The sequence below is a fragment of the Nitrosospira sp. Nsp2 genome (genome assembly GCF_003050965.1).
In the GTDB taxonomy this organism is placed as follows: Bacteria; Pseudomonadota; Gammaproteobacteria; order Burkholderiales; family Nitrosomonadaceae; genus Nitrosospira.
Window position 1 is genome coordinate 691,744 of sequence record NZ_QAOU01000001.1, and the last position, 55,077, is coordinate 746,820.

At 56.7% G+C, this 55,077-nt stretch carries 69 protein-coding genes; 44 read left to right on the plus strand and 25 right to left on the minus strand.

What is annotated here, in order from left to right:
* Positions 1–23: 23 nt before the first annotated feature.
* The 6 genes from C8R31_RS03030 to C8R31_RS03055 all read right to left on the minus strand — a co-directional run bounded on the left by C8R31_RS03030 (position 24) and on the right by C8R31_RS03055 (position 2,545).
* Positions 24–302 (minus strand): hypothetical protein, encoded by a 279-nt coding sequence (locus C8R31_RS03030; protein WP_107692563.1) that lies wholly within the window; start codon positions 300–302, stop codon positions 24–26.
* Positions 299–871, minus strand: a complete 573-nt coding sequence (locus C8R31_RS03035; RefSeq protein WP_107692564.1) for a deoxynucleotide monophosphate kinase — start codon at positions 869–871, stop codon at positions 299–301. The genes C8R31_RS03030 and C8R31_RS03035 overlap by 4 nt, the downstream gene beginning before the upstream one ends.
* Positions 868–1,296, minus strand: a complete 429-nt coding sequence (locus C8R31_RS03040) for a hypothetical protein (RefSeq protein WP_107692565.1) — start codon at positions 1,294–1,296, stop codon at positions 868–870. Before C8R31_RS03040 ends, C8R31_RS03035 begins: the two co-directional genes overlap by 4 nt.
* Before the next feature lie 36 nt (positions 1,297–1,332).
* Positions 1,333–1,533: a hypothetical protein gene (locus C8R31_RS03045; protein ID WP_107692566.1), complete on the minus strand. Its 201-nt coding sequence runs from the start codon at positions 1,531–1,533 to the stop codon at positions 1,333–1,335.
* Between the two features lie 189 nt (positions 1,534–1,722).
* Positions 1,723–1,989 (minus strand): hypothetical protein, encoded by a 267-nt coding sequence (locus C8R31_RS15790; RefSeq protein ID WP_146164538.1) that lies wholly within the window; start codon positions 1,987–1,989, stop codon positions 1,723–1,725.
* A gap of 304 nt (positions 1,990–2,293) precedes the next feature.
* A complete protein-coding gene (locus C8R31_RS03055) occupies positions 2,294–2,545 on the minus strand; it encodes a hypothetical protein (protein ID WP_107692568.1) in 252 nt (83 codons plus the stop codon).
* Between the two features lie 193 nt (positions 2,546–2,738).
* On the opposite strand from C8R31_RS03055, the gene C8R31_RS03060 reads away from it, so the two are divergent.
* Both C8R31_RS03060 and C8R31_RS03065 read left to right on the plus strand, forming a co-directional pair.
* Positions 2,739–2,903 (plus strand): type II toxin-antitoxin system HicA family toxin, encoded by a 165-nt coding sequence (locus C8R31_RS03060; RefSeq protein ID WP_258192508.1) that lies wholly within the window; start codon positions 2,739–2,741, stop codon positions 2,901–2,903.
* Between the two features lie 9 nt (positions 2,904–2,912).
* Positions 2,913–3,332, plus strand: coding sequence for a type II toxin-antitoxin system HicB family antitoxin (locus C8R31_RS03065; protein WP_107692569.1), 420 nt, complete (start codon positions 2,913–2,915; stop codon positions 3,330–3,332).
* A 20-nt stretch (positions 3,333–3,352) separates the two neighbouring features.
* Here the strand turns inward: C8R31_RS03065 and C8R31_RS03070 are convergent, their stop codons facing one another.
* The 4 genes from C8R31_RS03070 to C8R31_RS03085 are packed head-to-tail and all read right to left on the minus strand — an operon-like array spanning position 3,353 to position 5,583.
* Entirely contained in the window at positions 3,353–4,051 is a 699-nt protein-coding gene (locus tag C8R31_RS03070; protein ID WP_107692570.1) for an SOS response-associated peptidase, read from the minus strand.
* A gap of 9 nt (positions 4,052–4,060) precedes the next feature.
* Positions 4,061–4,735, minus strand: coding sequence for a PEP-CTERM sorting domain-containing protein (locus C8R31_RS03075; RefSeq protein ID WP_107692571.1), 675 nt, complete (start codon positions 4,733–4,735; stop codon positions 4,061–4,063).
* Positions 4,736–4,789: 54 nt separating this feature from the next.
* The gene (locus C8R31_RS03080) at positions 4,790–5,032 is read right to left on the minus strand and encodes a hypothetical protein (RefSeq protein WP_107692572.1); all 243 of its coding nucleotides are present in this window, start codon (positions 5,030–5,032) and stop codon (positions 4,790–4,792) included.
* Entirely contained in the window at positions 5,029–5,583 is a 555-nt protein-coding gene (locus C8R31_RS03085) for a helix-turn-helix domain-containing protein (RefSeq protein WP_107692573.1), read from the minus strand. Before C8R31_RS03085 ends, C8R31_RS03080 begins: the two co-directional genes overlap by 4 nt.
* On the opposite strand from C8R31_RS03085, the gene C8R31_RS03090 reads away from it, so the two are divergent.
* The 42 genes from C8R31_RS03090 to C8R31_RS03290 all read left to right on the plus strand — a co-directional run bounded on the left by C8R31_RS03090 (position 5,582) and on the right by C8R31_RS03290 (position 37,517).
* The gene (locus C8R31_RS03090; protein ID WP_107692574.1) at positions 5,582–5,863 is read left to right on the plus strand and encodes a YdaS family helix-turn-helix protein; all 282 of its coding nucleotides are present in this window, start codon (positions 5,582–5,584) and stop codon (positions 5,861–5,863) included. The genes C8R31_RS03085 and C8R31_RS03090 overlap by 2 nt on opposite strands.
* Positions 5,864–5,890: 27 nt before the next feature.
* Complete coding sequence (locus C8R31_RS03095; protein ID WP_107692575.1) at positions 5,891–6,214, plus strand: hypothetical protein; 324 nt, start codon at positions 5,891–5,893, stop codon at positions 6,212–6,214.
* 69 nt (positions 6,215–6,283) lie between these two features.
* On the plus strand, positions 6,284–6,784 hold the full coding sequence (locus C8R31_RS03100; protein ID WP_107692576.1) for a phage regulatory CII family protein: 501 nt from the start codon (positions 6,284–6,286) through the stop codon (positions 6,782–6,784).
* Positions 6,785–6,942: 158 nt separating this feature from the next.
* Complete coding sequence (locus C8R31_RS03105) at positions 6,943–9,294, plus strand: VapE domain-containing protein (RefSeq protein ID WP_107692577.1); 2,352 nt, start codon at positions 6,943–6,945, stop codon at positions 9,292–9,294.
* A 261-nt stretch (positions 9,295–9,555) separates the two neighbouring features.
* Positions 9,556–9,804: a hypothetical protein gene (locus C8R31_RS03110; RefSeq protein WP_146164539.1), complete on the plus strand. Its 249-nt coding sequence runs from the start codon at positions 9,556–9,558 to the stop codon at positions 9,802–9,804.
* Positions 9,794–10,003, plus strand: coding sequence for a hypothetical protein (locus tag C8R31_RS03115; protein ID WP_107692579.1), 210 nt, complete (start codon positions 9,794–9,796; stop codon positions 10,001–10,003). Before C8R31_RS03110 ends, C8R31_RS03115 begins: the two co-directional genes overlap by 11 nt.
* A 2-nt stretch (positions 10,004–10,005) precedes the next feature.
* Positions 10,006–10,428: a hypothetical protein gene (locus C8R31_RS03120; protein ID WP_107692580.1), complete on the plus strand. Its 423-nt coding sequence runs from the start codon at positions 10,006–10,008 to the stop codon at positions 10,426–10,428.
* A gap of 249 nt (positions 10,429–10,677) precedes the next feature.
* Positions 10,678–11,301 (plus strand): hypothetical protein, encoded by a 624-nt coding sequence (locus C8R31_RS03125; RefSeq protein ID WP_107692581.1) that lies wholly within the window; start codon positions 10,678–10,680, stop codon positions 11,299–11,301.
* Entirely contained in the window at positions 11,231–13,486 is a 2,256-nt protein-coding gene (locus C8R31_RS03130) for a phage terminase large subunit family protein (RefSeq protein ID WP_107692582.1), read from the plus strand. The genes C8R31_RS03125 and C8R31_RS03130 overlap by 71 nt, the downstream gene beginning before the upstream one ends.
* A 3-nt stretch (positions 13,487–13,489) precedes the next feature.
* Positions 13,490–13,714, plus strand: a complete 225-nt coding sequence (locus C8R31_RS03135) for a DUF6148 family protein (protein ID WP_107692583.1) — start codon at positions 13,490–13,492, stop codon at positions 13,712–13,714.
* On the plus strand, positions 13,711–15,660 hold the full coding sequence (locus C8R31_RS03140) for a phage portal protein (RefSeq protein WP_107692584.1): 1,950 nt from the start codon (positions 13,711–13,713) through the stop codon (positions 15,658–15,660). The genes C8R31_RS03135 and C8R31_RS03140 overlap by 4 nt, the downstream gene beginning before the upstream one ends.
* 9 nt (positions 15,661–15,669) lie before the next feature.
* On the plus strand, positions 15,670–16,074 hold the full coding sequence (locus C8R31_RS03145) for a hypothetical protein (protein ID WP_107692585.1): 405 nt from the start codon (positions 15,670–15,672) through the stop codon (positions 16,072–16,074).
* A 35-nt stretch (positions 16,075–16,109) separates the two neighbouring features.
* Positions 16,110–16,415 (plus strand): hypothetical protein, encoded by a 306-nt coding sequence (locus tag C8R31_RS03150; protein WP_107692586.1) that lies wholly within the window; start codon positions 16,110–16,112, stop codon positions 16,413–16,415.
* Entirely contained in the window at positions 16,415–16,798 is a 384-nt protein-coding gene (locus C8R31_RS03155) for a hypothetical protein (RefSeq protein WP_107692587.1), read from the plus strand. The genes C8R31_RS03150 and C8R31_RS03155 overlap by 1 nt, the downstream gene beginning before the upstream one ends.
* 2 nt (positions 16,799–16,800) lie before the next feature.
* Positions 16,801–18,504: a hypothetical protein gene (locus C8R31_RS03160; RefSeq protein ID WP_107692588.1), complete on the plus strand. Its 1,704-nt coding sequence runs from the start codon at positions 16,801–16,803 to the stop codon at positions 18,502–18,504.
* Between the two features lie 11 nt (positions 18,505–18,515).
* On the plus strand, positions 18,516–19,904 hold the full coding sequence (locus tag C8R31_RS03165; RefSeq protein ID WP_107692589.1) for a S49 family peptidase: 1,389 nt from the start codon (positions 18,516–18,518) through the stop codon (positions 19,902–19,904).
* 96 nt (positions 19,905–20,000) lie between these two features.
* Positions 20,001–20,537: a capsid cement protein gene (locus tag C8R31_RS03170; RefSeq protein WP_219907431.1), complete on the plus strand. Its 537-nt coding sequence runs from the start codon at positions 20,001–20,003 to the stop codon at positions 20,535–20,537.
* Between the two features lie 56 nt (positions 20,538–20,593).
* Positions 20,594–21,544 (plus strand): Mu-like prophage major head subunit gpT family protein, encoded by a 951-nt coding sequence (locus C8R31_RS03175; RefSeq protein ID WP_107692590.1) that lies wholly within the window; start codon positions 20,594–20,596, stop codon positions 21,542–21,544.
* A gap of 99 nt (positions 21,545–21,643) precedes the next feature.
* The gene (locus C8R31_RS03180) at positions 21,644–21,970 is read left to right on the plus strand and encodes a hypothetical protein (protein WP_107692591.1); all 327 of its coding nucleotides are present in this window, start codon (positions 21,644–21,646) and stop codon (positions 21,968–21,970) included.
* A 3-nt stretch (positions 21,971–21,973) separates the two neighbouring features.
* On the plus strand, positions 21,974–22,249 hold the full coding sequence (locus C8R31_RS03185; protein WP_107692592.1) for a hypothetical protein: 276 nt from the start codon (positions 21,974–21,976) through the stop codon (positions 22,247–22,249).
* On the plus strand, positions 22,249–22,872 hold the full coding sequence (locus C8R31_RS03190) for a phage tail protein (RefSeq protein WP_107692593.1): 624 nt from the start codon (positions 22,249–22,251) through the stop codon (positions 22,870–22,872). Before C8R31_RS03185 ends, C8R31_RS03190 begins: the two co-directional genes overlap by 1 nt.
* Positions 22,872–23,318: a hypothetical protein gene (locus tag C8R31_RS03195; protein WP_107692594.1), complete on the plus strand. Its 447-nt coding sequence runs from the start codon at positions 22,872–22,874 to the stop codon at positions 23,316–23,318. Before C8R31_RS03190 ends, C8R31_RS03195 begins: the two co-directional genes overlap by 1 nt.
* Positions 23,319–23,416: 98 nt before the next feature.
* Positions 23,417–23,878 carry a hypothetical protein gene (locus C8R31_RS03200; RefSeq protein WP_107692595.1) on the plus strand — a complete coding sequence of 154 codons (462 nt, stop codon included), beginning with the start codon at positions 23,417–23,419 and terminating at the stop codon, positions 23,876–23,878.
* Positions 23,879–23,928: 50 nt separating this feature from the next.
* Positions 23,929–24,435: a hypothetical protein gene (locus C8R31_RS03205; RefSeq protein WP_107692596.1), complete on the plus strand. Its 507-nt coding sequence runs from the start codon at positions 23,929–23,931 to the stop codon at positions 24,433–24,435.
* A 4-nt stretch (positions 24,436–24,439) separates the two neighbouring features.
* Positions 24,440–24,721, plus strand: a complete 282-nt coding sequence (locus C8R31_RS03210; protein ID WP_107692597.1) for a hypothetical protein — start codon at positions 24,440–24,442, stop codon at positions 24,719–24,721.
* An 89-nt stretch (positions 24,722–24,810) separates the two neighbouring features.
* Positions 24,811–25,212 (plus strand): hypothetical protein, encoded by a 402-nt coding sequence (locus C8R31_RS03215; RefSeq protein ID WP_107692598.1) that lies wholly within the window; start codon positions 24,811–24,813, stop codon positions 25,210–25,212.
* Between the two features lie 209 nt (positions 25,213–25,421).
* A complete protein-coding gene (locus tag C8R31_RS03220; RefSeq protein ID WP_107692599.1) occupies positions 25,422–25,667 on the plus strand; it encodes a hypothetical protein in 246 nt (81 codons plus the stop codon).
* A gap of 3 nt (positions 25,668–25,670) precedes the next feature.
* Positions 25,671–29,177 carry a hypothetical protein gene (locus C8R31_RS03225; protein ID WP_107692600.1) on the plus strand — a complete coding sequence of 1,169 codons (3,507 nt, stop codon included), beginning with the start codon at positions 25,671–25,673 and terminating at the stop codon, positions 29,175–29,177.
* A complete protein-coding gene (locus C8R31_RS03230; protein WP_107692601.1) occupies positions 29,174–30,073 on the plus strand; it encodes a hypothetical protein in 900 nt (299 codons plus the stop codon). Before C8R31_RS03225 ends, C8R31_RS03230 begins: the two co-directional genes overlap by 4 nt.
* Positions 30,074–31,309 (plus strand): phage tail protein, encoded by a 1,236-nt coding sequence (locus C8R31_RS03235; RefSeq protein WP_107692602.1) that lies wholly within the window; start codon positions 30,074–30,076, stop codon positions 31,307–31,309.
* A 7-nt stretch (positions 31,310–31,316) separates the two neighbouring features.
* On the plus strand, positions 31,317–31,808 hold the full coding sequence (locus tag C8R31_RS03240; protein WP_107692603.1) for a hypothetical protein: 492 nt from the start codon (positions 31,317–31,319) through the stop codon (positions 31,806–31,808).
* On the plus strand, positions 31,809–33,203 hold the full coding sequence (locus C8R31_RS03245; protein ID WP_107692604.1) for a polysaccharide deacetylase family protein: 1,395 nt from the start codon (positions 31,809–31,811) through the stop codon (positions 33,201–33,203).
* Positions 33,204–33,247: 44 nt separating this feature from the next.
* The gene (locus C8R31_RS03250) at positions 33,248–33,814 is read left to right on the plus strand and encodes a sigma-70 family RNA polymerase sigma factor (RefSeq protein WP_107692605.1); all 567 of its coding nucleotides are present in this window, start codon (positions 33,248–33,250) and stop codon (positions 33,812–33,814) included.
* Between the two features lie 2 nt (positions 33,815–33,816).
* Entirely contained in the window at positions 33,817–34,080 is a 264-nt protein-coding gene (locus C8R31_RS03255; RefSeq protein ID WP_107692606.1) for a hypothetical protein, read from the plus strand.
* A 32-nt stretch (positions 34,081–34,112) separates the two neighbouring features.
* The gene (locus C8R31_RS15960; protein ID WP_181320372.1) at positions 34,113–34,271 is read left to right on the plus strand and encodes a hypothetical protein; all 159 of its coding nucleotides are present in this window, start codon (positions 34,113–34,115) and stop codon (positions 34,269–34,271) included.
* A 16-nt stretch (positions 34,272–34,287) separates the two neighbouring features.
* Positions 34,288–34,584: a hypothetical protein gene (locus C8R31_RS03260; protein WP_107692607.1), complete on the plus strand. Its 297-nt coding sequence runs from the start codon at positions 34,288–34,290 to the stop codon at positions 34,582–34,584.
* The gene (locus C8R31_RS03265) at positions 34,584–34,868 is read left to right on the plus strand and encodes a hypothetical protein (protein ID WP_107692608.1); all 285 of its coding nucleotides are present in this window, start codon (positions 34,584–34,586) and stop codon (positions 34,866–34,868) included. The genes C8R31_RS03260 and C8R31_RS03265 overlap by 1 nt, the downstream gene beginning before the upstream one ends.
* Positions 34,869–35,016: 148 nt before the next feature.
* Entirely contained in the window at positions 35,017–35,268 is a 252-nt protein-coding gene (locus tag C8R31_RS03270; protein WP_107692609.1) for a hypothetical protein, read from the plus strand.
* Positions 35,261–35,782, plus strand: a complete 522-nt coding sequence (locus C8R31_RS03275; protein ID WP_107692610.1) for a glycoside hydrolase family protein — start codon at positions 35,261–35,263, stop codon at positions 35,780–35,782. Before C8R31_RS03270 ends, C8R31_RS03275 begins: the two co-directional genes overlap by 8 nt.
* Positions 35,779–36,105, plus strand: coding sequence for a hypothetical protein (locus tag C8R31_RS03280; protein ID WP_107692611.1), 327 nt, complete (start codon positions 35,779–35,781; stop codon positions 36,103–36,105). Before C8R31_RS03275 ends, C8R31_RS03280 begins: the two co-directional genes overlap by 4 nt.
* Positions 36,106–36,187: 82 nt before the next feature.
* Positions 36,188–36,676, plus strand: coding sequence for a hypothetical protein (locus tag C8R31_RS03285; RefSeq protein ID WP_146164540.1), 489 nt, complete (start codon positions 36,188–36,190; stop codon positions 36,674–36,676).
* Between the two features lie 208 nt (positions 36,677–36,884).
* Positions 36,885–37,517, plus strand: coding sequence for a hypothetical protein (locus C8R31_RS03290; RefSeq protein ID WP_107692613.1), 633 nt, complete (start codon positions 36,885–36,887; stop codon positions 37,515–37,517).
* Between the two features lie 320 nt (positions 37,518–37,837).
* Here the strand turns inward: C8R31_RS03290 and C8R31_RS16415 are convergent, their stop codons facing one another.
* The 15 genes from C8R31_RS16415 to C8R31_RS03365 all read right to left on the minus strand — a co-directional run bounded on the left by C8R31_RS16415 (position 37,838) and on the right by C8R31_RS03365 (position 53,878).
* Complete coding sequence (locus tag C8R31_RS16415; RefSeq protein ID WP_107692614.1) at positions 37,838–38,092, minus strand: hypothetical protein; 255 nt, start codon at positions 38,090–38,092, stop codon at positions 37,838–37,840.
* Between the two features lie 264 nt (positions 38,093–38,356).
* Positions 38,357–38,560 carry a DUF3330 domain-containing protein gene (locus C8R31_RS03300; protein ID WP_107692615.1) on the minus strand — a complete coding sequence of 68 codons (204 nt, stop codon included), beginning with the start codon at positions 38,558–38,560 and terminating at the stop codon, positions 38,357–38,359.
* Between the two features lie 95 nt (positions 38,561–38,655).
* Positions 38,656–40,167 carry an NADH-quinone oxidoreductase subunit N gene (locus tag C8R31_RS03305; RefSeq protein ID WP_107692616.1) on the minus strand — a complete coding sequence of 504 codons (1,512 nt, stop codon included), beginning with the start codon at positions 40,165–40,167 and terminating at the stop codon, positions 38,656–38,658.
* Entirely contained in the window at positions 40,164–41,666 is a 1,503-nt protein-coding gene (gene nuoM, locus C8R31_RS03310; RefSeq protein WP_107692617.1) for an NADH-quinone oxidoreductase subunit M, read from the minus strand. Before nuoM ends, C8R31_RS03305 begins: the two co-directional genes overlap by 4 nt.
* Positions 41,663–43,636, minus strand: coding sequence for an NADH-quinone oxidoreductase subunit L (gene nuoL, locus C8R31_RS03315; protein ID WP_107692618.1), 1,974 nt, complete (start codon positions 43,634–43,636; stop codon positions 41,663–41,665). The genes nuoM and nuoL overlap by 4 nt, the downstream gene beginning before the upstream one ends.
* A 1-nt stretch (position 43,637) precedes the next feature.
* Positions 43,638–43,988: an NADH-quinone oxidoreductase subunit NuoK gene (nuoK, locus tag C8R31_RS03320; protein ID WP_107692619.1), complete on the minus strand. Its 351-nt coding sequence runs from the start codon at positions 43,986–43,988 to the stop codon at positions 43,638–43,640.
* The gene (gene nuoJ, locus C8R31_RS03325) at positions 43,975–44,526 is read right to left on the minus strand and encodes an NADH-quinone oxidoreductase subunit J (protein ID WP_258192509.1); all 552 of its coding nucleotides are present in this window, start codon (positions 44,524–44,526) and stop codon (positions 43,975–43,977) included. Before nuoJ ends, nuoK begins: the two co-directional genes overlap by 14 nt.
* Positions 44,527–44,572: 46 nt before the next feature.
* Complete coding sequence (gene nuoI, locus C8R31_RS03330; protein WP_090828046.1) at positions 44,573–45,088, minus strand: NADH-quinone oxidoreductase subunit NuoI; 516 nt, start codon at positions 45,086–45,088, stop codon at positions 44,573–44,575.
* Between the two features lie 30 nt (positions 45,089–45,118).
* Entirely contained in the window at positions 45,119–46,072 is a 954-nt protein-coding gene (gene nuoH, locus C8R31_RS03335) for an NADH-quinone oxidoreductase subunit NuoH (protein ID WP_107692620.1), read from the minus strand.
* Positions 46,065–48,890: an NADH-quinone oxidoreductase subunit NuoG gene (gene nuoG, locus C8R31_RS03340; protein ID WP_107692621.1), complete on the minus strand. Its 2,826-nt coding sequence runs from the start codon at positions 48,888–48,890 to the stop codon at positions 46,065–46,067. The genes nuoH and nuoG overlap by 8 nt, the downstream gene beginning before the upstream one ends.
* Positions 48,887–50,248: an NADH-quinone oxidoreductase subunit NuoF gene (nuoF, locus tag C8R31_RS03345; protein WP_258192510.1), complete on the minus strand. Its 1,362-nt coding sequence runs from the start codon at positions 50,246–50,248 to the stop codon at positions 48,887–48,889. The genes nuoG and nuoF overlap by 4 nt, the downstream gene beginning before the upstream one ends.
* The gene (nuoE, locus tag C8R31_RS03350) at positions 50,181–50,687 is read right to left on the minus strand and encodes an NADH-quinone oxidoreductase subunit NuoE (RefSeq protein ID WP_107692623.1); all 507 of its coding nucleotides are present in this window, start codon (positions 50,685–50,687) and stop codon (positions 50,181–50,183) included. The genes nuoF and nuoE overlap by 68 nt, the downstream gene beginning before the upstream one ends.
* Before the next feature lie 48 nt (positions 50,688–50,735).
* Positions 50,736–52,517 carry an NADH-quinone oxidoreductase subunit C/D gene (nuoC, locus tag C8R31_RS03355; RefSeq protein ID WP_107692624.1) on the minus strand — a complete coding sequence of 594 codons (1,782 nt, stop codon included), beginning with the start codon at positions 52,515–52,517 and terminating at the stop codon, positions 50,736–50,738.
* A gap of 280 nt (positions 52,518–52,797) precedes the next feature.
* Positions 52,798–53,394, minus strand: a complete 597-nt coding sequence (locus C8R31_RS03360; RefSeq protein ID WP_107692822.1) for an NADH-quinone oxidoreductase subunit B family protein — start codon at positions 53,392–53,394, stop codon at positions 52,798–52,800.
* 40 nt (positions 53,395–53,434) lie between these two features.
* Positions 53,435–53,878 (minus strand): NADH-quinone oxidoreductase subunit A, encoded by a 444-nt coding sequence (locus C8R31_RS03365; protein ID WP_107692625.1) that lies wholly within the window; start codon positions 53,876–53,878, stop codon positions 53,435–53,437.
* Between the last annotated feature and the right edge of the window lie 1,199 nt (positions 53,879–55,077).

Below are 55,077 nucleotides of genomic sequence, written 5' to 3' on the forward strand. Positions count from 1 at the left end.
TGCTGGGCGGGACTGCTGCCTGGCTAAAGCCTGGTGCTTGCGACGGTGACGCCAGAGCCATATACCGGCGCCGTGGAATAGGTGCACTGCAGCTCGCCGCGTTCACCATCCACTTCCATATGGCCGCGGCCGATGAGTTGCTGGCCGGGCCCGGGGCGAGGGCAGCTGATGAGCTTAGCGTCAGGATTGTCGCGGGCGTCCATCCATGACAGGACTGCGAACAAAGCCACGATCCCGATGATCGCGATGCCGGTGCCGGAGTCGTTAGGGTCTATGAGCTTGGGGTTGCGGGGTATTGTCATGATTGTTCCTCGTTCGAGATGACGCGGTTAATGGATTCGTACAGATCCTCGATCGAGCCACCGTTGACGATGATCCGATCGTGTGGGGAAGTCTGGATGCCGTTCTCGCTGCTATGTGCTTTGGCCCCGTCTGTGAGGTTCGAGTAGCTGCCCGGGCGGTATATGTGCCACAGCTCGCCCATGTCGCGTACGTAGGAGGCCTCGTTTTCGAGGCGGATATCGCTGATGACGATGCCGTTGATGTGATAGCTGGGCGAGCTCCGCCGGAGCTGGTCGATGATGCGGGAGGCGAGGTAGACCCACAGATCCGGATTGATGAGCTTTCGTCCCCACTCCGTACCTATGGTTTGCAGGAGTTCGCGGGGGGATCTGCCAATTTCGGGGATGACGGTTTCCTTGAGCACTGGGTCAGTGAAATGCTCGTCCGTCAGCATCGGGAAGATCGCCTTGAGCCCGGCTCGCATTGGATCCGCGAAGGCAACCTGCACAAAGCCCTGGGTGTCACAGAGGAACGTGGCCACGGTGTCCTTGCCGCAGTGGGCAGGGCCGGTCAGTCCGATCACTCTCATTCAACCACCTCGGCCGCCGGGGTTAGGACGGCCTGCTTTCTCGGCCGGCCTCGTTTCCTGGGCGCGGCGGGAACCGCCGCCTCGATATGGGTTTCCTCCGGTTGCGCAACCGGTTCCGCGGCCTGCGCAGCGGGCTCGGGGTTTTCCTCGCGCGCGATGTTTATCTCTGCATGCGCAGCCGACGTGGGGGAGGGAGGCGTTTCGGTAAACGAGTGAGCGGCCGGTGCGAGTAATTGCTGTGCGTGAGAAACCACGGCGAACCGATCCAGACTGCCCCAGTGGGTCCGCTTCGAGGCGGCGCTGATGTATAACCTCAACAGATTTTTTCTTGAGAGCTTGGTATCCGCGTGGCTTCCAAGCTCATCAATAAACCTCAATTCCTGTTCAGTGGTATGTCCCTTTTCTTTGGCTACTTCTAATTGCATGGGTATCTCCGTGGTTGACTCTGCGTTCGTACGCGGCTATTGGTTGCTCTGTTTCAGGAACTCAATTGACGGCTCTTCTTTTCTTTGTGCTGCATAATCAAGCTCTACCTTCAGTGAATTGATGATCTTTCCGGCGGTGTTATTCATCTCCGAGGCGATCTTTACGTCGATCGAACCGGATTTCAGGTCGGCAAACAAAGTAGAAAGTTGAGCTCGCAATTCAGTTATGTTTTTCATGTCTGTCCTCAAGTAACCGTTTGATTCTCAGTTGAAGCCGCTTTGCTTCTATAATCTCGGCTGGGTACGGGTTTGCCCTCGTTCCACCCAATACCTTGTAGATATATCGCTCATCCAAGTTTTTTACGCTGGCCCGAATCCTCTTAGCGTTCGCTTGATTTCTGCGTGTCCTGTACTCATCGTCCGTCTTTAATCTGATTCTGTTTCGCTCTGCTGCTCTTTCGTTAACCCGGCGCCTGTATGCATCGTTGGTTTTTCGCCTTCTTTCCAACGCTGCTGCTTGATGATTGATACGTCGCCGAAACTCATCGTCTGTCTTGAGCCTGCTTGCTCTCCATGCGACAGAAGCGCGCTTAACTTTTTTCCTGAATTCCTCGTTCTGCCGATACCTTTTTCGCCATTTCTCTCTTTGGTGGGAGAGGAAGCATTTGCTGCAGCGGTGCATCCGCCAACCACGATTAAGTTTGAATTCCTCGATCGGCTTGTCCTGCTGACATTTGTTGCACACACGGGTCTCTGTCATCTGGCACTCCTTCCCGCTTCACCTACGCTCACGACTTATGGTTGGGCGATGGACGGCAGAATACAACTATCATTGTATTTGTGTCAACAACTATCATTGTATTTTTGCCACGACGAACGGAGCCGCTGATGGTTGCGGTAACGATGGGCAACAAAAAACCCGCCGAAGCGGGTTCTTGAATGACTGAGGCAGGAGATTAGATGGGAGCTAAACCGGAAGAGTATTACAAGGCGTCACTTAACGACGGCTGGATAACAAGGAATGAATCGCGTCTGCCATGCTCTCCAAGCCAACGGAAACATGTTCTGAAACAGCTGAATTCATGCACACCACTCGGGCGCTTTCTACTTCTCGCTCGAATGAATCTGGCAAGGATTGCTGCACGTGTGGGGGCAAGGCTTTTACCAAACAAGCCAGCAATGAAAAGAGAGCGAGATTTTCTCCTTTAAGTTCGCATATTTTGACGGTTGCATCCTGCAACGTTTCCATGGGAATGCCTTTGTGATTTGTTAATGTGGAAATCAAATCTTATCACGTGGAGATTCCCTTTTTTTGCGGTGCTCTATACCAAGGTGTTATAGCAACGTAAAGCAACGGCGCCTAGCAGAGGGAATAGAGCAAACAATTACTTGACTGTTTTATAAGAGTGTGTATAATACACACCATGGACAGCAAAACGATAATGAGGCTTTTGAGAGAAAACGGATTCGAGGTTGACCGTATCAAAGGCAGCCATCATCAGATGAGAAAGGAAGGCTGGCCTGTTACGGTGACAGTGCCGCATCCTAAAAAACAACTTGGACCGGGACTGGTCAACGCGATACTGAAACAAGCAGGATTGAAATAAGGAGGTTGAATGCGCTATCCAATAGCGATTGAATTAGGAGATGAGGAGCATTGCTACGGCGTGGTGGTGCCCGATTTGCCTGGCTGCTTCTCATCAGGGGATTCAATCGATGATGCAATCACAAACGCCCATGAGGCCGTCATGTTGCACCTAGAGTCATATCTGGATCAAGGCTTGGCCTTTCCCAAGCCGCTGCCTATTGACGAGCATCGGAAAAATCCCGAATTCGACGGCTGGGTGTGGGCAATGGTGAGTGTTGATTTGTCCCAACTGGATGACAACGTCGAACGCGTGAATATTACGGTTCCAAAGCGTGTGCTTCGCGTAATAGATGAGGGTGCAAAGAGGGCAGGCGAAAACCGCTCCTCTTTCCTGGCCAAGGCGGGGCTGGATGCGGCGAGGGTAGCCCTCGAAGCCGCTATTAAGTAGTAGAGTAAGTTACCAGTGAGTTATCCAGTAGACTCTATCGGATCCAGCAGAGCGGGCTCGTTATTAGCCGGATCGGGACGGTTCACGCCGCGAGTCACGCGCCACCATTGGAATTCTTCTGTAGCCAACGACCGGCTCTGAGCTATATGTGCCGCTTCCTCAACTGGCGTTTCCGGATCCATCCAGCGCAATGCATCCTGCGACTCTAAGACAACAGGCCGGCGGTCGTGTATGTCCACCATACCGCGTTCGGAATCCTCAGTAACAATAACAAGGCCGACCTCAACCTCTTGCTGAGCGTACAGCTGGAAATTCGTCAGCCCGGCCATGAAGATCGGTTCGTTTGTTTTACGGGAGATGTACCAGGGCTGTTTCTTGCCGTCCTCGAACGTCCATTCAAACCAGCCGCCACCAGGCACAATCACCCGGCCTTGCCTGAACATATGCCGGAAATAACGGCCGGTAAGCGCCTTCTCTATCCGCGCATTGATCCACGGCTTGCGCTTCGCTGCGGCCTCATTCGGCGTTCTGTATCCCCACGTGACGTAATCAGAGTGAAGCTTTCCATCGAGCATGTGGAGCAGCAGGGCAGGCCGGCCGGGGCTCAGGTTGTACTGAGGAATGGTGTCGCCACCAGCCCATTCTCGCTCAAGAAGGTCGGGGAGGAGTCGGCGAGCGTAATACTGCCGCGACTCAGACTGTGCAATGCGTCCGCACATGGGGCAACATTATCCTGCGAGATTACGAGCCCGCCAACCTAACAGGGCGACCCCTGCCAACATCATCATGTAGGTTTGCGGTTCCGGGATGGCTGAAACGCTGTCCATCACTCCTAATAGTCGCGTATCTAAAGGGTTTCCCGCTGGGGATGAAAAAACAAGGCCCAAAATATTAAAACCGCCAAAGTCCTGAAGGTTGAGCTCACTAGGCAATGCAAAACTGGTCAAGCCGACGTTAAGGTGCCAAGGCACTTCCTGAAATTGGAAACCAAATCCCCGAGGGATCAAACCCAGCGTAGATATCGCCCCAGTTAAACCGACGTGGGTAGCGCCGCCATTAAAGTTGCTTCCCTGTCCCGGCGTTCCCGTTGAGATAAATGTTTGCAGGTTGTCGAGCGCCCCAGTTGCAGAACCCAGGACTGTGTTGACCACAAAGCTCCCTTGATTGGCGTAATTGGTAAACTCGGGTGATAGCGTCGAGGTGGGCAGGGCGTTTTCATCATAAGTGAGATACGCGGAGAACGGAGTGCCCTCAAGGCTCAGCAATTCCTGGGGAGTTTGAAGTGTATATTCAACCGACAGTTTTCCTAATATTTCCCACGTAACCGCTTTGGCGCTGCCTGCTCCCGTTACCAAAGCCACAGCGACAAGTCCACCCGCGATCGTCTTTCCTACCGATTTCATCTGTATCTCCTTTTTTGTTTTTATTGGAATCGGCACGGGGTGACGATTGATCTCTTACCTATTTACCCTGAGTAAAAGCTTATAGAGAAGCACGACAACAGTGCTGATAGCAAACGTGGGATTGCGATCTGCTTCCCCAGCTGCTTCGGTAACAAAGCGTCGCTTTGGCTTCGTGTACATCGCGGCGAACGCGATCCCGATGAGATTGCCCTTCTTCGCTTCGTCCAGGAGGGTCTGCAGGGCCTCGACGGTATCATGGGATATCGTGTCCTTCGCCAGGACGAACGGCGGCTTCATTGCTCCTCCCTACGCTTGCGTTCAATCCGGTCAGTCGAGTCGTATTCGTAATCCGTTGCACCCTCGTAATAGATCTCACCCCACCGCCGCTCGGGGTTCGGATTGTCATTTTTCTCCCGGCGTTGCGGACCGTCATACGGGCGTTGTTTGTCTTTCACCAGCGCCTCAGCCGTTATCACAAGGTAGCGCTTCTCTTCTTCCTTCATGCACTGCATGTCGTGTATGACTCTTTCGGTCCATCGATCATATTCAGTTACCTTGACCATTTCCCCTTGTTCCATCGCTAGCCATTCAGGGCGAACACCGCACGCAACAGCCAACTGAACGATATCAGTTGACGACTTCTGTACGCCTGTTTCTAGGCGTGAGATTGCCTGTTGCGAAACTCCTGATTGTTTCGCCAACTCGTCCTGGCGCAGCTTCGCGAACGTGCGCGCCTGCAGTAGTCGTTCAGCAAGGGTCATCGGTGAAAGCGTACAACCATAATTGTTAGGTGTAAAACAATGATGATGGTTGACTCCTATACAATGATGATGGTAATGTGTGCTCATGATCTCTCCTCTACAACAAACAGTAACTCATGTCGGCGGCCAAGTTGCGTTGGCAAAGGCGATTTGCGACTGGCATTACCGCCAAGGGCGCACCGTTAAGGTTTCGCAGGCCCATGTATGGGCATGGTTGAACATTAGTAAAACTCCCATGCCCCCCGCAGAGCACTGTATTGCGATTGCGGCGATCACCGATTGGACGATCACCCCGCACAAGCTTCGACCCGATCTTTATCCCCATCCTCATGATGGCTTGCCCGAAAACCTGCGGGAATGCATATAACAACAATAACAAGCAGAAGCGGGATTCATGACAGGCCCTAAAAAAACCAGCGGGGCGCCAGTGCGGCGCGAGATGAATGACATTCCGAAGCAGTTCTACATCTCATGGGACTTGCTTCAGTGGAGCGAAGAATATTCGGACCGGCTAGGCATTTCGTACGCAGAGTACCTGCGCCGCCTCATAGACCGGGATCGGAAGCGCGTTATCAAATTGTCACAAACGCCCAGTCGGTTCGATAGAGGCAATCTGAATGAAATCCTCATGAAGATGGTTGTGATGCTGAAAGATGCGCCAGAAGTCCTCCAATTCTTTGAATGGCTGTTGAACGAGGCACAGGACGGAAAAGAATGAGATCGCATGATGGAATCATGCGCCCGTCGGCGCTTAAAAAAAACGTTAATCGGTGAAGGGTTTTAACACGTGACCTATCGCTATTCAGACATCAATCAGCACGACGCCCTCTATAAGGCAGCGCGCACATATCCTGGTGGCGTAGAGGCGCTTGCTCGAAGAATGGCTCAGCCATCAGCTGCGGTGCTTTACAACAAACTCCGCCCTGGTGTCGATACGCATCACACGCAGTTCGAGGAAGTTTCCGAGGTTATCGAAAGCTTGCAAGAGGTGGGGAAGGGGGATGCGGCCGAGCTACCGATCCAGGCTTTCTGTTGGCGCCACGGGTACGTAGCAGTGAAGCTACCCGCCGAACGGCCAGCCGCAGGTGGTGAACTCTTGAGGATGATCTGTAACGTGGTTGCTGATGAGGGGCAAGTTGCCGGGACGATCGCAACCGCGCTTTCTGACAATTGGATATCGCCCCAAGAGCAGGAACAGATCGAGCTGACGATCCGCCGGGCCGTCCAGGGTTTACTGGAACTGGAAAAACAGCTTCATGAGCGCCGCCAAGCGCCGAGGATCGATTGATGGGCCGTATCCGGGTAATCAGCGATTCCCGTCTCCGCCAGCTCTATGCGCTGGCTCATGCAATTCCACAACGTACAGACAAGAAAGCCGTTGCCAAACTCTGGTTTGAGCGCGCAAAGGCACTGCTTTCACGCGAAGCGGGATCCCGGAAAAGGTAAATGTCCCGCATCGACTTCAAATACATTGCCGACGCCGCCTTATCACGCGCGGACTCCTTGTTACGGCAATGGCTCCCCGGCGGGAAGGTCGAAGGGCGGGAATACTCTGTGGTGAACCCGCTCAGGGGCGACGGCAAGGCGGGTTCATTCAAGATCAATCTCGACACTGGCTTGTGGTCTGACTTCGCCACCGGTGACAAGGGCGGAGATTTGGTCAGCCTGTATGCCTATCTTCACGGACTTAAACAGGACGTTGCAGCGCGCGAGGTCGCGGACATTTGCGGCATCGATGTCCCAAAGGATAAGCCCGAGCCAAAAAAGCCGGACCTCAAGGTTGTAAAAACACCCTGGAAACCGATACTGCCAGCGCCTGCCGACGCTGGCCCTGGGCCTGCAGCGCATTACGCGCGTGGAAAACCCCAGAAGATTTGGACCTATCTCGACGCCAACAAGGCGATCAACGGTTTTGTGTATCGGTTCGAAACCTCCGATGGAGGCAAGGAAACCCTGCCGGTCTGTTACTGCGAGCATGAGGAGACCAAGCAGCGCGAGTGGCGCTGGCTGTCATTCCCTGAGCCTCGCCCCTTGTATGGGCTGGACCGTCTGGCCGCTAATCCCAATCTGCCTGTGTTGCTGGTGGAAGGGGAGAAGTGCGCGGACGCCGCGGTGGAGCTGCTCCCCGAGCTCGTGATTGTCAGCTGGCCAGGCGGCAGCAAGGCGATAGACAAGGCGGACTGGTCTCCGCTTTACGGCCGCGACATTTTCGCCTGGGCGGATTGCGATGCGCAGCGCGAAAAGCTATCGAAGGATGAAAAGGCGCTCGGAGTTGACCCACTCAAGAAGCCTTTTCTGCCAGAGAACAAGCAGCCGGGCATGCGTGCAATGCTGGAGATCGGCGCGAAGCTGATAGAGGCGGACGCTAAAACAAGATTTCGCCTCATCGATATTCCCGCCCCGGGTAAGAAGCCGAACGGCTGGGATATCGCCGACGCGGTTGCAGACGGCATGAAGGCGGAGGAACTGAAAGACTTCATGCGCAAGACGCGCAAGCCTGCCGCCGAGCCGTCAAAAAGTAAATCCACGCGACAAGAGCCTTCCGGCAAGGATCGGGAAGAATTCACCAATAACCTGCTCTGGAAAAAGGGCGAGCTCGTCGCGTGCCTGGCGAACGTCTATGACATCTTGCTCAATGACCCGAACTGGACTGGCGTGCTGGCCTATAACGCCTTCGCTTACCAGGTCGTGAAACTCAAGCCGCCGCCCTACGCTGACGGAACGGTTGGGGAGTGGGATGAGCAGGACGATATGCAGACCGCGATGTGGATGACACGCAAGTACTGTTTTGCACCATCCGCCGCGCTCACTGCCTCCGCCGCGGAAGCAATCGCGAAATCGAACAGCTTCAACCCGGTTCAAGACTACCTCACTGCCCTGAAATGGGACGGCACATCACGCATCGATGAGTGGCTGTGCGATTACCTTGGCATCGCCAAGACAGACTACTCAACACGCGTTGCCCGCTGGTTTCTGTTGGGCATGGTGGCCAGGGCGATGAAGCCGGGCGTGAAGTTCGACTACTGCCTGGTGCTCGAAGGTGAGCAGGGCAGGTTGAAATCAACGGCGTTGAGAGTATTGGGTGGTGAATGGTTTGGCGACACTGATCTGGACCTGAACAACAAGGACAGCATGTCCGCGATTCGCGGGAAATGGCTGTACGAATTCGCGGAGCTAGGCTCGCTGGCCAAGTCGGAAGCAACCCGGCAGAAGTCTTTCCTTTCGCGCCAGATCGATGAGTTCCGCCCGGTTTACGGTCGCAGAGAAATCCGCAGCCCACGGCAATTATGTTTCGGCGGGACCACCAACGACTGGGAATGGAACAAGGACCCAACGGGCGGCCGCCGCTTCTGGCCAATCAAGTGCGAGATCGAAGTCGATCACGCAGGACTGGCTGAGGTTCGGGACCAGCTCTTTGCTGAAGCCTATTCATTGTTCATCGCTGGCGAGCGCTATTGGCCCACAGGCGATGAGCAACGCGCGATATTCGACCCCGAGCAATTCAAGCGCACCGTGGCGGATGCCTACATCGACATGCTGCATAACTGGGTCGATGAGCAATACAAGGAATTCACCCTGGCCGATGCGGCATTGGATTGCCTGAAGCTGGATGCATCGAAGCTAACCCGCGACGTGCAGACGCGGATCGGCAGCGCCTTGCGGCAGCTCGGCTGCACGAAGATTGAAAAACGAACACACATTATCCGGCACTGGTACAAGCCTCCCCCAAGAAATGAGGCACCGTCGACGGCTGGAAATGCACAAGGAACGGGAGGGCCCGATGGCATTCCGTTCTAAAGGTTCGCGCAGAGGTATGGAAGGTATGGAGCAGGTATGGAACCCTGAAAGCCGCGTGGATAGGGCTTGTTCCATACCTCCATACCTTCCACACCATTTTCCCTTGCGCACACACACGTACACACACACGCGCGCACGCGCGCACGCATGTGCATATACACATCATTTTCAGTATGGAAGGTATGGAGGTATGGAAGAGTCAACAAAGACGCGGGTTTCAGGCTTCCATACCTTATCCACACCTTCAGGAGGTATGGAACTTTGACTCAGGAAACCCAGCCGGTAACGGCAGAGCAGGTGAGGGCGGCATTCCCAGAGTGTGTGGGCATTGCAGATGAGTTCAGGGACGTGTTCGGGCCCGGCGTGACGCTCAACTATGCCAGCGAGAATGGGCGGTCTATCGGTAGGCAAACACCGCCATCCCCCGAAACCACCCTGACCCTTTCCCAAATGGTGATCGAGGTGCCGGAGGAAGAACCGGAAAAGCAGGGGAGGCGCAATGGAAGATAGCCATGCGCTGCCTGCGTCTTATTACCGCGATCCAGCGGAAACTCTTGAACGCCTGCAGTTGGATCGCCTGGGCTGCAAGCTGTGCACCAAGCATGAAAGGATTCTGGGCCGATCAATCTGTACTGAGCAGCGCAACGACAAGCAGGCAGGGGTGCCGCACATCGGGCATCGGTGCAAGTGGTACCAGGAGAGGAGATAGCCATGTGCGGAAAGGGAAAGATTTATCAGGCTGTATCGGAAAACTTTATCCGGCAGATGCGCAACTGGGCGCTGACCAGCGCTGGTGCAAGCATGGGGCAATCCCTGATCAGCTCATGCTATACGCTGGGCGGTGGCGATCGTTACCCGGAATCAAGGGAGCCAGTGTTGATTGGGGAAGCGGAAGATGTTGGCCAGGCGTTGGGTAAGTTGCCGAACCGTTACAAGCAAGCCGTCTCATTGTTCTGGCAGTATGAAGGCAGGCCGCTGGTGTGGTTCGCTCGCCGTTGTGGCGAGGGCGTGGATTGGCGCACATATGAACGCCGCGTGATGCATGGCCATGAGCTGTTGAAAGCGGAGCTCGCAAAGCAGGCGGAGGAGGTTGCCCGGTATCGCGCATCCGCGCTGATGAGTCAGAGCGCTTGACTTCCCGTTTTTGTCGGTTTATCCTCCCGATTGTCAGATGTTTATAAATCCGTCTGAAGAAAGCCCGACGCCGTGACCCCGCCGTCGGGCTTTTTGTTTGGGCGCTCGCAGAAAACCCAAGGTACTTCCAGCCTCTCCTCTTAGTGCGGCACTCAAGGGCGCGAAAAAGCGCTAGGCAGTGAAAAGTCATGGGGTGGTCGGTTCGGGGTGGTCTTTGGTCAGCAGGGTGGTCGAGTCACGGGATAACGCATGGTCAGCGAGTCAAAGTATGTTTCCCTGCGTGAGTTCTCGCGGCGTCTTAACGTAAGACTGTCAGCGGTTCAAAAAGCGATCGCATCAGGCCGGGTAACATCAGTCAAGCGCGGCCACGGCGGCCGGCTGTGCGGGGTGGATCCGGAGCTTGGCCTGCAGGAATGGGCGCGCAACACGGACCCATGTGAAGCTGCGAAGAGCGGAAAAGTTATCGAAGCGCCGGCGGCACCGCAGCTGATGTTCGAAGTGCAGACGTCTGCACAGAGTAACCCTGACAGTTTGCCGCCGACAGAGCCTGCGGCGCCAGGCTACCAGGACCACAGGACAAAACGCGAGAAACATCTCGCCGATATCGCTGAGCTGGAGTACCTCGAACGCGTTGGCCAGCTGGTGTCAGCCAAGGAGGTCGAGCGCGAAACCATGTCGATCTTCTCACTGCTGAAGATCAGCATGTTCAGGATTATCGATCGCAAGGCCCAGCAGCTGGCCACCGAAACCGATCCGGCCCGGATCGAGCGTCTGCTGAGAGCCGAATTTACACAGGTCTTTGATGAATGCTCGCGTGAGCTGGATACCTCTACTGCCGAAGGGACTGAGGAGCGCCCGGCAACTATGCCGTAGCACTGCGGCACGCGCTATTGCACCAGAGCCTGATCTAACGGTCTCGGCCTGGTCGGACAAGAATCGCAGGCTGTCGTCCAAGGCATCATCCGAGCCTGGCCAGTGGCAGACATCACGCACCCCGTACTTGCGTGAAATCATGGACGCGATGTCGTTTTCGCACCCCTGCACTGACAGTGCCTTTATGAAGGGCACGCAGATCGGCGGATCCGAGGCACTGTATAACGCGATCGGCTACGTTGCCGACCAGGTGCCATGCCCGATCATGCTGCTGATGCCGACTATCGATACCGCCAAACGCGTATCGAAGCAACGCTTGCAGCCAATGATCGACGAGACGCCGTGTCTCGCGACGCGGTTTGCTGAGGTCAAATCGCGTACCTCTTCGAACACCGTTCTGATGAAGGATTTTCCGGGCGGCGTCCTGGTGGTTACCGGCGCGAACTCTGGCCCGGGGTTGCGCTCGATGCCCGTGCGAGTCTTGCTGCAGGATGAGATCGACGCCTATCCGGACGATGTCGATGGCGAAGGCGATCCTTCCGCGGTAGCGGACAAGCGCACGGACACGTATGCCCGCGCCAAGCGCATCAAGTGCAGCACGCCAAAGATCAAGGGCAAGTCCCGCATCGATCGCCGGTACCAGGCGGGAACGCAGGCGCGGTATTACGTGCCGTGCCCGCACTGCAAACACGAGCAGCCATTGGCTTGGGAGCAGATGCGCTGGCAGATGATGCACCGCTGCGAGGCAGTATGCCTCGAATGCGGCGGCATTTCGGAAATTGAGGCCGTTGATGCGCAGGACGCAATAACATGCCGGCATTGCCAGGCGGGAATGCTGATCAACGACAGTACTGCTCGCGAGGTGGTGACCGATGAAATCGAGCGCGTCTGGTACGAGTGCGAGAACTGTGGTGAGTCAATCCAGGAGCATCACAAGACGGCGATGCTCGAGCAAGGTCGCCACATCCACCACGCGCCGGGCCCAGGTGTGGTACTGGACGACAACGACCCAGATCCCCACGCAATCTGGGCGATGGTGCGGGGAGAAGTAAAGCGGTTCCTGCCGAACTGGACGAAGCCGCTCTCCTGGCATGTGTCCGCGCTGTATTCACCGCTTGGCTGGTTCAGCTGGCTCAAGGCCGTGCGGCAGTACCTCGATGCGCAGCAAGGCGGTTACGACGAGGAGACGGGCGAATCCCTGATGCAGGTGTTCGAAAACACCGTCAAGGGAGATCCGTACGAGATTGTCGGCGAGCAGCCGAAGATCAACATCATCAAGCAGCGGGTTGAGGATTACCAGTTGGGGCAGGTGCCTGCAGGCGGCTTGCTGCTCGTGGCCGGGGTTGACGTCCAGGGCGATCGCCTAGAGGTAGAAGTTGATGCGTTTGGTCGCGGCGAGGAATGCTGGACTGTTGATCACCAGGTTATCCACGGTGATCCAACCCGCAAGGGTCCTGGCTCTGTCTGGGAGGCTCTTGCAGATATGCGAGCAAAGTCCTATCAGCATGCCGGCGGACAGACGCTCAGGATCACCGCAATGGCAGTCGACTCGGGTTATCTCACGCAGGAGGTGTACGACTTCTGCCGCGCCTGGTCTCATCGTCATGTGTTTGCGACCAAGGGCGACGGGGCCACCGGCAAGCCCGTCATCTCGCGGCCCGTCCTAGTGGATATCAACCACAAGGGCGTGCGGATCAAGCAGGGCGTGCAGCTGTGGCACGTCGGTACCGACACTGCCAAGGAACGGTTTTACAAGCGGCTTGAGTTGTCGGAACAAGGGCCCGGATACCACCACTTCCCCCGAGGCCTGCCGGATGAGTACTTCGAGCAGCTCGCCGCCGAGAAACTGGTGCGCCGCAAAGTGCGGGGAATGGAAAAGCACGAGTGGGTGAAAACCCGCGAGCGCAACGAAGCGCTCGATCTGAAGATCCTCTGCTATGCCGCCGCGATTTACTCCGGGCTGCAGCGCACAAACTGGGACATGATCGAATCAATGATCAACCCAACGCAACAAGACATGTTTGCACGGAATACTACGAGGTCGGCTGCGACCACAGGTGCGCCGGGCGGCGGGGTTTCCCCGCCGCCATCAGCGCCAGCACAGCCCCAACAGCCCGCCGCGAGCGGGCTTTTTAACGCCCCAAAAACCCGCCGTGTGCGCAGCGCAGGCATCGGATCGAGATAGACAATGGCCGGAATTACACTCGTACAAGCGGAAGCGCAGCTGGCCCTCTGGATTGATGCGGACACTGCTGTCGCATCGGGGCAGGAATACCAGATTGCCGGCCGCACATTGCGGCGCACCGACGCGGCCGAAATCAGCAACAAGATCGACTACTGGAATAAGTGGGTGCAACGGCTGTCGAGTGGCGGCAACGGCGGCATGCGGATCCGCGGGGTCACACCCGTATGAAATTTGCCGTCAAGGTGGGCCGCAAGCAAATCGAGATCAACGAGAATCTTGTTGACCGTGCTGTCCGGTATTTCAATCCAGCTAAGGCTCAGCGCCGCATGCAAGCGCGCCTGCAGATGGAAGCGCTGTCCGGCGGAAGCAGCTATACGGGTGCGTCGAAGTCGCGCCGTGGTACGTCGGAATGGCGCACCACAAGCAATAGCGCGGATGCCGATCTGCTGCCTGATCTGCCGACGCTACGCGAGCGATCGCGTGACCTGGTGCGCAACGCGCCGCTCGCATCGGGCGCCATCAATACAGTCGTAACGAACGTCATCGGCACCGGCCTCTCGCTCCAATCACGGGTAGACCACCATGTGCTTGGAATGACGGAGGAACAAGCCAGCGAGTGGCAAACAAATACGGAACGCGAGTTTCGTATGTGGTGCGAAAGCGCGGATTGCGACATCACGCGCACGCAGAACTTTTATGAGCTGCAGGATCTCGCCTTCCGCAGCGCCCTTGAGTCCGGTGATTCTTTCGCAGTACTGCCGCATATCCGCCGCCCTGGCGATGCCTATGGTCTCAAAATTCAAGTGGTCGAGGGAGACAGGGTAAGTAATCCCAGCTTTGCCATGGATAAGCTGGGGCTTGCCGGCGGAGTGGAGATGGATGATACCGGCGCGCCTGTTGCTTATCATATCCTGACAACACATCCGGGTGACTTCCTCGCGAGCGGCAAGAAATGGGATCGCATCGAGGCGTTCGGAAAAAACACCGGCCGCCGCAACGTGCTGCACCTCTTCAAGCGCGTGCGCCCTGGTCAGAACCGTGGCGCGCCTTACCTTGCGCCCGTGATCGAATCATTGAAGCAGCTGGACCGCTATACCGAGGCGGAGATCATGGCGGCGGTCGTATCCGGCATGTTTACCGTGTTCGTACATTCCGAGGGTCAGGGGCTAGATCCGGCGAACCAGATGGGTATGGGCGCGGAGACAGGTGCACGCGCATCCGACACGGATGTGAAGATGTCACCCGGCTCGATCATAGATCTGGGGGTTAACGAGAAGATCGAAACCGCGAATCCCGGGCGGCCCAACACAGCATTCGATCCCTTCGTCCAGGCGATCCTGCGCCAGGTAGGCGTTGCGCTAGAGCTCCCTTTCGAAATACTGATCAAGCATTTCACCGCGAGCTACAGCGCGGCACGTGCAGCGATGCTCGAAGCCTGGAAGTTCTTTCGCGTGCGCCGAGATTGGCTTGCCGCGCGATTCTGCCAGCCGATATATGAGACCTTCCTCGCAGAGGCCATAGCCAGCGGACGGATATCAGCACCTGGTTATTTCGATGACCCCGTGCTTCGGGCCGCGTACTCAGGATCAGAGTGGATTGGCGACGTGCCTGGACAGATCGATCCTCTCAAGGAAGTCCAGGCAGCGAAAGAGCGTATAGCCGGTGCGCTATCCAATCACAGCATAGAAACAATGCAACTGCACGGGCTGAAATGGGAGCCGGTGCATACGCAACTGGCGAAGGAAATCCAGGACCGGAAAGACAAGGGAACACTCATTGACCTGCAGCCTGAGGCCTTTGGTGACGTAAACAGTTCCCCCAACGGTTCTGGCCAGACTTCGCAGCCGAGTCCGAACGACGAACGCGATACCGAAGAGGCGGCTGACAAGGCTGAGACGGTTGACGAATCTGCGCTCCTGGGCGCATTGCCACCAGGAGACGAAGCGTACAAAGAGAGGATCGCCGAGCTCAGCACGTCCCTTGCGCAGCTGAGCGAGATAGTCGCATCGCTCCAGGCTCAGAAACCGCAGTCCTTTGTTGAACAAATCGAGCGTGGAGAAAACGGCGAGATAGTCCGCATCGTTCGTACTGCCGCCAATGGCCACGTGCAGATCGAAAACATTGAGCGGGACAGAAACAACGAAATAATCCGGATCAACAGAACAACACCATAGGAGTAGGAAATGTCGAACGTATTATTTGATAAAGGGCGCGAAGGTATTCTGGACCGCACTATCGACATGACGGGGGATATCCGCGTCATGTTGGTCAAAAGCGCTTATGTCTTCAATGCCGCGCATGAGGATCTGGCTGATATCACATCGGGTAACGACAACGGCCGCAGTGCAGCGCTGGGGTCCAAGACCTACACAGGCGGCGTGTTCGACGCGGCCGATACTTCGCTTACCGCCCTTGCCGCTGCAGCGTCCAATGCGCTTGTCTATTTTCAACACACCGGGACCGACGCGACAGCGCGGCTGATCGCCTATGTTGACACCCCCAGCGCAGGCCTGCCGTTCACGCCGAGCGTGGGGCAGACGGTCAACATCACGCACGACAACGGCGCCAACAAGATATTCAAGCTGTAGAGCGCTGAGTTCCACAGGAAACGACAGGGGTAATCATGGCGACATACGACGAATTGCTGACGGCGAACGGGAACCAGGCACTACTTAATAAAGTGCGTGTGGCCGTGGTTGTGGCGGCGACCGCGATCATGACGGAATCCGACCAGACGACGAACCACGCCAACCGGCTTAAGTGGGCAAAAGAGGTATTTGCGAATCCCGCTCTGGCCGCTACACAAATGATGTGGCCCGTACTCGCACAGAATAAAGCGTTCACTTTGGCGCAGCTCATCGCGGCAGATGACGCGACGGTACAAGCGAAGGTAGACCTCGCCGTTAACGTCTTTGCGCAGGGGGCGTAATGGCTCTCACAAAAACAGCCGTTACAGTAGTATCCAGCCAGACGCGAACCGCTGGAGGCGCTGCTGTTCGCGGTAGAGCGGATCTTGCCGATGCGTATGGCGCTTTCCTCACTATCAAGATAACGAACGGGGCGACCGGTCCGGCGGCGCAATGCGTCTGCAAGATCATGGTGGCGCACAACGCGGCCTTGCCTGCCGCAGCTGCCGAGGGGGCGGACTGGAAGGTCATCGCGCAGTATGGCGGCGGGCTAACGGCGAACGCTATAACGGAAGTCGGCATACCAATCGATATCGCGGTAATGCATCTTCAGGTTGACTTCGACGACAACACAAGCCAGAACGTTACGGTAGAGGCGTTCCTTAGCGAAGTGACGACGGTATAGCCGTGATCCCGCTGCTGAAAAGGCATCTTATCCAGCCACAGTACTCTGTTGAGCTGGATCCGGCATGGAAAGACCGTGTCGCGTTCGCTTCCATTACCGGCCTGCCCGGAAGCGAGGACATTGTCACCCGTTCGTTCCCAGCTGAGGGCTCAACGGTCGGACGGCGCCCATCGCAAAAAGGGCTGGCCAGCTATACCGGAAACGTGGCGCACGGCCTGGTATGGTCCAGTCTGCGTCCGATCCCAAGCATCTTTGCCACTGGGATGACGTTCCTGATGTACGCCAAGCCAGTTGCGGGCGGTACGTTGCAGAGGGCGTTTTTCGTCGGAGACGAGTTACCTGCGGTCAGTTCTCAATACAATCAGGCCTGTTTCGCGTTCAACTGCACCGCTTCCGGTACTGCTTCATCTGGCCTCTTTTCCACCTTTGAATACAACTTCGGATTTCAAGGCACAGGGCAATCGTCGGCCGGCGTCGTCGATGGCGAATGGCACGTTTTTATTGCTACTCGGCCCGCAGGCTTTGGATCGTGGACGCTCTACCGGGACGGCATCAACGTTACATCGAGCGGGACGCCAGCGAACGGCGTAATCCTTACCGATGGTTGCCGGGTACATGTCCACCCGGGAGCGACTCAAGGGTACCCGGACGATGCGGAATTGGCCGTTATCCTCAAGGAGTACACCACTCCCGAGGACGCCCTCAGACTGTCAAACAACCCGTGGCAGATCTATCGGCAAGAGCGGCGACTGGTAATCCCGTCCACTGGCGGTGGCGCTGCAAGCGTTACCGGCGCTGGGCAGATCGCATCAGCAGAGGCGATTGGTCAGCCTTCACTTACCGTTAACATTGCCGCAGCTGCGGTAACGAGCGCAGAAGCGTTTGGCAGTTCCGGCATTGCAGCAACTGTCGCAGCGTCATCGATTGCAAGTGCTGAGGCCGCGGGATCGCCAGCTATCGTGGCGAGTGTAACCGCGTCCGGGCTCGCTGGCGCGGAAGCCTTAGGCAGTGCGGCAATCGCAGCAACAGTTGATGCTGCTGGCATCGCCAGTGCGGAAGCAGTCGGCTCGCCGGCAGTTGGTGGAGCTGCTGCGGCGGAAATCACAGCCGCGGGCATTACATCAGCGGAAGCCTTGGGCTCACCCGCCCTGGGCGTAGCGGTGGAAGCCGCAGCCATTGCATCAGCCGAAGCTCTTGGCCAACCGAACGTAGGCGCAGCAGCTGCAGACGTCACCGGCGTGGGGCAGATTGCAACTGCGGAAGCGATTGGCGCGCCCGTAGTTGGAATAGCGGTAGCGGGTTCAGGAGTAAGCAGTGCTGAAGCGTTTGGAAGTCCAGCGCTAGCTGTCCAGGTCACCGGCGCCGGCGGTATAGCCACAGCAGAAGCAGTAGGTGCGCCTCTGGTTGGCGAATTGGTTGCGGCCGAGATAACCGGCGCCGGCGGGATCGCCAGCAGTGAGGCTTTCGGCACTCCGACTGTGTTTCCCCTGGTGCCCTATACCGGAACGGGCTTCCAGCTCGGGTCCGGGCACAGGCCGCTTCGTTCGCGTCGCAGCTCCGCTCAGCTGACACAGAACGTACAACCCCATCGGATTGCCGCTGCCGGCATCGAAAGCCAGGAGCGGTTTGGCTACCCCACGTTGGAATGGGGCGGGCGCAGCCGCATGATTCGGGATGAAGAGTTTCTGCTCGGCCGGGCAGCGTAATTGGAGAAAACATGAGCAAGCTACTCGATATCGTCAATTCCCCCTGGGCAATCCAGCCGGACAAGCTCAGGGAAATCAGGGCGATCTATGAAACCCACATGAAGGGGGAGAAGATCGACCTGGATGCGGTAAGGTCGCAAACGGGACTGCCCTTGCAGAACAAGCCGCAGGGCTACGATGTGGTTGATGGCGTTGCCATCATCCCTATCCATGGCGTTATCGCAAAGCGGATGAACATGTTCGCCGCGATATCCGGCGGCGCATCGTCGGAACTCGTCGGGCGGGACATTCAAGCCGCGCTCGCCGATTCCTCCGTGCACTCCATCATCCTGCACATCGACTCGCCCGGCGGGACGGTTGACGGAACGCCGTCGCTTGCAGACATCATCCGCGATGCGGGAGAAGTAAAGACAGTGGTCGCGTTCGCCGATGGCCTCATGGCGTCAGCAGCATATTGGATCGGATCTGCAGCCTCCTCAATCTACATCGATGGGCCGACCACTCAGGTCGGTTCCATTGGTGTGGTGGCGTCCCACGTTGACATTAGCCAGGCGCAGGCAAAGGAGGGAATCAAGACCACCGAAATCTCCTCTGGCAAGTACAAGCGTATTGCTTCCGGCTACGCTCCTTTGTCCGAAGAGGGGCGGCAGTCCATCCAGGATCAGACGGATTACCTTTATTCGGTTTTCGTCGAAGTCGTGGCGGTGAACAGAGGCGTATCGGTAGAGGCCGTGCTAAAGAACATGGCGGACGGAAAGACTTTCATTGGCCAGCAAGCCATCGATGCCGGGTTGGTGGACGGTGTTTCCACTCTCGACTCGTTGATTGCCAGCCTAGCAGCAGGCAGCAACCCCCTCAGTAAGCCAGCCGGTGCTGCTGGCAGCCATTCAATAACCATCGACGAAGGAAACCACATGTCAATTACTAAAGATTTTGTTGCAAAGAACCATCCGGATATTGCGGAGGCATTCCGTGCGGAGGGGTACTCCCAGGGCCGCTCCGAGGGCGTCAACGACGGCGCTACACGCGAGCGTGAGCGCATCCTGGCACTCGACGCCCTGCCTGCACGCGGTCACGAAGCGCTGGTGGCGACATTCAAGGCAGACGGAAAGACGACTGCCCCCGAGGCCGCGTTGCAAGTCCTGGCCGCAGAGCATGCCAAGGGCAACAAGATGCTCGCTGCCCTGGCTGCCGATGCGCCCAACGCAGTGCCTGCCGCGACTGAGCCCGGTACCGCTGCCCCAGCTGGAGACGACAGCCTTCCAGTCGAAGACCGCTGCAAAGCAACTTGGGAGAAAGATTCAAAGATCCGTGCCGAGTTTGGTACTTTCGATACCTATCTTGCCTTCGAGAAAGCATCCAGCCAGGGGCGCGTGAGCATTCTGAGTAAGCGAGCCTAAGTACCCGAATCCGACTGAAACAAGCTATTCACCAGACCCGCACAGTTAACGCTGGCGGGTTTTTTAATGTCCGTTTTTGAAAAAAGGAAAGCAACTATGAAATTCATGAAATCACACCTGTTCAACATCGCGCTTGCTGCTGTTGTCGTCGGCGCCGTGCTCGTCCTGGGCGTGCCCCAAGGTACGGAGGCGACCTCACTGTTGCCCATGATCGCGGGATTTGGCATGACTACCCTCGCGGCTAACCAACCTCGCGCCTACGAGCTGGGCAATCGCAACGAGATCCCGATGATCGCCAGCGACATTATCTATGAAGGCGCGGCGGTCGGCATCGTCTCGGCGAGTGGCCACGCACGACCCCTGGTTGCGGCGGATGCGTTTGCTGGATTCGCAGAAGCCCAGGCGGATAACTCGGCAGGCGCCGCGGCTGCTATCCGGGTTCGCGTTGTCACTGAGGGGTTGATTGAGTTGCCGGTTGCCAGCGTTGCCATTACCAGTATTGGCGCTGCTGTCTATGCCTCCGACGATAACACCTTCACCCTTGTTTCGACCTCAAACACCAAGATCGGTAAGGTCCGTCGTTTCATTTCGACTGGTGTCGCCCTGGTCGCATTCGAGGCATTTGTATCCTAAGCATCGGCTCGCTCGGTACCTAACAACCAGACATTCTCAGATAAGGAACGAAAAACATGGATCAACAGATTTTATCAAGCCGTGCAATTGTCGGCATGTACTACGCCCGCCTGGAGACCAATCCGGGCCTGGCGTGGGTCGATGGCGTGTCGAACCTGTTCGACTCGGACCAGGCAAGCGAGACGTATGCATTCCTCGGCCAATCGCCGGCGATGCGTGAATGGGTCGGCGGCCGTCAAGCCAAAGGCCTTAGTGGGGGTTCGTTGATTCTTACGAATCGGCATTATGAAGCTACCCTGGAGATCGCCGTGCGCGATGCTCGTCGCGACAAGACTTCGCAGATTGCTGCCAGGGTACAGGAGTTTGCCGATCGCGCCGAAACCCATTGGGCCAGCCTGCTCTCGACACTGCTGCTCAACGGCGCATCTTCGCTTTGCTACGACGGCCAGTACTACTTCGATACCGATCATTCGGAAGGTGACTCCGGCACCCAAAGCAACAGCATCTCAGTGGACATTTCCACTCTGCCGGCTGCTGTACACGGTGCTGTAACTGCCCCGTCGGTTGAGGAAATGCAGCAAGCCATCCTCGCTGCGATCGCGCAAATCCTGTCGTTCAAGGATAACCGCGGCGAACCAATGAACGAGAATGCCAAGTCATTCTCGGTGATCGTTCCGGTCGGGCTTTTCCTGACCGCTTCCGCCGCGGTAAGCGCCATCACGACTGGGGCACTTCAGCAAAACCTCAACCCCAACCTGATTGCGGGTCTGAAGATCGAAGTACACATGAATCCGCGCCTGACCTGGACGGACTCCTTTGCGGTCTTCCGTACCGATAGTCCCATCAAGGGGCTGATTCGTCAGTCGGAGACCGGTATTGAGCTCAAGGTCAAGGGGGAAAACAGCGAGTACGAGTTCGACAACCAGGCATGGCAGTTCGGCATCGACACCTGGCGTACCGCCGGCTACGGGTACTGGCAGCGTGCCTGCAAAGTGACGATGACCTAAAAGCGCATTGCGTCAACCATTGGGGCTTCTCTCCCGGGAGGCCCCTTTTTTCATGTTCTTCCAGGAAGAGGGGCATGAAAAAACTTCGAGGAGACCACCATGAAATACAAAGTTGCTGCACCGTTTGTTGAGTTTCATTCAGGCGTTTTAGTGCTGAGCAAAGAGCAAGTGCGTGATCGCATTCACAACCTGAAGAAGGTTAAAAACGGGTATGAGGTCGTGAACCCCGTGCAATTCAAGTGCGGCGAAGTGATCGGCTACGACGGCGAGCTCAACCACTATCTCGCCGATGCGTTTGGGGTTCCGTGGAGCAAAGAGAAGAGCAAGAAAGCCGCCGAAGTGCAGACGTCTGCACAAACCGATACGCCGCCGGATAATCCGGAAGATGTCGCACCCGGCGAGGAAGACCCCAAGGACGCGGAGTAACACGTGGCATTTGCCGAAGACTTGAGCGTCTTCTTCGATACCGATGAGTTCGCGGATGCGGTCACCTATAACGGCGCGCCGCTAGCCGGAATCTTCGATAACGCTTATTTCGAAGGGCAGGGCATCCAGGGCAGCCAGCCTGTCTTCACCTGCCCGACCGCGGATGTCGCCTCAGCGAGGCACGGCGATCTTCTGGTTCGCGCCGGCGTAACGTACAAGGTCGTCGGTGTCGAGCCGGACGGTACCGGGATCACCCTCTTGAGGCTGGAGAAGCAGTAATGCAGATCGACATACGGACCAACGTCGACAAGGTGCTTGCCCGCCTGGATGTCGTGTTCCAGTCCGAGATAAAAGACAAGGCAACAGTACGCTCGCTGAACCACGCCATCGGCAAAGTCAGAACCGAATCTGGCCGCGAGATCCGCAAGATCTACAACATCAAGCTTGGGGTTATCACCAAGGCAACCAAAGTCACGAAGGCGCACCTGAAACAGGCGAACTTGCGCGCGAGCGTGACTATTTCCGGTGGAACGATCAGCCTGGTCGAATTTGCAGCTCGGCCCGTCAACCCGTGGAACGTGCCAGGCAGGCCGCATCGCAAGCTGGGTGGCGGAGTGAGCGTCAAGGTCAAGGTCGCCGGCGGACGCCGCACGGTGAAGCACGCCTTCATTGCCACCACTAAGGAGGGATACCGCGGGGTGTTCATGCGGGAGAGCATTCCCGGCGCGCCGAAAGCGCGCGGCGGTGCCCAGCAATACAAGGATCCCATTGTGAACCTGCGCAGCATCAGCCTGCCGACTGCCGTTCGAAACAAGGCTGTCATGACCGCGCTACGGACGGTCGGTGGGGAGCAGTTCGAAAAAGAGTTTGCACGCCAAATTAACCTTTTGGGTAACAAATAATGGCTGATCACGTCAAGACACAGCTGCGTGCAGCTGCTGTAACGCTGCTGTCAGGACTGAGCCTGACCGGTTCACGTGTCTTTAAGGGCAGGATTTACCCGGTCGAGGATGAAGAGCTGCCTTGTCTTCTGATTGCGACGCCGGCCGAGGATCCCGAATATACCTCGATGGGTTATCCACGCAGGATACGGAGCCGGATTACGCTGAGCGTAAATGCGGTGACCAAGAACAATGACGACCTGGATGACGTCCTGGACGCCATCGAAAAGGAAGTTAGAGCTGCGATCGGCAACGACCCCACAATCGGTGGACTGGCGAAAGACGCCGTCATAACCGGCGTGACAACTGGCCTGCATGGCGACGGCGAGAAGCCTCGGGGCATGACAGCAATGCTGTTCACAGTAGAAATTCATACGAAGGAAGACGCCCCGGATATCGCCAGATAGCTCGGCTTTTCCCAAACCGGATCCCGGCCTCTTAGATTCTAAGCGGCCGGTTTTTTTTGCCCGTCTCTGCGGGCGCCACCACTTGAAAGGAAAACATCATGTCAGTTCGCACATCCGCAGGGACGACGCTAAAAATCTCTGCTGCAGCCCCCGCCACGTTTGACGCTGCCGGTTACGCTGCGCTTACCTTCACCAACGTTGCCGAGATCACTGACCTTGGCGAGTTTGGTCGCGAGTATGCGCTGGTCACGCACAACCCCATCGGCTCACGTGGCACCGTCAAGAAAAAAGGATCCTTCAACGAGGGAACGATGGCGCTCAAGCTGGGCCTCGATACCGACGATGCCGGCCAGATCCTTATAAAGGCAGCATCGCTATCCGACAACGATTACAGCTTCCAGATTACCTCACAGAACGGGGATAAGTATTACTTCCAGGCTCAGGTAATGAACTTCAAGGTTGGCTTGAGCACGGTTGACGCTGTCACCAGCGCGAGCGTGAACCTGGAACTGACCTCGTCGTCCGCGGGTGTCGGGGTCATTGAAGTCTTGGCAGCCTAAGCTCATAGCCTAGAGCCTGGCCTAGCAAAAAATCATAGAGGGGAATTGCAATGTCATCTGTAACGGGAAGACTTTCCTTGAATGTCGACATGCTGCTCAGCAGCGCACTCGATATCGGCGTGGCCGAGTACAAGCCACAGTACGGCGCCAATTACGTGTTCGAAAACGGGACGGGAGCGAACCAGGCTAACGAACTGTTTGCCGACGTCCGCACCCTTGCCGCATCGGCCAACGAGAACCTGGACCTGGCCGGATCGCTGACGAATGCATTTGGCGCGACGATCACGTTCGACAAGATCAAGGCGCTCATTATCAAGGCTGATGCGGGCAATACCAACGACGTGCTGGTGGGCGGAGCTGCCGCAAGTCAGGCATCAGCTTTCTTTGGCGACGCAACCGACGTGGTGAAGGTCAAGCCCGGCGGGACGGTCGCTTTCATCGCTCCGGATGCGACGGGGTACGACATCACCGCAACAAGCGCGGACCTGCTGAAGATTGCAAACAGCGCAGCCGGCACCTCAGTGACTTACACAGTCATCATCATTGGCGTGGTTTAAAGAAATGCGTATCTGGAAGTTTCCTCTTGTAGTGACCGACAGGCAATCTGTCCTCATGCCCGCCGGTGCGAATCTGCTGGACGTGCAAATGCAGGGTGACGAGTGCTGCCTGTGGGCCTTATGTGACGAGAAAGCGCCGCTAAGCACTCGCCACCTCGCGATGTATGGAACCGGTAATCCGATGCCGGACAACCCGGGTAAGTACGTGGCGACTTTCCAGATGCGGGGCGGTTCGCTCGTGTTTCACGCCTTTGAGTCCCCTGATCTGACTTACACCGGGCATTAGCCCATAACCAGCACCGACCAGGCCCGTCTGCCTCTCGCGGGTGATGGGCCCGGCACGGGCATCTTTTATCCCGCGAAAAGGAAGCAATCATGTTCGACATTAGCAAACTGGCAGTAAATGAAACAACCGATATTCATCTGCGCGGCGCAGACGACGAGCCGCTAGTCGCTGAGAATGGCAAGCCTATGACGATCACCGTGAACGGGCCAGGGACCAAAGCGTTTGCCAAGGCCCAGTCAGCGCGAAACAAGGCGACGATCGAGCGTTTCCAGCGCAAGGGCAAGAATAAGGCTGACACAACGCTTGAGGAAACTGCCGAGTTCCTCGCCGCTGTCACGGTCAGCTTCAATAATTTCCAGTACCTGGAGCTGGAAGGATACGAGCAGTTCAAGGCGTGCTACCTGGATACCAAGATCGGATTCATTGCCGAGCAGGTAAATAAGGAGCTGGGTGACTGGTCAAATTTTACGAAGGGCTCTACGAAGAGCTGAGCCTGTACATCCGGCAGATCGCCTGGCTCCAGGCGGTCCCGGAAGAAAAGAACAAGAAAAGAAGCAACCCGGGGATCGATACCCCCGAGCCGGTATCGCGCATCGAGAAGATCAAGGAAAACGGCGGAGAAGTCCTGCTGCCGGAAATCGGTGCAGCGGGATACCTCATTGACTACCTGTTGGAGATAGGCCCGGCGAGCAGCATCGGCATGGGCCTCGCCCAGATCGCTTTCACGGAGTTGCAAGCCTGGCAGCAATGCTCAGGAATAAGCCTGCAGCCCTGGGAGACGCAGATATTGCGCAGGCTGTCATCTGACTATATCGCAGAAAACAGGCGGGCTGAGAAGCCGGATTGCCCGCCTCCGTACGGAAATCCTGAACTTGAATTTGACCGCGAAGTAGTGGCGAGAAAAGTCACTAATGCGCTGAAGGCACTCGCGCGCGCGAAAAGGTAACCCATGAACATCGGTACGATGACAATCGAGATGGTGGCGAAGCTATCCAGCCTGGAGCGGGATATGAACCGAGCCAAAGGCATCGTCGCCGGGGCAATGGGCGATATTCAAAAATCGGCCAACCTGGTGAGCGGCGCACTCGGTTTGATTGGCGTTGGATTATCAGCCGGCGCATTTGCTGCCTATGCGCATCGCGTTGTCGACACACTCGCAACGATAGACGATGCGGCGCAGAAAACCGGATCATCGGTTGAGAACCTGTCGCGTATCGAGAAAACAGCACGAGCCTTCGGTGCCAATTTTGGGGACATCGATTCAGCACTCGTAAAGCTGGCCCGGGGAATTGCTACAGTCGACGATGAATCGAACCGAACCAATCAGGCATTAAGGGCACTGGGTCTGTCCTCACGCGATGCTGCAGGCAATCTTCGCGATCCATCTGAGGTGCTGATCGAGATTGCGAAGCGGCTGCAGAACTACCAGGACGGAGCTAACAAGTCTGCCATTGTTACCGATCTGTTCGGCAAGTCCGGTGCTAACCTGCTCCCCGTTCTGAACGACCTGGCAGAAAACGTCGATAAGTTCGGCAGTGTATCAGCGGCCTCGGCTGCCGAGGCAGCGCGGTTTCAGGACCAGATGGGCTTGCTCAAGGGCAAGGCGGACGAAGCGTTGACATCATTCTCACTGGGACTGCTGCCCGCGTTGAACCGGATAACTGGAGCAATGCAGGGATCGGCGGGCGGAATGAATGTCTTTACCGCTGCGGGCCGGTCGGTCGGTTCCATGCTTGAGTTCCTGCTGGTCAAGGGCTCGGCTGTCTGGATGCTGTTTGGCAATATGGGTGACGCCATCGGCACCCGCGCGCGACAGTTGATAGCGATTGTAAAGGGCGACTTCCATGAAGTCGGGCAGCTGCAGAAGAACCTGGACAACGAAATTGGCAAGCGAATCGCAGAGCACCAGCACTATGTTTCAACCATCCTCGGCGGAAATCAGCAGGTCGAGAAATCGACTCAGTCTGTAAAACCCCAACTCAACTACCTGTCGGGCGCGATTGACAAGAGCGGCGCTGTGTCGGGCTACGAACGGGCTACGAAAGCAGCCACGGACTACATCAATAAGCTGCGGGAAGAGACCGAAGCGGTTGGCTTAAACGCTGTTCAGATGAAGCTACTTGGCGCTGCTCGCGAGGCTGCGAAGGCTCCGCTTGAGTCTCAGCGTGCGGCGATCATGGAATCCGCCCAGGCATGGGCGATGGCGACCCAGGCGCAGGAAGAAAGCGCGGCTGCCGCAAAGGCGATCGAAGCTGAAGAAAAGAAACGACTCGATGGTTATGCCGCGATGATAAGCGCGGACGAGAAGGCCCTCCAGTCCCTGCAAGAAAAAAACAACCTGCTTGAATACGGCGCTAGTGCAGTCGCGGCAATGGGTCAGGCCGATTTGCAAGCTGCGCTCGATCGCGCGTGGGCCGCGGACAACATCGACATCAATGTGATCGCGATGCTTGAGCGTCGGCTTGAGCTATCCAAACAACTGGCGGCTGAGGCAAAACGCGGCGAGGCGCTCACGGCTGTCAAAGAAGCGGCTAAAGCGGCCTCGGATGCTTGGCAACACACTGCGCGCGACATCAACCGTTCGTTGACCGACGCTCTCTTGAGGGGTTTCGAGTCCGGCAAAACGTTCGCACAGAACCTGCGCGACACGATGGTGCACATGTTTCAAACGACGATACTGCGGCCAGTTATAGACTTGGCGATGGCGCCAGTGAGCAGGGGAATGGCGGGCGTGATGGGCGCGCTTGGATTTCCTGGTACAGGAATCGCAGGAACTAGCTCCGCTGCCGGAAACAGCTTCAACTTAATGAATCTCGCCTCTGGCGCGAAATCTATTTTCAGCGCCTTCACTGGCGGTGCATCTTCGCTCGTGACGTCGATTGCTACATCAGCAATCGGGCAGGCGATGGGGCTCGGCGTTGCTGGCGGATCTGCGCTTGGTGCCGGAGTAGGCATTGGCGGCGTTGGCGCTGGTGCCGGCGCTGGAACTGCGTTTATTGGTGGCGCCGGTACTGCCTTGGGTGGCACCGGCGCGACAGTTGCCGGGCTGACTGGCATGGGTTCAATGCTGGCCGCTGCTGCCGGTCCTCTGGCCATCGCTGCTGCTGCCGACATGATCTTCAGGCTGATAGCTGGGAACAAGACAATCAAGGGCGCTGAAGCGCTGACCTATGTCCCGGTTATAGGACCGCTGATCAATATGTTGTTCGGCATGGGCCCCAAGAAACTAGGGCCGCAGGAGCTCACCGGCAAATTTAGCGATCAAGGTTTCGATGGCCAGTTCGAGGCCGACTGGACACGCAAGGGCGGTCTGTTCGCCTTCGGAAAAAAGAAGGGTCGCCGTGGGCTGGGGATCTCCGCAGAGCAGGATGCTGCCCTGGACGCGATGGTGGGTGATATATCCGGCGCATTCCTGAGTCTGACGAAAACGACGGGTGACGCCGGACGCTCGCTTGCCGGGTGGACGTTCGAAGTCAAGCGCGCCATCGATACGGAAGAGAAGCAGGAAGAGCTAACAAAAGACCTTAGCAATAGCATTGGCTCGAAGCTTATTCCAGAGTTGACTTTGATCCAGCAAAAGGGCGAAGAACTGGCGGATACCGCCGCCCGTGCAAGCGCTGAATTCACTCTCGTCAATTCCATCCTCGACTTAACTGGCAAATCACTTGCGGTTGCAGGCTTGGCATCACTCGGCCTGCGTGACAGCCTCGTCCAATTGCTCGGCGGCATCGAAAACGCTGGATCCGCGCTCCAGCCGTTCTTCGAAAACTTCTATACCGACGCTGAGCGCGTGGCCAGCACCGGCCGGCTGATGAATGCCGAGATGAGCAAACTTGGCATCACAACGCTACCGACAACCCGCGCGCAGTTCCGCGCCCTGGTCGAGGCACAGGATCTGAATACCGATGCCGGGCAAAAGATGTTCGCCGCACTCATCCAGCTGGCTCCGGCATTCGTTACGGTGACCGATGCGATCGCCAAAGCGGCTGACGACGCAGCCGCCGAAGCAAAGCGTATCGCTGATTCGATCCAGCTGCTAACCACCGACGCATTCGCCACGTTGTTTGATTACACCAGGTACATCCGCCTGGCCGCCAATGCCGGTGTAACTGCCGCGCAGCCGGCAGGGCCCGTCTATCAAGCACCGGGACAAGTATTCCTGCCCGGGTTTGCAAGCGGCTCGAACGAAATCCCGCACGACATGACGGCGAGGATCCACAAGGGAGAACGGATACTGCCTGCAGCTGATAACCGTGAGCTGATGCGCAGGCTGAGCGACCCTGGGGCGGCAAATGACGCTCTTGTTGACGAGATACGTCAGTTGCGTGCCGAGTTGAAGGCGGTCCATGTCGCCATGGCTACCAATACCAGCAAGACAGCCAGGAATACCGAGAAGATGCTGCGGTTCACTGAAGAGTGGGACGTGAGCGGCTTGCCGCCGGAGCGCGCTGCATGAAGATAGTCGTACCGATTACGATCAATGACGCGGCGCTTATATCCACAAACGTTTCTGAGACACTGCATCCGCCATACGACGCTGGGTACGTGTACGCGCTCGGCGACCGGGTATCCATTATCGGGTCCGACATCCATGAGGTTTACGAGTCTCTTGTCGCCAGCAATGTAGGTAACGATCCCGCCGCCTCCACGACAAAATGGGTCTACGTTAGCGCCACGAATCCCTGGTTGATGTTCGACAAGTCCGTCACTTCCCAGACGGAAAATGCGGACAGCATTGATGTATCCCTGCAGGCGACCGGAAGAATATCCGCCCTTGCGCTCTTGAACGTCTCTGCGGTCGAAGCGCGCGTGGTCATGATCGATCCGCTCGACGGTGTGGTCTATGACGAGACCCACAGCCTTGTTTCCAACTCCGGGATTGACAGCTGGTACGACTATTTTTTTGAACCGATAGTGCGCCTTAACGACCTCGTCATAACGGGGTTGCCGCTTTACTCCGGGCCGATTATCAACATCACCCTGTCCGCGCCTGGTGAAACAGTCAAGTGTGGCGCCCTGGTGATAGGCCCAACGACCGATGTGGGTGAAACGCAATACAGTGCAGCCGTCGGCATTCAAGATTTCAGCACCAAAGACCAGGACACGTTCGGGAATTACTCCATCGTCCAACGTGCATACCGAAAACGCGCCACTTTCCCCGTAATCATTGACTCCGCCCGCGTAGACACATTGCACAACTTTTTGGCATCGCTGAGAGCAACGCCAACGCTATACATCGGGGCGGACGACTACACATCCACGGCCATTTACGGCTTCTTTAAGGACTTCACGATTGAAATCGTGTACGCGAAAGAGTCTCTTTGCTCGCTGGAAATCGAGGGATTGACCTAGATGTCGGATTTATATTTTGAGGAAGATTATGCCGAATCAGATTATGTCGAGGGGGTTGTTATGGCGATAGACGCGCTACCTCCGGTCCCGCAGCGCGGCGATTCTAAAGATGTATTTGACGGTAAAGCAGATACGTTCATGGCTGCTCTAGTCCTGTTTGCCCAGCAGGCCGACGCGGTCGCCATCGCGATGAACAACAATGCGACGAACGCTGAGAGCACCACGAGCCTGACCATCGGCACTGGCGACAGGATCTTTGTTGCTGATGTTGGCCGCAGCTATGTTGTAGGACAAACGGTCAAGGCCGCATCAACCGCCAGCCCCACGAACTGGATGCAGGGAGATGTGACCGCATACAACACCGTTACCGGTTCTCTGACGATCAACATGAACTTGTTGCAGGGATCCGGGACCTTCGCCGCGTGGACATTATCCTTGTCGAACGCGAGCTCGTCGGGTGGGTCGATTACGCAGGATTTTGCAGTCAAGTCATTGCAGCACGCGATCGGGGCAAACATCGCCTCCGCAGCCACAATCGACCTCTCTACCGCCACCGGTAACATAGCGCACCTTACAGGAAACACGACCGTAACTGGCGCGACGATGACCGCCGGTAAAGATGTTTTGTTAATTATCGACGGCACTCCGCAATTTAACTATCACGCCACGAACCTGAAGCTCAATTCAGGCGGCGCGAATATCACTGGAGCCGCGGGCGACGTCGCGCTATTCACCTATGACGGCACTACCGTACGGGTGACTTACATCAAGATGAGCGGGCATGCCAACGTAGAGACTGCGGCGCCTGCAGGCGCCCCCGTTGGCTCCTTCCTGCTCTATGCCGGATCATCCCCGCCCGCTGGTTACCTGACTTGCCCAACCACGCTGACCAATATTAGCCGAACCACATACGCGACACTGTTTACCGCAATAGGCACGACATGGGGGGTCGGCGATAGCTCAACCACATTTGGCCTGCCGTGGTTTGCCTCCGGTTATGCAATTTTGCAGGCAAACCCATCTGTGACCCTGGAGGGTGTGGGTAAAGCAACAGCCGGCGATAACCTTGCTCACACTCACACTTATGCGGACGTGGATAACACGGGATCAGTGAGCACTGGCGGCTCATGGATCAACTCGGTAGGTAACCTCACAACGAAAACGTCGTCCTCGTCAGGCGGATCCGCGAACTTGGCCGCGGGCGCGCGCGTACTGATTTGCATCAAATACCAGTAAGGAAGCCATGAGAAAAACAGTCTATTTATATGACCCGGTAACGTTCGCTCCTACTGGGGCCTATGACGCACAGGAAAGCCCGTTGGAGCCCGGCACATTCCTTACCCCCGTCCATTGTGTCGAGACTCCTCCGCCTGCAGTAGAGCCCGGCCAACTCATTTTCTTTGATGGAGTGGCTGCATGGATCGTGAGGGACGCACCTTTGCCGACTGCAGAGCAGAAGCTTCAGTACGAGATTGAGCGACGACGTCTCGCGGTGCGGCAACATATGAGCGCCGTAGCTCAAGCAGCGCCTGAGCACTTCAACAGTATCAGTGAGGCGAAGAGCTTCGTCGGAACAGATAACCCGCTGCGCGCCGTATCCGAAGCATTCCAGGTCTGGGCGGCCCAAGTGCAGACGTCTGCAAACGCCACGCTCGATGCGGTAGAGGCAGGCGAAACTGCGCTGCCCGCCATCTCTGATTTGATCGCATCACTTCCTGAGTGGGTGCATCCCTAAATGGCAACGATCATAAAAAGACTGACGAAAGGAACCCTGCTCACTAAAGCCGAGCTGGATGCAAATTTCACCAACCTGAACAAGGAACTGATCCAGCTCACCCCGGCTATTTTCGCGCCGAGAGCGGCGTATGGAAACGTACTCATCGAGCCGCCAGTCGCTGGAATCACCGTCACGGCCGGAGCCAATGTCAGCGTCAGCTCATCAGCCCAAGCCACGGTCGGCGGAGAGACGCTGTGGGTGGTAACGGCAACCGGGACTGGGGCAGGCCCGACAAACAACTTCGAGATCAACCTTCCGGTAGCCAGTGAGGCATTCTCAGCGAAGGACATCGCCTTCGAGATATACACACCCGACATGTCGAAAGTAGAGAGCATGACGCTTTATGTCGGCAGTGCCGCGTATGCAAAATTCGCCAGCCGCAATATCACTACCGCCTTGGTGCCAACTACTCAAGGCCCCTTCGCGATTAACGGGCTGACCGCATATTTCGTGCACGAGGCCTTATGGACGAAGAGTGGGTTTACCCATCCGGTGGGTGATCTGGATTGCACGCAGTGCAAGCTGCGCGTATTTTTAACCAGCGGCAATACTGCGACGATTGGATTGCGCTCAGTACGTGCCGGCGTGATGCGCAAAAAAGCAAGACTCGCCATTACCGCAGATGACGGTTACTCATCATTCATGCGCATGGGTCTGCCGATACTCCAGGAGTACGGCCTGAAGAGCACCATGAGCATCATCTATGCCACGGTGGGAACGTCCACCTATGCCTCGCTGAGCGATCTCCAAGCTTATGTGGCGGCTGGAAATGAATGCATCGCACATGGTCCGAACCATCCGACGACACTGGGAGCTGGCAACCTGTTTTCAGTCTGGACAACCGATGCTGAGCGTTTGGCGGATGTGCTCGCGTGCAAGAATTACCTGGTCGCCAATAGCTTGACGTCTGAATGGGGTGCCAAGTGTTACATCTGGCCCCAAGGCAAATACGCCAACACGGTAACAGACTTGGCGTTTCTCGGACTGATGCTTGATAACGGCTTTTCTGTAGCCCGCACCGCTGATGGTGCCAACCCGGCATACCATATGCAGAAAAACAACGCACTCAGCACGAGGAATCTACAGCGTCTCTGCGGCCCGATTATCGGGCACACCTGGACCAGTTCGGGAACGGAGGCAGCAAATATAGCGACAATCATTTCCTACATCAACGACGTAGCAGCAGCTGGCGGCGACGCCACCCTGATGATTCACCGCGTTGTCGGTCCGGATGCTGCCGCGAACTCAATCCAGATATCGAGCAATCGGCTGCGGGAGTTATGTGTCGCTATCAGGGCTCAAGTCGATGCCGGTGCGCTCGACGTGGTTCTGTACAGTGAGTATGCAAGATAGATCAGCCCAGCTTATGACCACAGCCGCCTTGAGCGGCTTTTTTTATGGAAAAACAAATAGAACAATTTGCGCCCCTGGTGCGAAGCATCGCATCCCGCATGAAGGCGCATCTGCCCGCATGTGTCGAGCGCGACGATCTGATTCAAGTAGGAATGATGGGTTTGATGCAGGCCCTGAATCGATACGAGGAAATGCCAGGGGCGAAATTCGAGACTTACGCGAGCCACCGGATCAAGGGCGCGATGCTTGATGAGCTGAGGCGCGAGGATTGGGGTCCGCGCCGGGCTCTCAGGAAAGGCGATGAGATTGTTTACAGCATGGTGAGTATTGACGACTTGCCGTCTGAACAGCTCGTGTCTCTCCATGCACGGCATTCTGATGAGGTTACGCCGCTGGACAGGCTGATGGAGAAGGAAAGGGTTTTCGCGGCGGTAGCGGCGATAGCAAACCTACCTGAGCGGGAAAAGAACGTGATCGATATGTACTACGGGCAAGACATGACGCACCGAGACATTGGAAATGAATTGGGCGTGAGCGAATCAAGGGTATGCCAGTTGCTTAAACGTTCGCTTGGGCACTTGAACGAAATATATAACAGCCGGAATCCATAGCCATGGCGCTTTTTACTCTCAAGCCCGGCAAGTCCGGATGGCTGGAATCCGGAGAACAGATTGGTCATGGCGCCTATGTCGTCATCATGGCGGTCGGTTTCGCCAATCCGATGCCATTGTGGGGCGCCGTGCTCCTGGCGATGGGGTATTTCATCCTCCGCGAGCTCGAACAAAAGAAATGGCACTGGGAATTGATCGGTAGGCAAGACACGCTTTGCGCCGGCCTTGCCTGCCTGATTTTTGCAGCGTTGTATTACGCGATATGAATGGCGCGACGTTTTTTAAAAGGAGAAGAAAAATGGGTATCGGAGCTAAAGCCAAAAAGTATTACGACAAGGCGGAAGGCAAGGTCGACGGCTTCTTCGTTCGCCATAAGGGGACGGTTCTCATATTGACCGCAGTTGCGATCGCGCTGGTGGTTTTTGGCTGGTCGTTCATCAAGTCGTTGTTCAGTTAAGAAGAGGGTGGCGGGCATGGCGTGTGAAGGGGAAGAAGAAAGACGGGAGCCGCGTAAAGGCCCTACCACCTATACGTTGTCCTTTGCCGGGATCATTGCCGTTGCCGGTCTTGCGGCGTCGGGGGTCGCTACTTACAACTCCATCCAGAACGACATCGCGAGTCTCAAGCGGGGAGAGTTGTATCAGGAACGAACCAATGACCGCTTGAGCGAAGAAATGAAAGCGATGCGGGTAGAGCATCGCGAATCCTTGCACCAGTTCAACGACAAGCTCGACAGGCTAATCGAGCAATGGCCGAACAGGAGGCGTTGATGAGATACCTGCCCATTTTGTTAGTGACCTTCCTTACGGGGTGCCCCGTTCCACCTAAGACGTCAAACCTAGAAACGGCGCCTGCGGCTTCCATGCTCGCCCCGGTCGCCGCTCCCACGGCATGGCCGGTTGTATTGCCGCCGGTCGAGGTTGTCGCGCCAAGGGCGAAGGACGTAGTCAAGCCCAAGCCGGTCGAAAGGAATCCATGCGTCGATCTCGATGTGGTTGACGTGGAGGATGCCATCAACCAGAAGCTGGACTGCTTGCTGAGTCCGCCGAAATGAGCTGGCTGAAGTGGCTACAAGGCTGGCCGGTGGCCTATGCCGGCGTTGGGTCTTTTTCGCTGGGGATAGGGCTTCACAGTGGGGTTGATTGGGGCTTGATCGCAGCTGGGGTCGGTCTGGTCGTTGCTGGGCTAATGCAGATATGCAAATGACACTCATTGAAAACTGGAAGGACGTTCTCAAGAAAGCATGGAGCGTCAGGATGACCTACGTCACAGCCGCGCTGGAATCCATACAGCAGGGGATCAAGCAGGTTCCCGCCGAGTGGTTGGGCCTGAATCCGGATCTGTTTGCCGCGACGGCGGATATTTGCGGTGGTCTTGTCCTCGTTTCCGCGGGGCTTACCGTCATCGTGCGACTCATGGAACAGAAGAACCTGACAGTGACCAAAAATGATTAAACCCTCAATCACGGAATCGCGGTCCGCGCTGGCCGCGCTGGCTCTGGCCGCTTCAACACTCGTGGGGATCGCATTGCACGAGGGCTACAAGGGCGAAGCGTATATCCCGGTTCCCGGGGATGTGCCGACCATTGGGTTTGGCACGACTGCCGGCGTCAGGATGGGTGACAAGACCACGCCAGAGCGCTCGCTGGTGCGACTGCTGGGCGAGATCGAGGACGTGTACGCGGGCGGAATTCGGCAGTGCGTTACCGTGCCTCTCTATCCGCATGAGTTTGAAGCATTCGTGCGGTTGGCATACAACATAGGCGTCCCTACATTCTGCCGAAAGGCCAAGCCTGGGAAGCCGCCGAACCTCATTGACCTCATAAACGCCGAGCGCTATGAGGAGGCTTGCGAGCGCATCGAGGCGTTCAAGTATGGTCCGGGGAGAAAGGTGTTGCCGGGGCTCGTCAAGCGACGTGCTGAAGAGCGGGCAATCTGCGAAGGGAAACGGGCGAAGGGTGCGGCGTGAGCCTGCCAGATGATTTTGTCATCGTTGACGGGCTGATCACCGTGGAGCAGCTCGTTCGTCGCGCGTACCTGATACGCAAGCGGTTTGACGACACGTCGCTGACAGGGCCTTACGGCTGGGTTATGAACATGGTCGAATCGGAACAGGCCAACGTATGTGAGATAAAAGGATACTTGGCCAGGCTGGGTTTTGAAGTCACGGGCGAGGATCACCACGCGCTAAGACGCATTGGGGAGCAATTGGAATTCCAGTTGGGACAATATGACCGCGTGGATAACGCGGGACAGTTTCGAGCGCGGCACGAGATACGACGGCATCGCTAAAACTGCGCAAAATGCGGGCGATTAAAACGCCCTGCAATCGATCTAAATCAGCACCTTAATGGTAGTACAAGGGGGTAAGGAAATGCTAATTCCAGCAGTTTGGGGCGGGACGGTTCTTGTGGCATTCGCGGGCGGATTGTATGTCGGTGGCTACTGGAATGAGGCCGGGCATAGCCTGGAAACTATTGCTGAACAGAAGAAAGAGATCAGGATCGATGGAGAGCGAGATGATGTGTCGAACGCTGCCGGTACCCAGGCGGTGGCCGTGCAAGAGAAGATCCGGACGGTGTTTAAAGACCGCATTATTTACCGAGACAGAGAGGTCCCATATGAAGTCACGTTGCGCACTGATCGCGGCTGCGTTATCCCTAAGTATTTTGTCAGCATGTGGAACAGCGCAAACCAAGGGGCGGTTCCCGACGCCGCCGGCGGAATTGATGAAAGCGCCTCCGACGTTGGGCTCACAGACGTTGAGCGGCAGAAAGAGCTCGAGTCCGAAGTCTGCATCGCCAACACGGAGCAATTGATCGGGCTGCAAGACTGGGTGGCCCAGCAGCTTGCAGTCAAGTGAAACCTTTTCGGGTTTACTGTAAGCCCGGCGATACGTTCTGAGACTGGAAAAGTTATGGTATTTACAACGGCAGGCTTTTGCCGTGTTCATATTTAGCTATTGAAACCGATGACATGGGCGTTTTCGACCCGTCCTCATGCTCTGCTATACTTGCCGGCTTCGTGAACCGGTTCTCGGGGCGCGAGTTTGTCATGCGACTGGGCACTCAATGGCACGGAATAATAGGTGGGCACGGGCGGGTCTAAACTCCTTTGTAGATTTCGCGATCGAGCATTGGGTAGCGATAGTATCGGTTCTTGCGAGCGGCTCGGCCGGTTACATTGCCAGTTTGTCTGAACCAATTGCAAAATATGGGCTAGTGGCGTGGGTTGCAATTGGATTGCTGGTCGGTCTCGGCGTCGCCGCTGTTGCTTGGTTATTAAGTGGCGTCCGAGTGAAACTATCTCAGGCGAACTGGGCGGATAGGCAGGCTCAAATGATAGCCATTAATCCGTTAGCAAAGAGATTTGAGCGGGAACGTCTGAAGCTCTCAGATTTTTTTCATCCTTTCTACATGGGTACTGAAAAAGCTAGATTTGAAGAATGTGAGTTATTAGGACCAGCGCACATCATCTTAATAGGCTGCGACCTGAGATCATGCATTTTTAATGACTGTGAAATAGTAATTATTAAAAATAACATTCCTATTAGGGGATGTACCGTATTTCTAAATTGTTTTTTTGAGAACTCCACTTTTTTTTCAGTTACCTTCTACATGCCTAAGGAATATTTCGAGGTCTTTAAGAGCAATAACGGGCAACATCCACCTGTTATTTCCGACGGAATGGCGGGTAATCTATAGACAAATTTTGTTCGTGTTGGCTGGGAGAAAATGCAATCGTAGAAGCTCCGGGATAACTCGTGGATCTAGATTTTTGCTCCGCAAAAACATTCGGCCGCAGTATTCATGCCGCTTTCCTAGAGGCGGTTTGGCCATAATTGCGGAGCAAAAACGGTCTTAAGTGGCTGAAGAGAAACGATTGAGCCGATAGCCTGTTAATCCGCAGGTCCCAGGTTCGAGCCCTGGTCGGGGAGCCAATATCCGTAAGGCTTTAAGCGATTTTCCGCATATTATTTCGGTCCGCAAAAGCATGGTTGGTCCGCAAATATGAAGGAAATATGTCATTTGGTAGGCGTGACGATCTGGCCCAGGCGGACGTAATGCTCGGTCATTTTGACGGAAGAATGGCCTAGCTGGCGTTTTGCTTCTACCAGTCCGTCGCTATCTACTTTCTCCGTTCCGGCCTTCGCACGCAGATCCCGGAACTGAAATCCCCTAATTCTTGCTGCAAGATCGGCTTGACCGCGCTGGTCAGCAGCTGCCGCTGCCTTGATTCTTGCACGCTCGAAGCCGTTGTCCAGGCCCGATGTGGTCAACGCACATACCCGCCTTTTGAAATGATCAGCGCCAAGTTGCGCACACTGTCTCGCGCTTCCTCTCCAGGAAGGTCTCAATCAGTCGCCCAGCTCGTTGGGCACGCCATCTTTCGTCAACATCAAACGCAATTTCTTCCCGCCCTTGCCCTGCTTCACAGCCAGGGTGCCCTCGCGGATATCCGTCTCGCGCATCTTGAGTGTGTCGGCCGGACGTTGCCCGGCCGCGACGCATCAATTCCGCAACAGAAAACCGTTTTCTGCCTTTTACGACGATAACTTTTTTCCTGGTGAGTTGCCTGAACCATAATCCTTTTCCTGAGTTTTCCATTTCGCGTAACAATCCAATCCGCAAAAATGCAGGACGTAATCGGTCGCTTCTTCATTAACTGCTTCGGATAAAGGGATTTCCTTGAAACAGACCTTGCATGCCACCCTATCGGGATCAGATGGTATTTCCGGTTCACGCATTTTTGAAGCTCCCTATTTTCAACCTGCCTCAATCCCACCGACCTTTTGCCCCGCCCCACCTTTTGCATTGTGACAAACAGACGAAGCACCGGTAATCAAGTCAAATCCACCACCGTTCCTTCAAGCACATCAATAAGCTGAGCCGGAAAGACGCCCAGCCATATAAGCAATAACGCCAGCGCCGCCAGCGTCACACTTTCCCCAAGGGAGGGTGATGCAACGGGCCTCATGGTTGGTTCAGTGATTGCCTGGGAACCAGGCGCACACATCACTGCGATAATACGCAGGTAATAGAAGAGCCCGATGGTGCTGCCAACAACCAATGCAATCACAGGTATCCACAACGATGCTTCCACGCCAGCCGTTAATATGTAGAACTTACCGATAAAGCCCATCGTCAGCGGAATTCCGGCCAACGACAGTAGCATGGCGGTAAACACCCCCGCGAGCCACGGTCTGTGCCAGAATAGACCCGTATAATCCGCAAGCCTGTCGCTATCCCTTTCCGCTACGCGCTGGGATTCGCCCTCGGATCCGTTATTGAACCCGCCCGACAATACCGTTACCACACCGAACGCACCCAGCATAGTGACAAAATACGCCGTAAGAAAATAAGCCACCGCCTCGATTGCCAGCGGATCAAAAGCCAGAAACCCGACCAGCAGATAGCCAAGCTGGGCAATTGAGGAATAGGCAAGAATCCGCTTGATGTTATCTTGCAGCAGGGCGAGCAGGTTGCCAACCAGGATTGTCGTGACGGCAATCAGGCTCAATGCCAGCGTGATCGGCTGCGACTGGTGCGCTCCCGCCATCAGGAAATAGCGCAGTAGCAGGGCGAGCATGGCGCCCTTTGAAACAGTGGCGATGAATGCGGTAATCGGTGCGGGTGCACCTTCATATACATCCGGAGTCCACATGTGAAAGGGCACGAGGGCCAGCTTGAATCCGACACCTGTCACAATCAGCGCGAGCCCGGCCAGTCCGTAGAGCTCCAACGCCTGATCCGGCGCGGTAAGCATTGTTCCGATTTTCGCAAACTGCATCGTCCCGAGCTGCGCGTAGACCAGCGCCATGCCAAACAAAAGCAATCCGGATGAGAATCCAGCCAGGATCAGGTATTTGATCCCCGCTTCGAGAGGACGCTCTGTGAATCGCGGATAGGCGATCAATGCAAACAACGAAATGCTGAGCAGTTCCAGACCCAGGAGAAACGAAGCAAAATGGCTGCTTGCCACGAGAACCCCACCGCCAAGGGCGGCCAGCAGTAACAGGATGTAAAGCGCCTCATGGCGGCTTTCAGAACCGCCGAAGTAGCGATAGCACAGCACTGCGACGACAAAGGTCGCGGCGAAGATGAGCCCGATAAAAAACAGCGCATAGGTATCGAGGACCAGCAGAGCCGTGACCTGACGGGACCCGCCGCCCTGGGACAGAAACAATGATGCAAATGACAGAACCAGCCCAGCGAGTGTCAACATCATGACCGGCCGGGGATGACGGTAAAAGGCTGCGGCCAGCATCACCACTACCGCAGACCCGGCAAGGAGGATGAGCGGGGACAGGGCCACGAGGTCGGAGTGTAGTGAGTCGGAGTGTAGCGGGTTCATTGCGCATTGACCTCATGGCGAGCGACAGCAATCGCAGGCGGACTATTTGGGGTGTTTGGCGCGGCATCCAGCACCGGCTGCGGATACAGCCCCAGCCATAGGGTAATCGCCGCCATTGAATACAGGGTCGCCATTTCACGGCCTGACAGATCGTGCAGTTGCCAACCATGGGTATTCTCGCCATGGAAAGTTTTCTGCACCAGCGCAAGCGCATACACGACACTGGCGACAAATGCCACGCCCGCGACGGACGCCAGCACGCTGCTGGCGCGGTATAATCCCATCAGTACCAGGAATTCCCCGACGAAATTACCCATTCCCGGCAGCCCAAGCGCGGCAATGGCAAAAAACAATCCCATTGCCGCCAGGCGCGGCATGACGCTCCACAGGCCTTCAAAGCGACGCATATCGCGTGTGTGGGTCCGCTCCTGCAAAATGCCTGCGATTACAAACAGTGCTCCCGTACTGATGCCGTGCGCGATCATTTGCATCACGGCCCCCCCAAGCGACCAGGGATTCCAGGCGAATATCCCGAGCACCGCAAAGCCCAGGTGACTCACGCTGGTGTAGGCCACGAGGCGCTTGAAATCCGTCTGGGCGAACGCCAGGAAAGCGCCATAGAGAACTCCGGTTGCTCCCAACGCCATCGCCACCGGGGCAAAATACCCGGCCGCCTCGGGAAATAGCGGAACAACGAAGCGCAATAGCCCGTAGGTTCCGGTTTTCAGCAGCACCCCTGCAAGAATCACGCTTCCTGCTGTCGGCGCCTCGGTGTGTGCGTCCGGCAGCCAGGTGTGAAATGGCACGATGGGCGCCTTGACTGCGAACGCAATGAAAAAGCCAAGCATGATCCACAGCTCGGTGGAGGGAGACATGGCCGTATTCAACAGCTCGAAATAATCGAATGTCAGGACTCCAGTGCCGCGGTAGTGGACGAATACCAGCGCAAGAATTGCTACCAGCATGAACAGACCGCTCCCCTCGGCGAAAATGAAGAACTTGATCGATGCATACTGCCGATTCTCATGGCCCCAGATCGCAATCATGAAATACATCGGCACCAGCATCAGCTCCCAGAAGAAGAAAAACAGAAACAGGTCCAGCGCAAGGAATACGCCGACAGCCCCTGCCAGCGTCCATAGCAGGTTTAAGTAAAAGAACCCAGCACGCTCCTGGATTTCCGTCCAGGAACATGCCACCGATACCACCCCCAGAAAAGCGGTCAGCACGACCAGGATGAGGCTTATTCCATCCATGGCCAGATGAAAGCTCACTCCGAAACGCGGAATCCACTCCGCCCTGGTCTCGGCAAGCCACCCCCCGTGAGCGGGAAGAGCCATAGCGCTGGCAGACTGCAGCCAAAGCCATATCGCCAATACGAGCTCGATGCCCACCGTAGCCAGCGCAACCCACTTCGCAGAGTCCGAATGCCACAGATTCGCCATCCATGCCAGCAAACCGCCGGCCACCAGGATGAAAATTAATGCGGAGAGAATCATGCGAATATCCCGATGAATATAATACCGATCGATCCGGTGGCAATCGCCGCCGCGTAGCGGCGTACCTGTCCGCTTTGCGTTGCACTTAAGGCGCGATAGAGAAACAGACAAAGCTCGGCCAGGCCGCTGTAGATATTGTCGATCACGTCATGCCGATCGACCTTCTGGAGCCACCTGAGTGTGGATGAAATCGCCATGCTGTAGATATTGTCGATCACGTCGTGCCGATCGGCGTACGCAAGCCAGAGATAGGGCCGGACGAACAGGAACTCATAAAAACGGTCGAAACCCCAGCCAAAATGCCAGAACTTCCGGATTCTTGCCAATGCCGGGATCAACATCAGTCCATGGAGAAAGGCGGGATATCTCAAAAACAACAGATACGCCAACGCGATGCTGCCAAGAGAGGCAGCAATTGCGAGCAGCTCCAGAATGGTTTCGTCATTTTTCCCGCCATGAACGACCTGAGCCGACGGCAAGGCATGCTGAATAAAGCTGGAAAACAGCGTTAAATTGCCGAGAAAAGGTGGGGTTTCAATCCATCCGCCAACCAGAGAGAGTGCTGCAAGAACGATGAGCGGTATAGTTATGCGCAACCCCGGCCGTCTGGTTTCGGGAGGCGTCGCAGTCCTCGCTTCGCCAAAAAAGACGAGAAACACCACGCGAAAGATGTAGAGGCCAGTCAATATTGCACCCCCCCATCCCGCGGCCCACAACCATGGATTCCCTCCTGCTGACGACCAGGCCCGCCAAAGAATCAGGTCCTTGCTGTAGAAGCCCGCAGTAATGAGCGGCAGCGCCGCGAGCGATGCGCTGCCAATTAGAAAAGTCCAGAATGCAACGGGAAGTTTTTTCCTCAGCCCACCCATCCGAAAAATATCATGTTCCTCGTGCAGGCTCATGATGACCACACCTGCGCTCAGGAACAGCAGAGCCTTGAAGAAGGCGTGAGTCATCAGGTGAAAGATGGCTGCGGACCAGGCGCCCACTCCCAGAGCAAGGAACATATAACCGATCTGGCTGATGGTCGAATACGCGAGCACGCGCTTGATGTCTTTTTGGGCAAGTGCACTGAACCCTGCCAGCAGCAGGGTAAGGGCGCCGATCACTGCTACCGCAAGCTGCACTACTGGTGCGAGCGTAAAGAGCGCATGCGTGCGGGCGATCAGATATACGCCTGCCGTTACCATGGTTGCGGCATGGATCAGCGCGCTCACCGGCGTAGGCCCGGCCATTGCGTCAGGCAGCCACGTCTGTAGCGGGAGCTGGGCAGATTTGCCCACCGCACCGGCAAGCAAAAGTGCTGCAGCGAGAATAGCGAGCTCCGACCCCTCCGGCCACTGCTGCGTCACGCGCTGCATCAACGGCTGGATATCAAGGGTTCCCAGATGAGTGAACAGCAGAAAAAGGCCGATCGCCATAGCGGTATCGCCGATCCGGGTCACGATAAACGCTTTGCGCGCAGCGCGCCCATTGACGGGGTCCCGATACCAGAATCCGATCAGCAGGTAACTACAAAGTCCCACCCCTTCCCAGCCAAGGTAAAGAAACAGCAGATTGTCGGCAAGAACCAGGATACACATCGAGCCAACAAAGAGATTCATGTAGGCGAAAAAGCGCGCATAGCCGTCATCGCCAATCATGAATTCCGTGGAATAGAGGTGGATCAGGAAACCGATGACGGTCACGACCAGGGCCATTACCAGTGATAACGCGTCAAGATAAAAGCCGATCCTCGGCGAGAAATCGGCTGTGGCGATCCAGACCCATGCTTCCTGCTGAAAGGCGAGACCCGGCGGTCTTGCAGCGATGAAGTCGATCGCGATCAGAATGGCGATGAGTGCCGAGAGAGCCACGGAGCCAGTTCCAATTACCGCGACACTGCGCCGGCTCAAGTGGCTTCCGCCCAGTGCCAGCATCAGGAAACCGGCCAGAGGCAGCGTGGGAATAAGCCAGAGCAGGGGTAACACGTTATCCCCGCATCTTGCTCACCGCGTCTGCATCCAGCGTCTGGAAGCGGCGATGCAACAGCAGCAGCAATGCCAGGCCGACAGAGACTTCAGCCGCCGCCACAGACAGGATAAAGATGAACATTACCTGACCGTCGGCCTGCGCCCAGTGCGAACCAGCAACCACGAAGGCAAGCCCGGCCGCATTCAGCATGATCTCAATCGACATCAGGATGAAGATCAGGTTGCGTCTGACCAGAATGCCGACCATTCCCAGCACGAAAAGGATTGCAGCGAGCAGCAGGCCGTGATGCATGGGAATAGCGGCCGCAACAGCGGTAGTGGCGGACGTGACAGCCTCAGCCGTGCTCATGGCCGCGCCTATCCGAAAGGGGCTCAGAACGTGAACCCCAACCTGACTCGGTGTGCCAGCCGAGATGACATGCGCCGACCAACCCCGCCAGTAACAGCAGCGAAGCCAGTTCGACACCGAGGAGATAGGGTCCGAAGAGCGTAATACCTACTTCCCTGGAGTCGACCGCTGCCCTGCCGGCGATTGCGGCGCCTTCATTCCCCATAAGGATATAAATCAGTTCAGCCAGCAGTAACGCCGACAGTATGGCGGGGCCCATCCACATGCCGGGGCTCAACCATTCGCGCTCCTTAACCGCTGCGGCCTTGCCGAGGTTAAGCATCATTATCACGAACACGAACAGCACCATGACGGCGCCTGCGTAAATAATGACCTCCAGTGCAGCGACAAACGGCGCCCCCAGCACAAAAAAGACGACCGCAACGGCGAGCAGGGACACGATCAGGTAGAGCAGCGCATGCACGGCACTCGCCCGTGTAACGACCATCAGCGTGGCTGCAACGGCAACTGCTGCGGATAAGTAGAATGTCGCTTCCATAGCCTCCCTCCCCAATCAGGAATCAAGATCCGCATTAAGGTACGGATCAAGGCAACAGCGAACGTGGGTCTACGGGCGGCGCCTCGTTCTCGGCATCACCCTTGTGCTTGCCGCCGATTCCAACCCCGGCTACCCGGTAGAAGTTATAGCCAGGGTATTTGCCGGTGCCATCGATTAAAAGGTCCTCTTTTTCGTACACCAGGTTTTTCCGGTTGTATTCGCCCATTTCGAAGTCGGGCGTAAGCTGGATCGCATCGGTAGGGCATGCCTCCTCGCAATACCCACAGAAAATGCAACGCGAAAAATTGATCCGGAAGAACTCGGGATAGCGCCGCCCATGCTCATCCTCAGTCGCCTGCAATGCGATGCAATCCACCGGACAGGCCGCCGCGCAGAGGTAGCATGCAACGCATCGTTCCTCCCCATCCGGATCGCGGCTCAGGATGATGCGTCCGCGCCAGCGCGGCGGAATCTTGGGTTTCTCGTCCGGATACTGAATCGTCACCCGGCGGTGGAACATGTGCAGAAAGATGATCCACATTGTCTTCAGGGAATTCCACATGCAATCTTCTCCCGGAGCTATCTGAACAGGTTACGCCGCAGCCAATATGACCGCGCCGGTGATCAACAAATTGACAAGTGTGAGCGGTAGCATGACTTTCCAGCCGTAGGCCATCAGTTGGTCGTAACGGGGCCGGGGCAATGAAGCTCGCAGTAAAATGAAGAACCCAATGACAATAAAGGTTTTGAGCAAAAACCATATCACTGGGGGCAGCACCGGCCCCAGCCACCCTCCGAAGAATAATGTCACCATCATTGCCGAGACAAGGGTGATGCCCACGTATTCACCAATGAAAAACAGGCCGAACTTCATGCTGGAGTATTCGGTGTGAAAGCCAGCCACCAGCTCGTTCTCCGACTCGGGCAGATCGAAAGGTAGCCGGCGCGCTTCGGCAATGCCCGCTACGGTAAAAGTTGCCAGGCCAAGGATCTGGGGTACGCAGAACCAGAGATTTTCCTGCGCGGCGACGATATCGCGCAGGTTGAACGAACCGGCGAGCATGACGACGCCCATCAGCGCCAGACCCATGAAAACCTCGTAGCTCAACATCTGTGCCGCCGCCCGAAAGCCGCCGAGCAGCGAATATTTGTTGTTGGACGCCCATCCGCCCAGTACGACGCTGTAAACGCCAAGCGAAGACATGGCGAGAAAAAACAGTAACCCGATGTTCAGGTCGACCACACCGATGTCCGGCGCGATCGGCACCACGGCAAATGCAAGCAGCGTAGTGACGGCAACTATTGTCGGCGCCAGCACGAACACCGCCTTGTCGGCGAATGGCGGCACCCAGTCCTCCTTGGTAAGGAGCTTGATCGAATCGGCAACAATTTGCAGAATACCGAACGGCCCCACCCGGTTCGGGCCGTAGCGGTCCTGCCAGACGCCGAGCAAACGGCGTTCGATCCAGGACAGCAGCGCCGAGAAAGCAAACACGGCAGCGAGGATCAAGATCAGGTTCGCCCAGATGCGCGCCGATTCACTCATGGCGTCCCTCTTCTATCCGGTTCTCCTTCCTCGCCCTTCTTATCTTGCCGAATGCCGGCAATCCGACCCCCCCAAGACTGCCCGGACTTGGCAGACCGACGGGCAGCCCAGCAGTGCCGCGTTGCAATTCTGGTTTCAACCGCACCGGCAGCCAGTACGCTCGCGGAATTTCCTCGGGGAAGCCGGGTGAAATTTCCATAAGCTCGGGCCCAAACAGCAACTGCGCGTCATCCCCCTCAGCCAGGCGAAGATCGACCGCATCGTCGGGGTTGAGCGCCAGATACGGTTCAGTACTTAGCTCAGCGATACCGGGCGCCAGGGCGCTCAGTTCCTCGGAGCCAAAGATGTGATGCAACGGCAACAGCAGCCATTCGCCCAAACGCGGCGCGAAGCCAGCCGGTACATTTTCAAAGTACGCCGTTTTTTTCGCCGGCATGGGCTCGATGAGGCGCTCGCCTGGGTCGCCCCCGGAGAGCGCGCCGCCCACTTCGTCCTGAAACTTGTTTAACGCCTGCACCGAGTTCCAGCCGGGCGCCCAGAACCGGGGAATAAGCGACGGCGGTGGATGGCCCGGATAGCCTTCCATGGAAAATGACAGGGGGCTATCCGGATCATCCGGCAGCTCGGGTTCGTGGATGTTTACGTTGGCGTGCATGGCGGTGCGCCCGCTATAACGATGGGGCTCACGCGGAATCTTCTGTCCATCCATGCGGAAGCTCGCCGATGGCGCCGCGCGCAAAATCGGTTCGAGGTGGTGAATTGCCGCGGCACAGGCGGCGGTGACATCGTCCAGGCTTGACCATGGTGCTTCATCACCGCGGCCAGCCACAGCCATGATGTCCCGCAGCCAGCGCCAGCTTTCCTGGATATCGCCCGGAATGTCACTCCCCGGAATATTACCCGTAGGCACGAAAACCTGGAAAAAGCGCTGTGCCCGTCCTTCGTTATTCACCAGCGTACCATCCGCCTCGGCAAAGGTCGCGGCAGGCAGCACCACGTCAGCCTTCGCGCTGGCAGCATGCTCGATATGATCGATCACCACGACGCGCCGGGCTGCGGCGAGAAGCCGATCGACCATCGCGGCATCCGCTCGCCGGTAAAGATCGTTTTCCAGAACGATGAGGGTATCCACGGCGCCGCTGTCCATTGCTTCCAATGCGCTGTTGAGGCTATCGCCTCCGAGCATCGACCCGCCCAGGCTGTTGCATTCGGGAACAACGAAGCAGAGCTCGGCGGCGTGGCCCGTGCTGCATAGCGCCCATGCAACGTTGGCCGCCGCCTCAACGGTGGCCTTGTCCCCGCAACCCATCCCGGAGATAATCAATGGACGCTCAGCCGCCCTCAGTTTTTCTGCGATGACGTCAGCCAGTGCTTGTGCCGCACTGGATAATCCAACTACCGGAGGCGCGTTCGAATCGACCGCGTGCGCCACCGCGAACCCAAGGCGGGCGAGATCGGCAGGCGGCCCATGGAAGGTCCGAGTCGCAATATCATCGAGCCGGGTATCCGTCACAGTGGCAACAAACAATGGCCCCCGCTCCTGTTGCGTCGCATCGCGCACCGCATTGTCATTCCAGAGCGGGATACCCATTTTCTCCGCCATCTTTTGCGGTTCGCGTCGCACCGCCTGGCGCAGGGCCAGCGCAAGCCGGGGCGCAGTATTGGTGACATCTTCCCCCAGCACCAGCACCGCGTCCGCCAACTCCACTTCATGCAGCGATGGCGCGCGGGCAGGACCCTTTCTCAAAATATCGAGGACTGAAGCAAGCAGGCGGGAATCCCGCTCCGATATTCCGAGATAAAACTGATCACGTCCAACCAGCGTACGCAACGCAAAGTTGGCTTCGATCGAGGCGCGCGGGGAGCCGATACCGATGGCGCGGGCGCCACTGGACAGGATTTCTCCCAAATGTTGGAGCGCGTCCTGTTTGGTGGCAAGCTGCAGTGGTTCGGTTTTGGCTTTACGCAACACTGGCTGCCTGATCCGGCGCTCGCTATTAACGAACTCGTAACCATAGCGGCCGCGGTCGCATAAAAAATAGCCGTTGACCGCGCCGTTGAAACGGTTGCGGATGCGGCGCAGCATGCCGTAACGCTCGCCCGGAATCGTGTTGCAACCGAGTCCGCAGTGCACGCACACCGATGGCGCCGTTTGCAAATCCCACTTGCGCGTATAGTGCCGCTTCAATGTCTTGTCGGTAAAAACACCGGTAGGGCAAATCTCCACCAGGTTGCCGCTGAATTCGCTTTCGAGAACCCCGTCCTGATGGCGGCCGAAGTAGACCTGATCGCGCAACATCAAGGCGTCAAAGTCGCGTCCGCCCGTATAGTCCCGGTAGAATCGCGTACAGCGATAGCATTGAATGCAGCGATTCATCTCGTGGTTGACGAGAGGCCCGAGGTCCTGGTTATGGAACGTGCGCTTGCGGCCATGGAAGCGGCGATAAACATGACCGTTCATCACTGTCATGTCCTGCAAATGGCATTCGCCGCCCTCATCGCACACCGGGCAATCGTGCGGGTGATTGACCATCAGCCATTCCGCCACGCTCGCGCGAAATTCGTGTGCCTCGGGGTCATCGATTGAAATCCGAACTCCATCTTTAGCCGCAGTCATGCACGCCATAACGATCTTGCCATGCTTATCTTCCTCGTTCTTGAACTGCTTGACCGCACACTGGCGGCACGCCCCTACCGAGCCAAGCGCCGGATGCCAGCAGAAATAAGGCAGGTTGAATCCCAGCGAGAGGCATTCCTGCAGCAGGTTCTCGCCATCCTTGGCAGGATAAGGCCGGTTGTCGATATGGATGATCGTCACATTCGCCTCGCCACATTCCCATGCTGCGTCCCCACATCGCGCTCGCCCCAGGGGCAGCGTTTTTCATGGATGTGGCGCTCGAAATCATCCCGGAAATACTTGAGGCCGCTTTGCAGCGGCTCTGCCGCACCGGGCGCGAGGGCGCAGAAGGTGTGCCCCGGGCCCAGCAGGCGGGTATGCGATTCTAGCCGTTCCAGATCGGAAGCCTGGCCGCGCCCCTCCTCCATGTCCTGCAATATCTGTTCGATCCATGAAAGCCCCGACCAGCAAGGGGTGCACCAGCCACACGACTCCTGCGCGAAGAAATGCTCGAGATTGAGCAGCATGCCAACCGGGCAAGTCTTGTCGTCAAGGACAATCATGGTGCCCGTCCCTAAACGGCTGCCCACCGCCTGCATCGAATCGAAATCCATCGCTACGTCGAGGTGATCGGCAGTAACAAAATCCGTCGACGCACCTCCCGGCAGCAAGCCGCGAAACCGGTAGCCGTCGCGCATGCCGCCCGCGTGTTCTTCCAGAATCTCCCGCAGAGGGGTGCCCATGGGCAATTCCCATAACCCCGGGTTCTTTACCCTTCCGCTGGCGCCGTAGAGTTTGGTACCGCCATCGCGGCTACGGCTCAGGCTCTTGAACCATGCAGCGCCATGATTCACGATATGCGGAATATTGCACAGGGTTTCAACATTATTGACGATGGTGGGCTTGCCCCATAGGCCGCTCACCTGCGGGTACGGAGGCTTGGCGCGCGGATTGGCGCGCTTGCCTTCGAGGGCATTCAGTAGAGCGGTCTCTTCTCCGCACATGTAGCGCCCGGCGCTGACGTGTAGGTGCATCTCCAAGCTGTACGCCGAGCCCAGGATATTTTTCCCAAGGTAGCCCTGGTGATAAGCTTCAGCGATCGCTCGCTCCATCCGCCGGGCCGCCAGCTTGTACGCCCAGCGCAGAAAGACGTAGGCCACGTCGGCCTGGATCGCATAGCCGCTGATGATGATGCCCTCGATCAACTGGTGGGGATCACCTTCGAGCAACAGGCGGTCCTTGAATGTACCCGGCTCCATCTCGTCGGCGTTGCAGACGAGATACTTGGGCCGCGGCGCGTCCTCACCCATTGGCACGAAACTCCACTTCTGCGCGGTGGGGAATCCTGCCCCCCCGCGCCCGCGCAGGTTTGATTCCTTCACCGCTGCCTGGACTTCCGCGGGAGACATGTGCAGGGCCTTGCGCAGGGCAGCATAACCACCCGCCTTTTCGTACTGCGCAAGATCGGGCGGTTCTTTCCCCAAAGAAATATTACGGGTCAGCGGTGTTTCCATCAGTTGATTCTTTTTCTTCCTGTTGGTAATTAGCAAGGATTTCATCGATCCTGGCCGCGTCCAGGTCCTGGTAATGCGCATCATCCACCATCATGACAGGAGCATGGTCAGAGGCGCCGAGGCACACGTTCGGCAGCAGGGTAAAACGGCCGTCGGCAGTGGTCTGGCCCGGCCTGATGCCCAGGCGCGCCGCCAGGTGCTCGCGCAGATGTTCATAACCCATGATCCAGCAACTGACGCTGTCGCACAGCAAGATGACATGCTTGCCTACCGGCTTGCGGAAAATCATGTTGTAGAAGGTTGCAACGCTCTCCAGTTCAGCCGGCTTCATCTGCAATGCCTCGGCCACGTCGGCAATCCCCTCATTCGATACCCAGCCGCGATGCTGCTGCACGATCTTGAGCGCCTCGATGCATACCGCCCGATTATTCGGGTAGTGCCGCGCATGCGCTTCTATTTCTCTCCTCTCCTGTTCGCTCAGCATTGTTTCCCCTCGGTATCCCCCTCAGCGATCCCATGTCAACGTTCCACATCAGCGGTCCACGTCGGCCATGACAAAATCGATGCTGCCCAGAATGGCGATCAAATCCGAAATCATCAGTCCACGGCTGATCAAAGGAATCATTTGCAGGTGCGGAAAGGAAGGCGTACGGATACGCACCCGATAAGCCATGGTATTGCCGTCGCTAATCAGGTAATAGCCGTTGTTTCCTTTGGTCGCCTCGATCCCTACAAATGCTTCCCCCGGAGGAATGACAGGTCCCCAGCTCACACCCAGGAAATGATCGATGAGCGTTTCGATGTCATGCAAGGTATGCTTCTTGAGCGGCGGTGTGGTGAGCGGATGATCCGCTTTATGCGAGCCGGCCGGCATGTTTTCCAGACACTGCTCGATGATGCGCAAGCTCTGGCGGATTTCTTCGACGCGAACGGCACAGCGATCATAGCAATCGCCATGCTGGCCGGTTGGTACATCGAACTCGAACTGGTCGTAGCCCGAATACGGCCGTGCCTTGCGGAAATCCCATTCGAAGCCGCAGGCGCGCAGATTGGGTCCCGTCACGCCCCATTCGATCGCCTCATCTGTCGAGTAACTGCCGACGCCGCGCGTCCGGGCTTTCAAGATGCGGTTGCCCACAGCAATCCTGTCATACTCATCCAGTCTTGCAGGCATATAATCCAGAAAATCCCGCACCATCCGATCCCATCCATTGGGCAAGTCCTGAGCCACACCGCCGATGCGATACCAGCTCGGGTGCATTCGCCCCCCACAGATGGCTTCGACGACATCGAACACTCGCTCGCGGTCGGTGAACATGAAAAATACCGGGGAAAGCGCGCCCAGGTCCTGGGTAAAAGTTCCATAGAACACCAGATGGCTTGCAACGCGAAAAAATTCAGCCATCATCACGCGCATCACCTTTACCCGATCAGGCACTTCAATGCCTGCCAGTTTTTCCACGGCCAGCACATAGGGAAGGTTGTTCATGACCCCTCCCAGGTAATCGATGCGGTCGGTGTAGGGAATATAGGTATGCCAGGATTGGCGCTCACCCATCTTTTCCGCTCCGCGATGGTGAAAGCCAATCTCTGGCACAGCGTCGATGATTTCCTCGCCGTCGAGCTGCAGTACAATGCGAAATACGCCATGCACGCCCGGATGGTTCGGCCCCAGGTTGAGGAACATAAAATCGGTGCCGTCGTGTGCGCGGCGCATTCCCCATTCTTCAGGATGGAAACGCAGCGTTTCCTGCTCAGCCTCCTCCTTCTCTCCGGACAAATGGAACGGTTCCATTTCAGTCGCGCGAGCGGGGTGTTCCTTGTGCAGGGAATGCCCCTGCCACCACGGGGGTAGCAGAATCCGGCGCAGGTGCGGGTGGCCGTCGAAGACGATCCCGAACATGTCCCATATCTCGCGCTCGTACCAGTTTGCGGCAGGCCAGATATCCGTAATCGTGGGCATGTGAAGATCAGTCTCCGTAAGCGCGACCTTGAGACGCACGTCCGCATTACGCTCGAACGACAGCAGGTGATAGATGACGGTGAATCGGCTTGGCGGCTGATCGTTGCGATGCGCCCGCGTGCGCTCGTCGATCGCGGTCAGATCGTACAGCATGCGGTAAGGCCGCTCCGCTTCCAATTTCAGATAGCGCAGGACGTCGCGTACCCTGTTCCGGGAAACCCACTGAGTGGGAAGGTCATCGGCGGTTTTTTGCACTAAACCCATCGGTCCGCCCGGGTTACCGGCGTTCGGGGGCCCAAAGCGACCTTTCAATTCCTCCAGCACATCTGAAGGGCTTGATGTGTTCGGCATATCCTGCTTTAAGGCAATGCTGGAGGCTGCGCTCACGGGTTTAACCTAAACCCGGCAGTTGGACAGAGTGAAGTGACAGCCTGGGGATGCAGGGAAAGGCGCAACGACGCGGAATGGTTATTCCATTCCGAGGAGTTGCAATGCAGCCATACGCCCCAAAAACGTGCAATCAAGCTTGTAGCGAACTCATTCAAAAAGGTGAAAGTCAAGTTTGGGGAAAAACGGTTATAAGGCACAGCGCCGTCCTGAAAAGTATGAGCGGTCAATTGCCGGATTTAGGTTAGACCTCGTCCGGACTTCGTAGCGTCGTAGCCCGCATTCGGTCTGCCCGCTTGAGATCCCGCTGGGATCCCGCAGCCGGTCGTTCGATCCCTTGCGGACCGATCACCCAGCTCAATGGGCGCTTTTCCTTGCCGATTGCGTCCTGAAGCAGATTCAGCCCCTGCATGAATGCGTCGGGCCGAGGTGGACAACCGGGAACATAAACATCCACGGGAAGGAACCGGTCTACACCCTGCACCACGCTGTAAATGTCATACATTCCGCCGGAATTCGCGCACGAACCCATCGAAATTACCCAGCGCGGTTCAAGCATCTGATCGTAAAGACGCTGGAGCACGGGCGCCATCTTGATAAAAACCGTACCGGAAATAACGATCAGATCGGCCTGACGGGGAGAAGCGCGGATAACTTCGGCGCCAAACCGGGCAAGGTCATACTTGCTGGTGAAGCTGGTCGCCATTTCCACATAACAACACGACAGACCGAAATTGTAGGGCCAGACGGAATTCTTGCGGCCCCATGCGACAAGGTCTTGCAATCGCGTCAGCAACACACTGCGGCGTCCGTCTTCTTCAAAACCGTTATCACGGATTATTGAAGACCCGGACGTTGCCCCAGATGGTTTATCGTATGGCTTACTTAGAGACCACCGCATGGTTTGGGCTCCTTGATTCTTTGGCAAACTTGCCAGCCGAATGCCTTTTGGGCCCCCAATCCAGGGCACCCAGCCGCCATAAATAAGCGAGGGCCGCTCCCAGAATAGCTATGAAGATGACAGCCTCGATATAGCCGGGCCAGCCCAGCTCACGAAAAGCGACGGCCCAGCCAAAAAGGAACACAGCTTCCACATCGAAGATCACAAAGAACACTGCGATCAGGTAGAATTTGGCGGACAGGCGCAAGCGCGCAAGGCCGACGGTGACAATACCGCTTTCAAATGGCTCATCCGTAGCCTTCGATCTATGACGCTCCCCAATGATGTACGAAAGCGCCATGACGCCCACAACCAGCGTGACGACGAGGAAGAAGTATGCAACCAGGGGCCAGATTTCTGTTGCTTGTGTCACGGAAGCATTCAAGGATTAGGCTCCTTTGGGCTTGGTCCTTTGATTGATTCACCAGGATTAAACAGGCCGGTCCACGCAGAAAGCTGCGGGGCCAGAGAGGGCTGGCTTCAGGTGGAAGTTTAGTATTTCCCATCGAGCAGCAGACTTCTGTGCGATAGCCAACAAAAAAGTGGTATGCGTACTGTCCGTCGTTATCCGGCAGTCCTGTCCAGTTGGTTGAACAGTCGCCGACGGAGGTATGTAAGTCACATGCGTGGTAACAAACGTGGTAATTCGACGGTGATCTAAATATAGAAGCATTAGAATACAATACCTTAGAACTTAAGTGTGGAGGACACCCTCGCTACGAGCGAGCAAGGAGGGGGCGCTCCTGCTTATATCCTTGGCCTCTCACGTCGTAGGGGCCAGCCCGTTATAGTCCTTTAATTATTGAGCAGTGTGGCATAGCGCTCTAATTCCCATCCAAATTCCCACCGAAACTCACAAAAGTCACCATTTGGAGGCGAGATAACTCGCTGTGACGCGCGTAACAGGATGGCTGGGCGGTGTAGGGGGAGAGATACGTTTTTTTCTTCCTGCGTGAAGCATGGGTTCTCAGCATCAGATCGTTTGTCCTCGAAGTCGGTGTTATGTGGCCGAATAGGAAGATAAACGGCGGTGTCGTCTTCGACCTCGGCACTCGCACGGATCTGACCCAAGTTGAATGCGTCCATCCCGAGTCCGTATGCTACAGAGACACGGTGAAATTGGTCAGGACGGAGTGAAGGTGCCTTCAGATGGTTTGGAAGTGGTAGACGAAGACGCGCAAGCGCTACGCCAGCCGAGGTTGATCGTGCCTGCGTCGCTGCCCGAAGAGAACAACGTTCTCCTCAACCCCAACATCCCGAATTCCCCAAGGTCACGACAGTCTGGCTGTGCCGGTATAGCGGGATTCGCAACTTTTCATCGCCCATAATTCACGCCACTAAAATGGAATGGCAGTAACACTCATTTCTCCCAGCAAACGGATAACAGCCCAGATACGGAATCCCTGTCTGGCATGGGTGCATGAGCTCCACTATCAGAATCGACAAATTGCTGTGGCTGGATTGGTTGGCGCTCTCTGCACGCAAAGAAGTGATTCTCCGATCATGATCACGGCGCAAGGCAATTTCATGTTGAAGCTAAGATTGTTTGAAATCAAAGAATGGACTCAGCTAACACCGCCTAAC

Excerpts from the sequence above, each read along its gene's own strand:
- C8R31_RS03220 (WP_107692599.1), top strand. The coding sequence starts at position 25,422 with ATGGGCCTCGCCCAGATCGCTTTCACGGAGTTGCAAGCCTGGCAGCAA.
- nuoH (WP_107692620.1), bottom strand. The coding sequence starts at position 46,072 with ATGAGTGAATCGGCGCGCATCTGGGCGAACCTGATCTTGATCCTCGCT.
- C8R31_RS03260 (WP_107692607.1), top strand. The coding sequence starts at position 34,288 with ATGGCGTGTGAAGGGGAAGAAGAAAGACGGGAGCCGCGTAAAGGCCCT.
- C8R31_RS03215 (WP_107692598.1), top strand. The coding sequence starts at position 24,811 with ATGTTCGACATTAGCAAACTGGCAGTAAATGAAACAACCGATATTCAT.
- C8R31_RS03195 (WP_107692594.1), top strand. The coding sequence starts at position 22,872 with ATGGCTGATCACGTCAAGACACAGCTGCGTGCAGCTGCTGTAACGCTG.
- nuoK (WP_107692619.1), bottom strand. The coding sequence starts at position 43,988 with ATGAGCACGGCTGAGGCTGTCACGTCCGCCACTACCGCTGTTGCGGCC.
- C8R31_RS03040 (WP_107692565.1), bottom strand. The coding sequence starts at position 1,296 with ATGCAATTAGAAGTAGCCAAAGAAAAGGGACATACCACTGAACAGGAA.
- C8R31_RS03170 (WP_219907431.1), top strand. The coding sequence starts at position 20,001 with ATGAAATTCATGAAATCACACCTGTTCAACATCGCGCTTGCTGCTGTT.
- C8R31_RS03035 (WP_107692564.1), bottom strand. The coding sequence starts at position 871 with ATGAGAGTGATCGGACTGACCGGCCCTGCCCACTGCGGCAAGGACACC.
- C8R31_RS03225 (WP_107692600.1), top strand. The coding sequence starts at position 25,671 with ATGAACATCGGTACGATGACAATCGAGATGGTGGCGAAGCTATCCAGC.
- C8R31_RS03115 (WP_107692579.1), top strand. The coding sequence starts at position 9,794 with ATGGAAGATAGCCATGCGCTGCCTGCGTCTTATTACCGCGATCCAGCG.
- C8R31_RS03105 (WP_107692577.1), top strand. The coding sequence starts at position 6,943 with ATGTCCCGCATCGACTTCAAATACATTGCCGACGCCGCCTTATCACGC.
- C8R31_RS03065 (WP_107692569.1), top strand. The coding sequence starts at position 2,913 with ATGCGCTATCCAATAGCGATTGAATTAGGAGATGAGGAGCATTGCTAC.
- C8R31_RS03245 (WP_107692604.1), top strand. The coding sequence starts at position 31,809 with ATGGCAACGATCATAAAAAGACTGACGAAAGGAACCCTGCTCACTAAA.
- nuoM (WP_107692617.1), bottom strand. The coding sequence starts at position 41,666 with ATGATTCTCTCCGCATTAATTTTCATCCTGGTGGCCGGCGGTTTGCTG.
- C8R31_RS03200 (WP_107692595.1), top strand. The coding sequence starts at position 23,417 with ATGTCAGTTCGCACATCCGCAGGGACGACGCTAAAAATCTCTGCTGCA.
- C8R31_RS03270 (WP_107692609.1), top strand. The coding sequence starts at position 35,017 with ATGACACTCATTGAAAACTGGAAGGACGTTCTCAAGAAAGCATGGAGC.
- C8R31_RS03175 (WP_107692590.1), top strand. The coding sequence starts at position 20,594 with ATGGATCAACAGATTTTATCAAGCCGTGCAATTGTCGGCATGTACTAC.
- nuoF (WP_258192510.1), bottom strand. The coding sequence starts at position 50,248 with ATGAAATCCTTGCTAATTACCAACAGGAAGAAAAAGAATCAACTGATG.
- C8R31_RS03045 (WP_107692566.1), bottom strand. The coding sequence starts at position 1,533 with ATGAAAAACATAACTGAATTGCGAGCTCAACTTTCTACTTTGTTTGCC.
- C8R31_RS03265 (WP_107692608.1), top strand. The coding sequence starts at position 34,584 with ATGAGATACCTGCCCATTTTGTTAGTGACCTTCCTTACGGGGTGCCCC.
- C8R31_RS03155 (WP_107692587.1), top strand. The coding sequence starts at position 16,415 with ATGGCTCTCACAAAAACAGCCGTTACAGTAGTATCCAGCCAGACGCGA.
- C8R31_RS03135 (WP_107692583.1), top strand. The coding sequence starts at position 13,490 with ATGGCCGGAATTACACTCGTACAAGCGGAAGCGCAGCTGGCCCTCTGG.
- C8R31_RS03125 (WP_107692581.1), top strand. The coding sequence starts at position 10,678 with ATGGTCAGCGAGTCAAAGTATGTTTCCCTGCGTGAGTTCTCGCGGCGT.
- C8R31_RS03150 (WP_107692586.1), top strand. The coding sequence starts at position 16,110 with ATGGCGACATACGACGAATTGCTGACGGCGAACGGGAACCAGGCACTA.
- C8R31_RS03290 (WP_107692613.1), top strand. The coding sequence starts at position 36,885 with ATGGCACGGAATAATAGGTGGGCACGGGCGGGTCTAAACTCCTTTGTA.
- C8R31_RS03205 (WP_107692596.1), top strand. The coding sequence starts at position 23,929 with ATGTCATCTGTAACGGGAAGACTTTCCTTGAATGTCGACATGCTGCTC.
- C8R31_RS03240 (WP_107692603.1), top strand. The coding sequence starts at position 31,317 with ATGAGAAAAACAGTCTATTTATATGACCCGGTAACGTTCGCTCCTACT.
- C8R31_RS03075 (WP_107692571.1), bottom strand. The coding sequence starts at position 4,735 with ATGAAATCGGTAGGAAAGACGATCGCGGGTGGACTTGTCGCTGTGGCT.
- C8R31_RS03255 (WP_107692606.1), top strand. The coding sequence starts at position 33,817 with ATGGCGCTTTTTACTCTCAAGCCCGGCAAGTCCGGATGGCTGGAATCC.
- C8R31_RS03130 (WP_107692582.1), top strand. The coding sequence starts at position 11,231 with ATGAATGCTCGCGTGAGCTGGATACCTCTACTGCCGAAGGGACTGAGG.
- C8R31_RS03070 (WP_107692570.1), bottom strand. The coding sequence starts at position 4,051 with ATGTGCGGACGCATTGCACAGTCTGAGTCGCGGCAGTATTACGCTCGC.
- C8R31_RS03090 (WP_107692574.1), top strand. The coding sequence starts at position 5,582 with ATGATCTCTCCTCTACAACAAACAGTAACTCATGTCGGCGGCCAAGTT.
- C8R31_RS03230 (WP_107692601.1), top strand. The coding sequence starts at position 29,174 with ATGAAGATAGTCGTACCGATTACGATCAATGACGCGGCGCTTATATCC.
- nuoC (WP_107692624.1), bottom strand. The coding sequence starts at position 52,517 with ATGCCGAACACATCAAGCCCTTCAGATGTGCTGGAGGAATTGAAAGGT.
- C8R31_RS15960 (WP_181320372.1), top strand. The coding sequence starts at position 34,113 with ATGGGTATCGGAGCTAAAGCCAAAAAGTATTACGACAAGGCGGAAGGC.
- C8R31_RS03085 (WP_107692573.1), bottom strand. The coding sequence starts at position 5,583 with ATGAGCACACATTACCATCATCATTGTATAGGAGTCAACCATCATCAT.
- C8R31_RS03190 (WP_107692593.1), top strand. The coding sequence starts at position 22,249 with ATGCAGATCGACATACGGACCAACGTCGACAAGGTGCTTGCCCGCCTG.
- C8R31_RS03305 (WP_107692616.1), bottom strand. The coding sequence starts at position 40,167 with ATGAACCCGCTACACTCCGACTCACTACACTCCGACCTCGTGGCCCTG.
- C8R31_RS03165 (WP_107692589.1), top strand. The coding sequence starts at position 18,516 with ATGAGCAAGCTACTCGATATCGTCAATTCCCCCTGGGCAATCCAGCCG.
- nuoI (WP_090828046.1), bottom strand. The coding sequence starts at position 45,088 with ATGTGGAATTCCCTGAAGACAATGTGGATCATCTTTCTGCACATGTTC.
- C8R31_RS03300 (WP_107692615.1), bottom strand. The coding sequence starts at position 38,560 with ATGCGTGAACCGGAAATACCATCTGATCCCGATAGGGTGGCATGCAAG.
- C8R31_RS03180 (WP_107692591.1), top strand. The coding sequence starts at position 21,644 with ATGAAATACAAAGTTGCTGCACCGTTTGTTGAGTTTCATTCAGGCGTT.
- C8R31_RS03060 (WP_258192508.1), top strand. The coding sequence starts at position 2,739 with ATGAGGCTTTTGAGAGAAAACGGATTCGAGGTTGACCGTATCAAAGGC.
- nuoJ (WP_258192509.1), bottom strand. The coding sequence starts at position 44,526 with ATGGAAGCGACATTCTACTTATCCGCAGCAGTTGCCGTTGCAGCCACG.
- C8R31_RS03030 (WP_107692563.1), bottom strand. The coding sequence starts at position 302 with ATGACAATACCCCGCAACCCCAAGCTCATAGACCCTAACGACTCCGGC.
- C8R31_RS03145 (WP_107692585.1), top strand. The coding sequence starts at position 15,670 with ATGTCGAACGTATTATTTGATAAAGGGCGCGAAGGTATTCTGGACCGC.
- C8R31_RS03210 (WP_107692597.1), top strand. The coding sequence starts at position 24,440 with ATGCGTATCTGGAAGTTTCCTCTTGTAGTGACCGACAGGCAATCTGTC.
- nuoE (WP_107692623.1), bottom strand. The coding sequence starts at position 50,687 with ATGCTGAGCGAACAGGAGAGGAGAGAAATAGAAGCGCATGCGCGGCAC.
- C8R31_RS03120 (WP_107692580.1), top strand. The coding sequence starts at position 10,006 with ATGTGCGGAAAGGGAAAGATTTATCAGGCTGTATCGGAAAACTTTATC.
- C8R31_RS03235 (WP_107692602.1), top strand. The coding sequence starts at position 30,074 with ATGTCGGATTTATATTTTGAGGAAGATTATGCCGAATCAGATTATGTC.
- C8R31_RS03140 (WP_107692584.1), top strand. The coding sequence starts at position 13,711 with ATGAAATTTGCCGTCAAGGTGGGCCGCAAGCAAATCGAGATCAACGAG.
- C8R31_RS03055 (WP_107692568.1), bottom strand. The coding sequence starts at position 2,545 with ATGGAAACGTTGCAGGATGCAACCGTCAAAATATGCGAACTTAAAGGA.
- C8R31_RS03250 (WP_107692605.1), top strand. The coding sequence starts at position 33,248 with ATGGAAAAACAAATAGAACAATTTGCGCCCCTGGTGCGAAGCATCGCA.
- C8R31_RS03285 (WP_146164540.1), top strand. The coding sequence starts at position 36,188 with ATGCTAATTCCAGCAGTTTGGGGCGGGACGGTTCTTGTGGCATTCGCG.
- C8R31_RS03275 (WP_107692610.1), top strand. The coding sequence starts at position 35,261 with ATGATTAAACCCTCAATCACGGAATCGCGGTCCGCGCTGGCCGCGCTG.
- C8R31_RS03080 (WP_107692572.1), bottom strand. The coding sequence starts at position 5,032 with ATGAAGCCGCCGTTCGTCCTGGCGAAGGACACGATATCCCATGATACC.
- C8R31_RS03095 (WP_107692575.1), top strand. The coding sequence starts at position 5,891 with ATGACAGGCCCTAAAAAAACCAGCGGGGCGCCAGTGCGGCGCGAGATG.